This is a genomic window from Halococcus thailandensis JCM 13552, assembly GCF_000336715.1.
Classification (GTDB): Archaea; Halobacteriota; Halobacteria; order Halobacteriales; family Halococcaceae; genus Halococcus; species Halococcus thailandensis.
This window is the reverse complement of sequence record NZ_AOMF01000158.1, coordinates 1-56,569: the sequence shown is the minus strand read 5'-3', so window position 1 is coordinate 56,569 and position 56,569 is coordinate 1. Positions and strand designations below refer to the sequence as shown.

At 63.8% G+C, this 56,569-nt stretch carries 53 protein-coding genes, 1 tRNA gene and 3 pseudogenes (1 of these 57 cut by a window edge); 23 read left to right on the top strand and 34 right to left on the bottom strand.

Translation table 11 applies throughout. From position 1 onward, the window contains the following. Positions 1-708: pseudogene (locus tag C451_RS11850) on the bottom strand (transposase) (it extends 254 nt beyond the left edge of the window). A gap of 114 nt (positions 709-822) precedes the next feature. Between C451_RS11850 and C451_RS11845 the strand changes: the two are divergent. Then, positions 823-1,896, top strand: a complete 1,074-nt coding sequence (locus tag C451_RS11845; RefSeq protein ID WP_007740845.1) for a hypothetical protein — start codon at positions 823-825, stop codon at positions 1,894-1,896. Between the two features lie 1,560 nt (positions 1,897-3,456). Here C451_RS11845 and C451_RS11840 read toward each other — a convergent pair. Beyond that, positions 3,457-4,207 (bottom strand): annotated as a pseudogene (locus tag C451_RS11840) (RNA-guided endonuclease TnpB family protein); the annotation flags it as partial. A 1,762-nt stretch (positions 4,208-5,969) separates the two neighbouring features. Between C451_RS11840 and C451_RS11835 the strand changes: the two are divergent. Then, positions 5,970-7,166 carry an ArsB/NhaD family transporter gene (locus C451_RS11835; RefSeq protein ID WP_007740842.1) on the top strand — a complete coding sequence of 399 codons (1,197 nt, stop codon included), beginning with the start codon at positions 5,970-5,972 and terminating at the stop codon, positions 7,164-7,166. 72 nt (positions 7,167-7,238) lie between these two features. Here C451_RS11835 and C451_RS24415 read toward each other — a convergent pair. Together C451_RS24415 and C451_RS11825 are read right to left on the bottom strand one after the other, a co-directional pair. Further along, a pseudogene (locus C451_RS24415) lies at positions 7,239-7,367 on the bottom strand (ArsR family transcriptional regulator); the annotation flags it as partial. 95 nt (positions 7,368-7,462) lie between these two features. Beyond that, positions 7,463-8,680 carry a Cdc6/Cdc18 family protein gene (locus C451_RS11825; protein WP_007740838.1) on the bottom strand — a complete coding sequence of 406 codons (1,218 nt, stop codon included), beginning with the start codon at positions 8,678-8,680 and terminating at the stop codon, positions 7,463-7,465. A 151-nt stretch (positions 8,681-8,831) separates the two neighbouring features. On the opposite strand from C451_RS11825, the gene C451_RS11820 reads away from it, so the two are divergent. After that, positions 8,832-9,941, top strand: coding sequence for a CNNM domain-containing protein (locus C451_RS11820; protein ID WP_007740837.1), 1,110 nt, complete (start codon positions 8,832-8,834; stop codon positions 9,939-9,941). Continuing rightward, entirely contained in the window at positions 9,938-11,008 is a 1,071-nt protein-coding gene (locus C451_RS11815; protein WP_007740835.1) for a CNNM domain-containing protein, read from the top strand. Before C451_RS11820 ends, C451_RS11815 begins: the two co-directional genes overlap by 4 nt. Before the next feature lie 64 nt (positions 11,009-11,072). On the opposite strand, the gene C451_RS11810 is transcribed toward C451_RS11815, so the two are convergent. The 8 genes from C451_RS11810 to C451_RS11770 all read right to left on the bottom strand — a co-directional run bounded on the left by C451_RS11810 (position 11,073) and on the right by C451_RS11770 (position 19,231). After that, a complete protein-coding gene (locus C451_RS11810) occupies positions 11,073-11,237 on the bottom strand; it encodes a hypothetical protein (protein WP_239640546.1) in 165 nt (54 codons plus the stop codon). A 365-nt stretch (positions 11,238-11,602) separates the two neighbouring features. Next, positions 11,603-12,754 (bottom strand): hypothetical protein, encoded by a 1,152-nt coding sequence (locus C451_RS23790; protein WP_007740831.1) that lies wholly within the window; start codon positions 12,752-12,754, stop codon positions 11,603-11,605. 131 nt (positions 12,755-12,885) lie between these two features. After that, the gene (locus tag C451_RS11795) at positions 12,886-13,791 is read right to left on the bottom strand and encodes an amino acid ABC transporter permease (RefSeq protein ID WP_007740829.1); all 906 of its coding nucleotides are present in this window, start codon (positions 13,789-13,791) and stop codon (positions 12,886-12,888) included. Next, positions 13,788-14,546, bottom strand: coding sequence for an amino acid ABC transporter ATP-binding protein (locus C451_RS11790; RefSeq protein ID WP_007740826.1), 759 nt, complete (start codon positions 14,544-14,546; stop codon positions 13,788-13,790). The genes C451_RS11795 and C451_RS11790 overlap by 4 nt, the downstream gene beginning before the upstream one ends. A gap of 45 nt (positions 14,547-14,591) precedes the next feature. Continuing rightward, on the bottom strand, positions 14,592-15,383 hold the full coding sequence (locus tag C451_RS11785; protein WP_007740825.1) for an amino acid ABC transporter permease: 792 nt from the start codon (positions 15,381-15,383) through the stop codon (positions 14,592-14,594). A gap of 1 nt (position 15,384) precedes the next feature. Then, positions 15,385-16,278: a transporter substrate-binding domain-containing protein gene (locus C451_RS11780; RefSeq protein WP_007740823.1), complete on the bottom strand. Its 894-nt coding sequence runs from the start codon at positions 16,276-16,278 to the stop codon at positions 15,385-15,387. Positions 16,279-16,386: 108 nt separating this feature from the next. Further along, positions 16,387-17,487 (bottom strand): DUF1616 domain-containing protein, encoded by a 1,101-nt coding sequence (locus tag C451_RS11775; RefSeq protein ID WP_007740821.1) that lies wholly within the window; start codon positions 17,485-17,487, stop codon positions 16,387-16,389. Between the two features lie 184 nt (positions 17,488-17,671). Beyond that, a complete protein-coding gene (locus C451_RS11770; RefSeq protein ID WP_007740819.1) occupies positions 17,672-19,231 on the bottom strand; it encodes an aldehyde dehydrogenase family protein in 1,560 nt (519 codons plus the stop codon). 326 nt (positions 19,232-19,557) lie between these two features. Here C451_RS11770 and C451_RS11765 point away from each other — a divergent pair, with 326 nt between their 5' ends. After that, a complete protein-coding gene (locus tag C451_RS11765) occupies positions 19,558-20,982 on the top strand; it encodes a DUF58 domain-containing protein (RefSeq protein WP_007740818.1) in 1,425 nt (474 codons plus the stop codon). Between the two features lie 57 nt (positions 20,983-21,039). Here the strand turns inward: C451_RS11765 and C451_RS11760 are convergent, their stop codons facing one another. Both C451_RS11760 and C451_RS11755 read right to left on the bottom strand, forming a co-directional pair. Further along, entirely contained in the window at positions 21,040-21,522 is a 483-nt protein-coding gene (locus tag C451_RS11760) for a hypothetical protein (protein ID WP_007740817.1), read from the bottom strand. After that, entirely contained in the window at positions 21,522-22,115 is a 594-nt protein-coding gene (locus tag C451_RS11755; protein ID WP_007740816.1) for a DUF7342 family protein, read from the bottom strand. The genes C451_RS11760 and C451_RS11755 overlap by 1 nt, the downstream gene beginning before the upstream one ends. Positions 22,116-22,343: 228 nt before the next feature. On the opposite strand from C451_RS11755, the gene C451_RS11750 reads away from it, so the two are divergent. Genes C451_RS11750 through C451_RS11740 form a run of 3 tightly spaced genes read left to right on the top strand, consistent with a single transcriptional unit; the run spans position 22,344 to position 24,688 of the window. Continuing rightward, entirely contained in the window at positions 22,344-22,619 is a 276-nt protein-coding gene (locus C451_RS11750; protein WP_007740815.1) for a hypothetical protein, read from the top strand. After that, on the top strand, positions 22,619-23,680 hold the full coding sequence (locus C451_RS11745) for a DUF4350 domain-containing protein (protein ID WP_007740814.1): 1,062 nt from the start codon (positions 22,619-22,621) through the stop codon (positions 23,678-23,680). Before C451_RS11750 ends, C451_RS11745 begins: the two co-directional genes overlap by 1 nt. 6 nt (positions 23,681-23,686) lie before the next feature. After that, positions 23,687-24,688, top strand: a complete 1,002-nt coding sequence (locus C451_RS11740; protein ID WP_007740813.1) for an AAA family ATPase — start codon at positions 23,687-23,689, stop codon at positions 24,686-24,688. Here the strand turns inward: C451_RS11740 and C451_RS11735 are convergent. Beyond that, entirely contained in the window at positions 24,685-25,593 is a 909-nt protein-coding gene (locus C451_RS11735) for a hypothetical protein (protein WP_007740812.1), read from the bottom strand. The genes C451_RS11740 and C451_RS11735 overlap by 4 nt on opposite strands. After that, entirely contained in the window at positions 25,590-26,075 is a 486-nt protein-coding gene (locus C451_RS11730) for a hypothetical protein (RefSeq protein ID WP_007740810.1), read from the bottom strand. The genes C451_RS11735 and C451_RS11730 overlap by 4 nt, the downstream gene beginning before the upstream one ends. A 244-nt stretch (positions 26,076-26,319) precedes the next feature. On the opposite strand from C451_RS11730, the gene C451_RS11725 reads away from it, so the two are divergent. Next, the gene (locus tag C451_RS11725) at positions 26,320-26,508 is read left to right on the top strand and encodes a DUF7472 family protein (RefSeq protein WP_004051043.1); all 189 of its coding nucleotides are present in this window, start codon (positions 26,320-26,322) and stop codon (positions 26,506-26,508) included. On the opposite strand, the gene priL is transcribed toward C451_RS11725, so the two are convergent. Further along, on the bottom strand, positions 26,509-27,582 hold the full coding sequence (priL, locus tag C451_RS11720) for a DNA primase regulatory subunit PriL (RefSeq protein WP_007740803.1): 1,074 nt from the start codon (positions 27,580-27,582) through the stop codon (positions 26,509-26,511). Between the two features lie 69 nt (positions 27,583-27,651). Here priL and C451_RS11715 point away from each other — a divergent pair, with 69 nt between their 5' ends. Then, positions 27,652-28,308 carry a protein sorting system archaetidylserine decarboxylase gene (locus tag C451_RS11715; RefSeq protein WP_007740802.1) on the top strand — a complete coding sequence of 219 codons (657 nt, stop codon included), beginning with the start codon at positions 27,652-27,654 and terminating at the stop codon, positions 28,306-28,308. Between the two features lie 118 nt (positions 28,309-28,426). Here C451_RS11715 and C451_RS21100 read toward each other — a convergent pair whose 3' ends face one another. After that, positions 28,427-28,615, bottom strand: coding sequence for a hypothetical protein (locus tag C451_RS21100; RefSeq protein WP_007740800.1), 189 nt, complete (start codon positions 28,613-28,615; stop codon positions 28,427-28,429). Positions 28,616-28,674: 59 nt separating this feature from the next. Continuing rightward, positions 28,675-29,949: an RNA-guided endonuclease InsQ/TnpB family protein gene (locus C451_RS11705; RefSeq protein ID WP_007740799.1), complete on the bottom strand. Its 1,275-nt coding sequence runs from the start codon at positions 29,947-29,949 to the stop codon at positions 28,675-28,677. Between the two features lie 270 nt (positions 29,950-30,219). Between C451_RS11705 and C451_RS11700 the strand changes: the two genes are divergently transcribed. Together C451_RS11700 and C451_RS11695 are read left to right on the top strand one after the other, a co-directional pair. Beyond that, positions 30,220-30,293 (top strand) — tRNA-Met (locus C451_RS11700). A gap of 193 nt (positions 30,294-30,486) precedes the next feature. Continuing rightward, complete coding sequence (locus C451_RS11695; RefSeq protein WP_007740797.1) at positions 30,487-31,791, top strand: O-acetylhomoserine aminocarboxypropyltransferase/cysteine synthase family protein; 1,305 nt, start codon at positions 30,487-30,489, stop codon at positions 31,789-31,791. Positions 31,792-31,814: 23 nt separating this feature from the next. Here C451_RS11695 and C451_RS11690 read toward each other — a convergent pair whose 3' ends face one another. After that, positions 31,815-32,165, bottom strand: a complete 351-nt coding sequence (locus C451_RS11690; RefSeq protein ID WP_007740796.1) for a hypothetical protein — start codon at positions 32,163-32,165, stop codon at positions 31,815-31,817. Positions 32,166-32,364: 199 nt separating this feature from the next. Here C451_RS11690 and C451_RS11685 point away from each other — a divergent pair, with 199 nt between their 5' ends. Together C451_RS11685 and C451_RS11680 are read left to right on the top strand one after the other, a co-directional pair. Continuing rightward, positions 32,365-33,789: a PAS domain S-box protein gene (locus C451_RS11685; protein ID WP_080503538.1), complete on the top strand. Its 1,425-nt coding sequence runs from the start codon at positions 32,365-32,367 to the stop codon at positions 33,787-33,789. After that, a complete protein-coding gene (locus C451_RS11680) occupies positions 33,789-35,432 on the top strand; it encodes a bacterio-opsin activator domain-containing protein (RefSeq protein ID WP_080503537.1) in 1,644 nt (547 codons plus the stop codon). Before C451_RS11685 ends, C451_RS11680 begins: the two co-directional genes overlap by 1 nt. 43 nt (positions 35,433-35,475) lie before the next feature. Here the strand turns inward: C451_RS11680 and C451_RS11675 are convergent, their stop codons facing one another. The 4 genes from C451_RS11675 to C451_RS11660 form a co-directional block, all read right to left on the bottom strand. Beyond that, a complete protein-coding gene (locus C451_RS11675; RefSeq protein WP_007740791.1) occupies positions 35,476-36,195 on the bottom strand; it encodes an ABC transporter ATP-binding protein in 720 nt (239 codons plus the stop codon). Positions 36,196-36,394: 199 nt separating this feature from the next. Beyond that, positions 36,395-37,546 carry a site-2 protease family protein gene (locus C451_RS11670; protein ID WP_007740789.1) on the bottom strand — a complete coding sequence of 384 codons (1,152 nt, stop codon included), beginning with the start codon at positions 37,544-37,546 and terminating at the stop codon, positions 36,395-36,397. Positions 37,547-37,658: 112 nt separating this feature from the next. After that, on the bottom strand, positions 37,659-37,904 hold the full coding sequence (locus tag C451_RS11665; protein ID WP_007740787.1) for a DUF7123 family protein: 246 nt from the start codon (positions 37,902-37,904) through the stop codon (positions 37,659-37,661). Between the two features lie 259 nt (positions 37,905-38,163). Continuing rightward, entirely contained in the window at positions 38,164-38,985 is an 822-nt protein-coding gene (locus C451_RS11660) for a molybdopterin synthase (RefSeq protein ID WP_007740784.1), read from the bottom strand. Between the two features lie 81 nt (positions 38,986-39,066). On the opposite strand from C451_RS11660, the gene pyrH reads away from it, so the two are divergent. Both pyrH and lysS read left to right on the top strand, forming a co-directional pair. Further along, positions 39,067-39,783: a UMP kinase gene (gene pyrH / locus C451_RS11655; protein ID WP_007740781.1), complete on the top strand. Its 717-nt coding sequence runs from the start codon at positions 39,067-39,069 to the stop codon at positions 39,781-39,783. Next, the gene (gene lysS / locus C451_RS23785) at positions 39,776-41,755 is read left to right on the top strand and encodes a lysine--tRNA ligase (protein WP_241431231.1); all 1,980 of its coding nucleotides are present in this window, start codon (positions 39,776-39,778) and stop codon (positions 41,753-41,755) included. The genes pyrH and lysS overlap by 8 nt, the downstream gene beginning before the upstream one ends. A gap of 67 nt (positions 41,756-41,822) precedes the next feature. Here lysS and C451_RS11645 read toward each other — a convergent pair whose 3' ends face one another. Beyond that, positions 41,823-42,215, bottom strand: coding sequence for a PIN domain-containing protein (locus C451_RS11645; protein ID WP_007740776.1), 393 nt, complete (start codon positions 42,213-42,215; stop codon positions 41,823-41,825). After that, a complete protein-coding gene (locus C451_RS11640) occupies positions 42,212-42,463 on the bottom strand; it encodes an antitoxin VapB family protein (protein ID WP_007740775.1) in 252 nt (83 codons plus the stop codon). The genes C451_RS11645 and C451_RS11640 overlap by 4 nt, the downstream gene beginning before the upstream one ends. Positions 42,464-42,609: 146 nt before the next feature. Between C451_RS11640 and C451_RS11635 the strand changes: the two genes are divergently transcribed. Together C451_RS11635 and C451_RS11630 are read left to right on the top strand one after the other, a co-directional pair. After that, positions 42,610-44,373, top strand: a complete 1,764-nt coding sequence (locus C451_RS11635; protein ID WP_007740774.1) for a site-2 protease family protein — start codon at positions 42,610-42,612, stop codon at positions 44,371-44,373. 42 nt (positions 44,374-44,415) lie between these two features. Beyond that, entirely contained in the window at positions 44,416-44,853 is a 438-nt protein-coding gene (locus tag C451_RS11630; RefSeq protein ID WP_007740773.1) for a universal stress protein, read from the top strand. Positions 44,854-44,875: 22 nt separating this feature from the next. Here C451_RS11630 and C451_RS11625 read toward each other — a convergent pair whose 3' ends face one another. The 7 genes from C451_RS11625 to C451_RS11595 form a co-directional block, all read right to left on the bottom strand. Next, positions 44,876-45,388, bottom strand: coding sequence for an HPP family protein (locus C451_RS11625; protein WP_007740772.1), 513 nt, complete (start codon positions 45,386-45,388; stop codon positions 44,876-44,878). A 45-nt stretch (positions 45,389-45,433) separates the two neighbouring features. Beyond that, complete coding sequence (locus C451_RS11620; protein WP_007740771.1) at positions 45,434-45,877, bottom strand: universal stress protein; 444 nt, start codon at positions 45,875-45,877, stop codon at positions 45,434-45,436. A gap of 48 nt (positions 45,878-45,925) precedes the next feature. Then, a complete protein-coding gene (locus tag C451_RS11615) occupies positions 45,926-47,851 on the bottom strand; it encodes a chloride channel protein (RefSeq protein ID WP_007740764.1) in 1,926 nt (641 codons plus the stop codon). Between the two features lie 88 nt (positions 47,852-47,939). After that, entirely contained in the window at positions 47,940-49,229 is a 1,290-nt protein-coding gene (locus C451_RS11610; protein ID WP_049913092.1) for a TIGR00341 family protein, read from the bottom strand. An 80-nt stretch (positions 49,230-49,309) separates the two neighbouring features. Next, a complete protein-coding gene (locus C451_RS11605; protein ID WP_007740761.1) occupies positions 49,310-50,176 on the bottom strand; it encodes a formate/nitrite transporter family protein in 867 nt (288 codons plus the stop codon). 21 nt (positions 50,177-50,197) lie between these two features. Next, entirely contained in the window at positions 50,198-51,277 is a 1,080-nt protein-coding gene (locus C451_RS11600; protein ID WP_049913094.1) for a hypothetical protein, read from the bottom strand. A gap of 49 nt (positions 51,278-51,326) precedes the next feature. Next, positions 51,327-51,722: a hypothetical protein gene (locus tag C451_RS11595; RefSeq protein ID WP_007740751.1), complete on the bottom strand. Its 396-nt coding sequence runs from the start codon at positions 51,720-51,722 to the stop codon at positions 51,327-51,329. 256 nt (positions 51,723-51,978) lie between these two features. Between C451_RS11595 and C451_RS11590 the strand changes: the two genes are divergently transcribed. From C451_RS11590 to C451_RS11580, 3 genes are all read left to right on the top strand, one after another. After that, positions 51,979-53,442: a heme-binding protein gene (locus tag C451_RS11590; RefSeq protein ID WP_007740749.1), complete on the top strand. Its 1,464-nt coding sequence runs from the start codon at positions 51,979-51,981 to the stop codon at positions 53,440-53,442. A gap of 68 nt (positions 53,443-53,510) precedes the next feature. Beyond that, positions 53,511-54,458, top strand: a complete 948-nt coding sequence (locus tag C451_RS11585; protein WP_007740745.1) for an A24 family peptidase — start codon at positions 53,511-53,513, stop codon at positions 54,456-54,458. A 38-nt stretch (positions 54,459-54,496) separates the two neighbouring features. Further along, positions 54,497-54,892 (top strand): sterol desaturase, encoded by a 396-nt coding sequence (locus tag C451_RS11580; RefSeq protein ID WP_152420458.1) that lies wholly within the window; start codon positions 54,497-54,499, stop codon positions 54,890-54,892. A 5-nt stretch (positions 54,893-54,897) separates the two neighbouring features. On the opposite strand, the gene C451_RS11575 is transcribed toward C451_RS11580, so the two are convergent. Next, entirely contained in the window at positions 54,898-55,503 is a 606-nt protein-coding gene (locus C451_RS11575) for a hypothetical protein (protein ID WP_007740742.1), read from the bottom strand. 84 nt (positions 55,504-55,587) lie between these two features. On the opposite strand from C451_RS11575, the gene C451_RS11570 reads away from it, so the two are divergent. Next, complete coding sequence (locus tag C451_RS11570) at positions 55,588-55,815, top strand: hypothetical protein (protein WP_007740741.1); 228 nt, start codon at positions 55,588-55,590, stop codon at positions 55,813-55,815. A gap of 15 nt (positions 55,816-55,830) precedes the next feature. Further along, the gene (locus C451_RS11565; RefSeq protein ID WP_007740740.1) at positions 55,831-56,517 is read left to right on the top strand and encodes a DUF5828 family protein; all 687 of its coding nucleotides are present in this window, start codon (positions 55,831-55,833) and stop codon (positions 56,515-56,517) included. Positions 56,518-56,569: the final 52 nt, after the last annotated feature.

Here is a 56,569-nt window from a genome sequence, read left to right as displayed (position 1 = left end):
ATTCCCGCGTGGTGTTCGCTTCGGGTTTCACTTCGACCGTGATACCGAACTCGGCAGCGGTGTACGCGAGACGGTCGATGAACGCGCGGAACGCCCAGAAGTTGTGCGTTTTCGCGTTCACTTCGACCGACCAGTGCTTGCCGAGAACACCCTTGAGAGCACCGACGTACACCGTCGAGACGCCTTCGGCGTGAAGGCGCTCCATCAGGTCGCGTGCGAGGGCGTCCTGTGCGTGGTCGCGCCGCCGTGTTCGACGCCGATACAACCGCCGTATCCTGTCGCTCGAATACCGTCCTTCGCGGAGCTTTGACTGGTACTCGGCGATGTCGTGGGTCGTCTCGCGGAAGCGGTCGAACAGGTCGCGCCCCTCGTCCTTGTTGCCCCAGTAGCCGGGTAGACCTTTGTCGGGTTCGTCTGAATCGAAGAACCCGTTCCATGCTTGATCGTTCTTGCGGATGGCTTGTTGAGCCGATGCAGAACCGAGAACACCGATATACCGCTTGCGGTAGTCCTNTTGCGGATGGCTTGTTGAGCCGATGCAGAACCGAGAACACCGATATACCGCTTGCGGTAGTCCTCGGTCTCCCACACGGTTTCGCCATCGAAGAACTGTTGACGGCGCTCGTAAGTGAGGTCGTTCCATACCCAGTTCGATACCACCGATCGGAGCCGGCAGAGTAGTAAATATCGCCCACACAGAGACAGCATGGAGACGATCCCGTTCGAGCGAACGGACGGCCAACGACCCGCCACCGGCGAACGTCCCGCAGCCACCATATTGCCCGGTGACACGACGGGAGCGATGCAGACGGACGACGATCGATGAAAGTCTATCCGAAAATTCCGCGCTACGATCATCCGGTCGTCCCTGAGGATCTGTTCGAAGCGCCGGATCTGAGCGTCATCGAGAAGTTCGACGGCAGCGCGTTTCGTTTCACGCTGTACGACGAACGGTATGCCGAGTGGTATCCGGACCAGGTCGCTACTGCTGCCGATGGCGACGGTGCGCTCGTGTTCGGAACGCGAAAGACGATTCGGGGCTCCCATCGTGATCCACTGGCGGAGATCGACGGTGCGCTACATCGAGCTGTTCGCTGTCTCCGTGACGGCATCGACGCCACCGCGCTCCGATCGTTACACGACGAGTACGACGGACCGCTGATCGTCTACGCCGAGAACCTCGTTTACTCGACGCTCGATTACGGCTATACCGACCGTGATCTCCCGGCACTGATCGGCTTCGACGTGCTTCCCTACGCGGCAGTCGAAACCATGACGCCACCGGGCAACCCCTACGAAGAGACCTTCGAGGGGTTTCTCGGCATCGACAGCGCCTGGGACTGTTTCGAGCGCATTCGCGTCGACGCGACAGCCACCGACAGATCGTTCGTACCGGCGACGATCCGCGATCGGCAGACGACCGTCGAGCCGGAGACGTACAGCTTCCCATCGTCGTCGCTGGCCGACGATATCCGAGTCGAAGGCGTCGTGTTGCGAAGCGACGAACTGGGCAGGCGAGCGAAGATCGTCCGCGAGGCGTTTCGGGAGCTGAATCGTGAGCAGTTCGGCCAACGACCTGCGGAGGCGGAGTCAGGTGCCGAATACGTCGTCGGGACCTACTGCACGCCGGGGCGGATCCGCAAGCAGATCCGCAAGCTGGTCGTCGAAGACGGCTACGAGTTCGGGCTCCAGTTGAACGAGGAGCTCTACCCTCGTGTCGTCGAGGATATCTGGGCCGAACACTGGCCGGAGCTGATGGATCTCGACGTTGCGTTCACACCGGCCGATATCCACCCGCTGGTCGCCAAACGCTGTATCACCGAACTGCGGAAGATGCAGACCAACGCCGCGTTGAACGACGCCGACCCACTCGAGATCTGGCAGCATCTGTCGTGATCGTCACGTCCGCCCCGAAGCAGACGAGCAGCCGGAGGTCCTGACGGCGATAGCACGAACTGCGTTCTCAGGGGAACCGCCCGGCCGACGACGACCGCACCGAGCCGTCGCTGTCCGCCGATGACCGCACAGGTGTGCTCTGTCGCGATCGATGGCCACCGAACGACCCCAATCGACGCCCACACCCGAGACAAACATCGAACGGACAGCACCGAAAGCGCAGCAATCGGGCCAACGAACCGCTCACGAACACGCGTCGGGACGCCCGTAGCCACGCCGACTCACAAACGACGGGAACAGCTCGTTCTCTCCGGTGTCCATCGTACTACTGACCGAGCACGGCGCGGTAGCCGTCCCGCGACCGCCGTCCCTGATACTGTCGGACGGACGTGCAGATCGGTCGCGGAAATCGACTACAATGGGTATCGTTTCGCCTCATGGATTCGATCAGTTCCATCCAGGGGGATGAAAAACAGCCATCGACATCGCGAACACGGCACAGCCTACCGACGCGACGAACGCATCGACCACAACACCCGCGGGACCCCGTCGCCACGGCCGGGTCAAAGCGTCAGGAAACAGCCGTCCTGCACAACGCGATCGGAACTCACACACAGGCGCCGGCCTGTCGGGAAAGGGCAGTACGGGACGGACTGACCGACGCCCGGACAGGTACGATCAGCACACTTCACGAGCATCGCATCACGGAGTCACACACCAACCAGCCGTGATCACCGGTCGACGATCACCGGATGGGAATCGTCACCGATCGACCGGCCCACGGACACCGACTCGCCTCGAGGGCAGAGCCACACGAAGAGACATCCCGCCCAACCGGTCGAAGCGTCACGACCGCCAACAGAACGGAGACTCGGCCGGCCACCGCAACGCCGGAGCGAGCCGCCGGCCGCCATCGATGAACGGAGCCGCCAAACGACGATCGATCGAAATCGTATCGGACCGATGATCGGACCCGGTCACAATCGAATCGACCGTCTGAAAGGGAATAATATCGCCGCTACCGACTGCTAAAGCAGTACATCGGCAATCACAATCGGCCAGCAGCTTCGCAGGATAAGGGTGAATGCAATGAAACGAAGTGAGTGTGCCCGGTGTACCAGCAGATGGCGGCTAATCGAGAGCCACGGAAACGGTATCGCACACGAGGATCGATCGCCGTATCGGTACGAGCATCGCGGTCACTGCTCGCTCCAACGGACCGAGTCATCGCGCCGAATCGTACCGCAAACAGAACGGGCGCTGCAGAATACGGACACCGGTCGACGACCAGTCAGTTGCTGTTCAGAGCTAACGCTAGCAAAAATTCGAGACAGCGACGGGATGCACTAATTGTGCACATGAGACGGCCCGTGTTTGGGGCCGCAAAATCGTGAGTGCCCCCGAGGTGGCAGTGATCGACGTGGACAGTACGATCGGATCGACGCGCATCAGTAGGACGTTGTTGAGCGGATGGTCTCCCCAATCGAAGAAGTGCAACAATCAGGCTGGAGCACAGTTCACAGAGCATGTTTCAGTACAGTGTTGACATCCTCCGCACGGCTAAAGCCGTGGGAGTCCTCGCACTGGTGGTCTTCGCCGGGCAGTAGCGCCCCACCCCACGAAGGCAACGTACGGGTTCGTGCGCGCTACTTTGGGACGATGAGCGTGTGATGTCTCCAACCAATCGTGGCTGTCCCACTCGATCGCACGGGCCGTGCCATCGGCCTTGGTGTCTCGGCGGGTCGCTTGAGGAACGTCTCGGATGCTACGAGGTCCGCGTGTCCCTCGAAGCCACACTCGCAGGTCAGTGTGTCCTTGTGCCGTGTGGTTCGGTCCATCGAACCGCACTGCGGGCATTCTGGCGAGGTCCACGCTTCGGAGCGGACTTCGACGGTGATACCGAACTCCTCGGCGGTCGTTGCGAGTCGGTTCAGGAACGCGCGAAACGCCCAGAAGTTGTGCGTCTTTGCGTTCACCCGCACCGACCACGACGCTTCGAGAATGCCCGTGAGCGCCCCGACGTACACCGTCGAAACGCCCTCGGCGTGAAAAGGCACTCCATCAAGTCGCGGCAGAGTGCGTCTTGCGCGTGGTCGCGCCGGGCAGTTCGCTTCCGGTACAGCCGCCGGATGCGCTCGCTGCTGTATCGCCCTTCGGGGAGTTTCGACTGCAATCGCGCGATTTCTCGCGTGGTCTCGCGGAAGCGGTCGAACTCGTTGCGTCCAGCGTACAGATACTGCTCGCCAGTCGTGGTGGTACAGGCGACGAGGTTGTTCGCGCCGATGTCCAAAGCAGTCGATTCGTCGGCTAACGATTCAACAGAGACCTTCTCACGCCTGTTCTGGACATGTCCAATTCTTTCGCAGACCACTCAAGTCGTGGGCTTCCGCTTGCTACGTGTCAAAAGGCAAAATCACCGGCGGTCGCCAGGAACAATGTGTACAGTGAGCGACGGAGCCATCCCGGACAACGAAATCGCCCACCGATCGTGGAGAGCGATCGTCTTCCCCCGCAAACCAGAGTGTCATAGAACGGTTGGCATGATTTTCACATCCCAATCGAGAGGCCCGCTACCGCTGGCTCTGATTGCGACAATACTGGCTGTTTCTCAGATACCGTTTCTTGGGCTCCTGGTGAGGTACGTGAAGTATTCTATGACAGGCTACCGCAAACTCCTGCCGTCGTCCGTTTTCAGTAAAGCAGTCCGTCGGCAGTGACATACCGGTACACCGGATGGCAAAAACGCGTCACGTCCACTCATTCCCTGACAAACGGTGTCTGAGAAACTGCCACCATGATCGCCATTCAACAGTGGCGATAGCAGCCGCACCATCGCTAGCCGACGATCACACCGACTGTCTGATGAACAGCCTGCGCCGTGGAACCGGGATCGTCGGACGGTTACAGCATCGATCGCGCATCCAAAGCCATCAGTCTGCAGGCGGCTGGATCCGGACCCCTCGCTGACACGCTCACAGGGACTCACAGGAACGGCGATCGGTGATCGCTCGGAATCGACAACCCACCCACCGGACAGCATATCCGCAGGAGTTTCACGATCAGTGATCAGTAATCGGCGATCGGCCAGCCGGGACGATCACTGTCGAACCGCCAGCGGTGGACCGCTTTCGATGGGTTCCTGCCGTCGATATGGCGCCCGATCACGGAGCGTCGGCCACGACAGCCGATCGTTTCCAACGAAACAACAGGCCATCCATCGGGTTGCTCGAGACGTGCCACGATAGCCACCCTTCCTCCGAAGGCGGCGCGATTCGTTTCGCATCGAAACCATCGTGTGTTCGGCATCGCCAGCAATCATTCGCCAAATGTGCCGGTGAGCGGTCACACAATGTGGAGCCGTCCGCCCTGCGCTCGGGATCTACCTTCCGTCGCTCCAGACTCGCCTGATCGTGGATCGGTTTTGGGTCCGCACATCCCGGGATCGCGTAACATAGCAGTGTCTCAAACCAATCGTTCGGTGAATTGCTCCACAGTTCGAGGAGATCGAGGTGTTTCTGAAAATGATGGTTCGAGATACCACGGAACGGCGTTTGGTCCGCGAAAATCCGTACCACCATCGGTTGCGTCGAACGGTGTCGTCGATCACACCGTCACCGATCGGCCGGTCCCGATTCAGCAGACGATGTCCAACCGAACTGGCCACCAGTACGTACTGTGTCAGCTACGATTGTTGATAGTCGTTTGCTGGCGAGACGGTTGACGTTCGGATCACAAAGAGATATACAACCGTATTCTCCAAAGAAAAGTATCGTTCGTGGGATGCACTCTATCGCCTGAGATTGGGCTAAAAGTGCTATAAATGAATTTTAGTCCGTGTATCCAGCTGTGGTTTATCTATAGACACAACTAGGTGAAGGGCAAGCATATCCGCGGAGTCTATACATTTCGAATGGGCATTTATATGATATATGGAGTTGAAATTATAATCTTATTTTTAATTGGTATCTTTGTTATTTAAGAGCAGCAATAGCAGATCCTCAGCCAATAGCCGAAACCATACCAACTGGTCAATTCGTGATATTCGTGTCCACGCGGAGCGGTTGATAATGAGTATGCCGTCGGAACCACTAGTAATAGCGGTCGTTCTCGGAACCTTCGGATTACTGTTCGTCCGTCGTATCGGACTGTATCCGCTGTCGCGGTCGATCACCGCCGCGGTCGGTGCAGTCGCCGTGATCCTCAGTGGGGCACTCTCGCCGTCGGCGGCACTCGCGAGTATCGACACCGGTACAATCTTGCTGTTGTTCGGGATGCTCGCGCACGTCGAAGCGCTAGCCCAAAGCGGATTTTACGACTGGGCAGCCACACAGCTCGTCAAACGGACGGGCACACCGCGACGACTCAGCCTCGGGGCGCTTGGGCTTGCGGCGGCGATGAGCACGGTGGCACTCAACGATGCAACAGTAATCCTGCTAACGCCAGTGCTGATTCAAGCCGTTCGCGACACGGACCTCGATCCGGTCCCACCGCTAGTAGCCGTCGTTCTCGGCGCGAACATCGGCAGTCTCGCAACACCGCTCGGGAACCCACAGAACGCGTATATCCTGAGCCACAGTCCGTTGACGACCGTCGGGTTCGTGCGCGTCCTCGGGCCCATCGCCGGCCTCGGGCTCGTGATCGCCGGGGTGATGCTGTTCCCGTTGACTGAGAGCCGTGCGTTCAGTATCGACCTCCCAGCCTCTGACCTCGATCGGGCGTGGGCACTCTCAAGCGCTGGCATACTGTTGTGCACGGTCGTGTTGCTCGCAGCACTCCCCGACGTGAACCCGGGGGTGATCGCAGCCTCGATGGGCGTGCTCCATATCGCATGGCTACAGCTGTTCCGACGGGTACCGGGCAACGAGATCCTGGGACGTATCGACTGGGACATCATCGTGTTGTTCGTCGGGATCTTCGTCCTCGTGGGCGGGCTTGAGGGGACGGTGCTGGTCCGCACGCTCGAAACGTTCACTGAGGGGTGGGCGCTCGCGGGAGCGACGTTCGTACTCTCGAATCTCGTGAGCAACGTGCCGGCGGTCGTTTTGCTATCGACAGCAATCACCGACCAGCAGGGCTGGTATCTACTCGCCGCAGTGAGTACGCTCGCCGGGAACGCGACACCGATCGCCAGTGCGGCAACGTTGCTCGTCCTCGATCAGAGCTCGCGAAACGGGATCGCGATCTCGGTTCGCCGACTCGTCCGTATCGGGCTGCCGGTTGCAGTGGTCACGAGCGTGACAGCGGTCATCGTGCTGCAGTATCTGCTGTGAACGATAGCACCAGCCCATCAAAGGAATCTAACTGCCACCAGATTGTCAGAGAGTATGCCGTTCCAGTCCCGTTCAGCGGTCCGAGCGTTCGGATGCGGACGCACTGTTGTACAGTGTATCGAACGCCTGCTCGCCGCGGATCAAATCATTCACCCCGTCGGTGAGTGTGACCTCGCCGAATACGGGAGCCCGATAATACGTGGAGTGGGCGAGGTCATGCACCGCGAACGTCGCGGGGATCTCGGTCGTCTGGACTGAATTGACGTGACATCCTCCAAAGGGCAGGAAATAGGCCACTAATCAGACTCTTTCGTCCACAGTTCGGAGTCCTCGAAATAGCGGTCCGTGATATCGACGACCCAGTTCGGGTCAAACGTCGTCTCGATCTGTTTCGCACGGCCGTTACTGCCCTTCGATTCGACCCACGTCTCGACGAGACCCATCAGTTCGAGATCAGCGATCGTCTCGCGGAGCGCGCGGGTCCCGAGTTGGTCATCGACGGGCAGAGAACTGGTGTAGGTCGCACGAACTTGCTCGGTCGTGACCGGTTGTATGATCTCGCCCGTGCGATCGGTCCAACTGGCGGCTCCAAGCAACACGAGAAAGTGATGCCCGGGCAATTCAAGGAGCTTCTCGACAGTCGATTCCTTGTCCGTCGTCTCGATGTTGCGTTCGAGACAGGCTTCGTTTACCTGGTCGAGGCCGATCTCGTTTGCCGTTTCGCCGGCCTGGCGAAAGAGAGTCAGCGCCTTGCGAGCATCGCTCCACCGGATCGCAGCCGTCTCGATACCGTGATTGACGGCATGATCGGAAATACCGCCATCACGGAAGGCCCGCTCAAGTCGTGGCTCGACGATTTGCTTCAATTTCGAGTAGTTATAGGGCGGGAAAAACACCTCCTCGTCACTCATTGCACTCTCGACGCGACTGTCAAATCGTAGATCGACATCGAGTACCTCGTTGCTCAACAGCCACGCCGAGAGCTTGATATCGCGTTTGAGCTTGCCCTCGCCGCGCAACAGCCGATAGAAGAAATCGTTCGGGTCGTAGTTCGAGTCGTGTTTGATATGATCGATCTCATCGAGAATCAACACTGTCCAGTCCGGGTACTCCGCAAGCGTCTCCCAGATCCCCTCGAAAACGCCGTCGAGCCCCTCGTAGGCTTTTTTCTTTGTGCCGGTGAGTTCGAAATGGATCTCGTTTGCAGCACTGAACAGCGAACGACTCTCCTTGAGATTGACGTACTCGACGGCCAGCCGGTCGGTACGCTCAGCGTATGCCGTACAGAGACGCCGGGTCGTCAGCGTCTTGCCCGTTCCCGGGGGCCCGTAAATCGAGACCGTCGTCGGGAGATACCCCTCCTCGATCCCAGTAAGCAGCGTCGCCAGTTCGCGTTCTTGATGATCGCGGGCGACGACGTCCTCGGGTTCGCCCAGTGGATCGAGTGCGCCTTTGTCCGTGAACACGCTGTCGTCGGGAGCGGTGTCGTCGAAGAGTGTGTCATATTTATCCATGATGTTCAAGCGAACGTTGTTGCATCCAGCAGAACTACGAGTGTGTCTGTGTGCTCGAACAGAATAAATCGTCCCCACTGCCGCAGAACCCACCGATAGGCAGAAAACTGACCTTTTTCCCGCTGACACCCGTAGCCCGCTCGTAGCACCGATGCAATCACCCGAAATACTCCTGCGACTAGCCGTCGGTGCAGTTCTCATACTGGCCAATGGCTTTTTCGTCGCCATCGAGTTCGCGCTCACCCGCGCTCGCCAGTATCCCGAATCGGAGTTCGTGGAACCGGGGGTCACCGGTCTCGAACGCGCCTGGGCGATGACCGAAGAGCTCGAGATCTATCTCACGGGCTGTCAGGTCGGGATCACCGCCGCCAGCATCTCGCTTGGGATCGTCGCCGAGCCGGCCCTCGCCGCGATCTTCGAGCCACTCTTTGGGGGCACCGTGCTCGCCACGATCGGGGCGGGCACACTGCTTGCGTTCGTGATCGTCAACCTCGTCCACGTCGTCTACGGCGAACAGACGCCGACCTATCTCGGGGTCGAACGCTCCAGACAGATCTGTCGGTATGGCGCGACGCCGCTGTACTGGTTCACCCGCGTGATCCGGCCGATTCTCGATCTCGGTGACGCGGTGGCAAAATGGACGCTGCAGCTGGGTGGCGTCGAGATGACCGGCGCATGGCTCGAGTCCGAAGCCGACGTGATCGAGGGCCGTGCAGACCTCCATCGCCATCTCGGCTCGGTGCTCGATGCGGGCGATCTCCCGTCCGAACGCTCCACCGAAGTGATGAACGCACTCGCCGTCACCGAACTGCCGGTGGGCAACATCATGGTGCCCCGCGATGAGATCGTTGCCCTCTCGACCGAAAACAGTCCCGCCGAGAACCTCGCCATCATCGAGGCCAACCCCCATCTCCGCTTTCCACTCGTCGGCGCGACCGACGGGGACGTGCGCGGCATCGTCTATCTCGCCGAACTCACGGCCGATTTCGCGGCCTTCGAAGACGGTCACCGCTCGATCGAGGACCTCGCCGCACCGCCGATGACGCTACCGGCCGACGAGGAGGTTAGCGACGCGATCGATCGGTTCCAGGACGAATCCCAGGAGCTCGCCCTCGTCGAAGACGACGGGGAGATCGTCGGCTTGCTCACCGCGACCGACGCCTTCGAGGAGGTGATGGGTGAACTCGAAGATCCCATCGACATCGACGGGCGCTCACAGGGCCACGGTAGCGCGGTCGACACGGCAGGTGAGTCGACGTGAACACCACCGAGATCACCCTCCGGCTGCTCGCGGGGTTCGTGTTGATCCTCACGAACGGCTTTTTCGTCACCGTCGAGTTCGCACTGACGCGTGCCCAACAGTACACCGAAGCCGAGTTCGTCGGGCCCGGGCTCGAACGTGCCTGGGCGATGACCCAGAACCTCGAGATCTATCTCACGGGCTGTCAGATCGGGATCACCGCCTCCTCGATCGCGGTGGGGATCGTCGCCGAGCCGGCCCTCGCCGCGCTCTTCGAGCCACTCTTTGGTACGGTGCTCGCGTCGGTCGGGGCGGGAGCGATCCTTGGCTTTCTCATCATCAACCTCCTGCATCTCACCCACGGCGAGCAGGCACCGACCTATCTCGGCGTCGAGCGCTCCAGACAGGTCTGTCGGTACGGCGCGACGCCGCTGTACTGGTTTACGTGGCTCATCTGGCCGCTGCTCCGTGTCGGTGATCTGTTCGCCAAATGGACGCTGCGGCTGTTCGGCGTCGAGATGACCGGTGCGTGGCTCGATTCGGGCGACGAGGACGTCGACAGTCGGGCCGATCTGTACAAACGGCTCGAAACGGTGCTCGAGGGCAGCGATATCGACGCCGAGCAACGCAGCGAGGTGATGGGCGCACTCGTCGCCGGCGACATGCCGGTCCAGGGGATCATGGTGCCCCGCGAGGAGATCGCCACCCTCTCGACGGAGAACACGCCCGCCGAGAACCTCGCCACCATCGAAACGGCGGCGTACGCACGCTATCCGCTCGTCGACGACACGCTCGAGGAGTTCCGGGGGGTCGTCTATCTCCCGGCCATCACGACACGGTTCAGTGAACTCATGGACGGCGAACTCGCCATCGAGGAGCTCGCCGCGCCGCCGATGACGCTGCCGGCCGACGAGGAGGTCAGCGACGCGATCGATCGGTTCCAGGACGAAAATCAGGAGCTCGCCCTCGTCGAAGACGACGGGGAGATCGTCGGCTTGCTCACCGCGACCGACGCCTTCGAGGAAGTGATGGGCGAGCTCGAAGATCCCACTGACGTGGCAGGTGCACACGCCGCCGGAAGCGGGTGAACTGAACGGCGAGACGATATGCAGGCGATCGCGACGAGCGTCGCGATCCAACCCACGACCTTTGTCAGTCGTACATCGTCGACGGATCGTCCGGGAAGTCGAGCTGCTGGTTTTCCATCGAACGCATCTGCCAGTGTTGGACCCGCGTCTGATACAGCTGCATCGCCATCTCGTCGACCGCGTCGCTTTCGTAGTCGCGGGCGATCTCCTGTGCGTCCTCGAGACTCATCTTCATCAGCTTCTTGTAAAAATCTCTCATGGGAATGTCGCCGCAATAGTGGCTCTATCGATCACACGTCCCCGACCGATGAATACGTGTCGTTATCGTCGGGACCACAGTCGGAAAGCGATCCATGGCCACCACGGCGGGCTCCGGGCGGCCGATTCCACTTTCACTCCTCATGGCTCAGTTCTTTAGTGGTGACGAGCGAGGAGGGTATATGAACGAACTACTCTTCCTCGCCGGACTCGCGGCGGGCATCGCGATCGGCGTGCCGGCACTGGCGCGGCTGTGGCGGGTCGATCTCCGCGGTGCCTTCAGGTGGGTGTAACGCTCGCCACGCTCGCGAGAACGAACGCGTCGCTATCGCTCGCTCACTCGTTCGACTGCTCGACCCACTCACCGGGGGCGACGGTCGCCCAGAGTTCGCCGTCCTGGTAGATCTTCAGCGTTGCCGAGCCCTGGTTGTCGACGGTCGAAAGGTCACCGTTCGTCGAGTACGAATCGACGCCGCCATCGCCGACGAACCCGTATGCACCCATCGCCACACCCGTGTAATCGGGGTTGTCGGCCGTGGTGCCGGGGTTGGCCTTGGCCTCGTAGTAGAACCGCTCCGTGCCGGCAGCCCCCGCCGAGAGGCTGTACTCGGATTGGCCATCACCGACCGCCTCGACTCTGATGAGATGCTCGCCCTCCGGTGGCGCGTCGGGGTCGACACGCTCGTCGCCCCCTGCACCTGGTTCGACGGTCTTGTACAGCTCGCCATCGAGATAGACCTTCAGCGTCACGTCGCCATCGTTGACGAAATTAAGCGAGGGATTGCCGATGACGGTCGGGCGGTACTGGTAGCTGTCGACCCCACCATCGCCGACGAACCCCTCCGCGTAGTACGGATCGTCGAGGACCACGCGGTCTTCGTACTCGACCGACGCCTCGGTGTCGGCTTCACTGCCCAGTTCGATACCGGGGCCACTGCCGGCGTACATCCGGTAGTAGGATTCGCCCGAACCGGCCGCGACGATCGTCACGTTACGCCAGTTCTCGCCTGACGACTCCGATTCCGTCGGTGTCGCGGTTGGCGTCGCCGTGGGCGTGGGGGTTGGAGTTGCCGTTTCGGTTGGCGTCGGTGTCGCGGTTTCGGTCGGCGTCGGGGTTGCTGTTTCAGTCGGCGTTGGAGTTGCCGTCTCGGTTGGTGTCGGCGTCTCGGTTGGTGTCGCCGTAGGCGTCGGCGTTGGGGTCGCCGTTGGCGTTGGCGTCGGTGTCGGGGTTGAGGTGGCTGTCGGCGTCGGGGTGGCCGTCGCGGTCTCGGTCGTCGTTGTCGCTGCTGAGGCGGTCGGTGACGTCGTTGCGTTAGTAATGGTCGTGGTCGCCGTAGCCGCCGTCGTCGTGGTGTCCGTCGGCGTGGCCGTGTCGTTCATCGTCGAGACTGTGGTCGTGGATTCGCCCGGTCCTTGCGAGAGGAAACTACAGCCGGCCAGTAGCATCGAAACGACCACCAGGCCGACGAGCAGGGAGCGATAGTGCATGTGTAAATCGGGCTTCGATGTAGGGGGATGAATGCTTTGTCCCTGAAGCGGTATGATCGAGCGGGGGTTGCGAACGGATCGGTCAACTCTCAGGGGGAGCGAGCGACACAGGAGGGCGAACGGGCGACGCGCTACTGACTCGCCGTGCCGCCGAGACCGGGGATCGCGACCCGCCGCTCGACGCCGGCCATCAGCTTCGACGCCGAGATCACGAGCCCGAGATACAGCACGGCGACCAGCGCGAAGATCCCGGTGTACGCGAAGTTGTCGGCAGCGATCGAGCGGGCGACGTTGAACAGTTCGGGGACGGTGATGAACGCCGCCAGCGAGGAGTATTTGATGAGATAGACCAGCTCGTTCGACCAGCCGGGGATGGCAAATCGCAGCGCCTGTGGCAAGACGACGTGGCGGATGCCCTGGCGCTGTGAGAGCCCGATCGCACGGGCCGCGGTCAGCTGTTCGCGATCGACCGACAGCAGCGCCGACCGGATGTATTCGGCCTGATAGGCGACGCTGTTGATCGTAAAGCCGATGATCGCGACGTAGACCACCGCCGAGGGCAAAAAGCCGTCGTCGGGGAGACCGCGAAACAGCGTCGAGAGGTTCAGCGCATAGTAGAGCACGAACAGCTGGGCGAGCAGCGGCGTCCCGCGGATGAGCTCGGTGAACGCGAGCGAGACGGTGCTCGAATAGGTGCCGTAGACGCGCGCGACGCTGACCGGCACCGCGAACACGAACCCGAGCACGATGCTCACGACGGTCAACACGACGGTCAGCCACGCGGCGTCGGCGAGCTGTGGGAGATACTCCACCGCGAACGCGAGCGAATCGGAGATCGGGGCGACCGCTGCGGGATCGAGAAACGACTCACCCGGCGGGACGCCGACGCCGGCCGGGAGGAACCAGTTGTTCAGCCAGCGGGCGAGAAGCCAGCCCCAGAACAGTACACCGCCGGCGATCGTGAGCCAGCGGCCGAGCGAACCCGAGACGACCCTGCCGGTGTCGGCGGTCGTCCGCGTGGCCCCGGTCTCGCTCATGGCTCACCCGAGACCGTGCTGACGCGATCGAGGAACTCGGCGGTGCGTTCGTTTTCGGGGTTCTCGAACAGCTGTGCGGGCGGGCCGCGTTCGGCGATCGATCCCGCATCGAGAAAGAGGGCGTCGGTCGCGGCCTCGCGGGCGAACCCCTTCTCGTGGGTGACGACGAGCATCGTCATCCCGCCGGCGGCGAGATCGGCCATCACGGCCGTGACCTCGCCGACGAGTTCGGGATCGAGCGCGCTCGTCGGTTCGTCGAAGAGGAGCAGTTCGGGCTCCATCGCGAGCGCGCGGGCGATCCCGACGCGCTGTTTCTGCCCGCCCGAGAGCTCGCCCGGATAGGAGTCGAGCTGATCGCCGAGCCCGACGCGTTCGAGCTGTTCGGTCGCCGCCTCGCGGGCATCGTCCGTCGAGAACCCGCGCACCTCTCGCAGCCCCAGCGTGACGTTTTTCAGCGCCGTGAGATGGGTGAAGAGGTTGATGTCCTGAAACACCATCCCGACGTCTCGCCGGAGCGCGTCGACGTCGATGCCGGGATCGGTCACGCGGTGATCGCCGAGCCTGATCTCGCCGCTGTCGACCTCGGTGAGACGGTTGACACAGCGCAACAGCGTGGATTTCCCGCTGCCGCTCGGCCCCATCATGACCGTGACGTCGCCACGGTCCATCGTGAAGCTCACGTCGTTCAGGACGCGCTCGTCGCCGTAGCGTTTCGAGACCGATTCGACTGTCAACAGGGGGTCGTAGTCACTCATGGATGCTCTGATGAAGCGATCGCGACGATTGATCGAGCTGCAAGGTCACGTCGACTCACCGGGGATCGCGTAGTAGTCGTTGAGATATTCGAGGGCGCGATTCGTTCCGAAGGTCATGACGAAGTAGACGGCGCTGATGAGGAGGATGACCTCCGTCACCGCGGTCGTCCGCTGGACGAACAGATCCTGACTCCGGGTGAACAGTTCGGCGAGGCCGATCGCGATCGCGACGCTCGTGTCCTTCAGCACGATCGTGAACTCGTTTTGGAACCCGGGCACCGACCGCCGGAGCGCCTGTGGGACGATCACGTGGCGGATCGCGCCGAGTTTCGAGAGCCCGACGGCGCGTGCGGCCTCCATCTGACCCTCGTCGACGCTCTGGAGCGTTCCCCGGAACAGCTGTGACTGGTAGGCGGCGCTTCGCAGCCCGAGCCCGACGACCGCGGCGACGAACGCGCCGCCGACGGGCAGCACTCGCTGGATCGGGAACCAGTCGGTGATCGGGACGACGAAATACGCGAAGATCAAGATTACCACGATCGGCGTCCCGCGAAACACCGTGCCGACGGCCTCGACGGCGAGTGACGCATAGCGGCCGCCGTACACCTCGATCGCGCCCGCCGGAAAGCCCGCCACCAGCCCGACCAGCAGGCTCGCGATCGTGAGGGCGATCGTCAACACCAGTCCGCCGGCGAGATAGCCAGCGTTCTCACAGACGAACGCCACGTCCGGCGGGAGGCTCCCACAGGTGTCGCTGCCGAGCTGTGCGATCGTCCGTATCGAGAGCTCGAGACTGCCGACCGCGACAGCGCCGACGACACCGGTTCCGGGGAGCATCTCAGCTGGAGGACGTCGTGGATCCGTTGCTCGTGGCCCCGACGCTTGCATTGCCGCCGGTTCCGTTGCCGGCGCTCGCGTTGCCGCCCGAGCCGCCACCGGCGAACCACTCGTCACGGATCTCCTCGTACTTGCTGCCGTTTCTGACCTGTTTGAGCCCGTCGTTCAGCGCCTTCGTGAGGTCGTCGGCGTCGGTCCGCACGCCGAAGCCGTATTTCTCGCCGGTTTCGTAGGTCGCCGCGATCGTTACCGCTCGTCGGTCGACGAACGTACGGGCGACCGGGGTGTCGAGCACCACGGCGTCGAGGTTGCGGTTGACCAGATCCTCGACCGCGAGCACGTAGTTGCCGTAGGTGTTGAACTTCGACTGGGCGATCTTCCCCGGTTTGACGAGCTGTTTCTCGACGACGCTCGCACCCGTCGTCCCCTCCTGCACGCCGACGGTCCGTCCCGCGAGCCCAGCAAATTCCGACGGTGGCGAGCTGGCTCCTTTCCGAACGAGCACTGCCTGATCGGCGCTGTAGTAGGGGTTCGTGAAGTCGATCGACTCGTCGCGTTTTTCGTTGATCGTCATCGCGGCCGCGATGACGTCGATCTTGTCGTTTTTGAGCGCCGGAGTGAGCGAGCTGAACTCGAAGTCCTTCCAGCTTTCGAGCTCGTAATCGGTGTTCGAGACCACCGCCGAGAGGAGATCGATATCGAAGCCGACGATCTCGCCGCCCTGTTTCGTCTCGAACGGAGGGAATCCGGGAGCGGTCCCCGGAACGATCGTCATGGAACCGGAGCCACCGCCACCGAGCCCGCCGACACAGCCAGCAGTGCTGGCGACCGCAGTGACGGCACCGAGCCGCTTCAGATACGTTCGCCGTGAGGTCCGGCGACCGGTCTCGTGCATATCACTCCTTATCAGAAGGCTTCATTAGGGTTTCGTTGGCTCGAGCGATAGCCGTCCGAGGACACGGTCGGACGCACAATAGCCGATCTCCAGAGTGACGCGACGACCCTACCGCGACGAGACGTTCACCCACAGATGCGTCTCCCGATAGGCGTTCTCGGTAGTCGGGCTCTCCGGCGGCGAGCCGCGATAGAGCAGATAAGTGAGCCGGAGGCGATCGCCGGTCATTGTCGGCGTCACGTCGTGGGTCCAGTTGGCCGATCCGTTCGCGGGGATCGACCGGCTGAACCGGTCCAACTCCCGGCGCTCGCGAACGGTCGTCGAGTTGTTCTGTACCGAAACGCGCTGGAGTTGGGCGACGACCGAGTAGTCGACCTGCTCGTGTTCGTGGTTGCCGATCCCGACGGTGAGCGGCTGGCTCTCCCCGACGGTGAAGTTCTGTGGGTAGTCGTCGGCGACGAGCGCGCCGGATTCGTTCTCGGTGAGCAGGTAGAACTCGCTGAAGCTCTCACCGGATTTGGGCACTAGAACGGCGTAGCCGACGCTGCTGACCGCGAGCAGCAGGCTCACGACCAACACGACGTTCAACACGGCATCGAGGCGCGTCTCGGGATCGAACAGTTCCGCCCGTGCCGACCCTATCCAGGAACGGTACGGAACGCGGAATCGGTCGTTGTCGGGGAGCGCCTGGCGACGCAGCGCGGCAACCACAGTGGCAGCCAGCGTGAACCCGCCGATCGAGAGCACGATCGGGACGAGCCGGATGCCGAAGGGCGTGAAGTTCAACAGAAGCCCGATCAGCGGCGTGATCGCGATGCTGAGCCCAAAGGATAGCGCCACCCGCTCGATGCCGTCGATGCTGCCCGCACGGCGGGGATCGACACGCTCTGACAGTCCGGAACGGTCGTCGGCGGCCTCCTGAACGGACTCGTCGAGGGTCGCTGCCGAGCGCTCGCTCTCCTCGCCGTCGGTCGCCGCTGTGTCCTCGACACGGGGACCGCGTTCGGGAAACAGCGCGGCGATGAACGCGTAGCCGGGCGCGAACAGCGCGAAGACGAGCCCGAGCACGACCCGGAGCGGCGTCTCGCTGACGACCGGCGCGAGCGTGGCGACCCCCGTCGCGAGTACGAGCAGAACGATCGCCGTGAGATCGGCGGGGAACCGACGGAGGGGGCGCGGCAGCAGTAACCGAAGCGTCCCGTCAGACATACGCCCGGATTTCACCAAGGCTACCTAAAGGACTTGCTTTCGTCGTCCGCTCGTCCGAACGGCGATCGCTGCGACGGCAAGCAACTGCGCGGAGCTCCCGCAGCTATCTCAACGGGCCGGGTGCGTTCTCGGATGTGATGGGTGTCCCCGTCACCAACGAGTTCGCGGACCCGTTTCACTCGGTTCAGAACGGGTAATCGCGCGGGTTGTGCTGAACAGAGATCCATTTCGGTTGGGTGAACTCATCGAGGATGTATTCGCCGTTGAACCGACCGATTCCCGAGCCTTTGTAGCCGCCGAACGGAACGTGTGGTTCGTCGTTCACCGACTGATCGTTGACGTGAACCATTCCTGCTTCGATGTGGTCGGCAACTCGTTCGGCATGGGCTACGTCGCCGTATACCGACGACGAGAGACCGAACTCCGTATCGTTCGCCAGTTCGATCGCTTCCTCGTCATCCTCAAACGGAATCACGGGTGCGATGGGTCCGAAGTGTTCGTTACAGGCAGCGGCCATTTCGTTCGTTGCATCCGAAAGCACCGTCGGAAGGACGAAGAGACCGTTTGAATCGCCGAGCGAACTGTCATCACTGAGTTCGCCGGCCGAAACAGTCTGCCCGTCGATATCAGCGGCTGAGACGGCCGCACCACCGGTTTCGAGCGTCGCCCCTGCATCGACCGTCTCCTCGACATACTCGAGCATCTGGTCGCGCTGGCTCTCATTGATGATCGGGCCGATGACCGTCTCTTCGGTCGCAGGGTCGCCAACGGGGAGCGATTTCGCCTTCTCAGTGAGTCGTTCGACGTATTCGTCGTAGAGCGATTCGTGGACGAGATGGCGATTGATGGAGATACAGATCTGGCCCTGATGGAGGAAGGTGCCGAACGCGCCGGCATCGACCGCGTCGTCCACGGCAGCGTCGTCCAAAACGACGTGTGGGCCGTTTCCACCCAGCTCCATCGCCGGATACGCCTGATGTTCGACCGCGTTCTTCGCGACGTCCTCCCCAACGCTGGTCGATCCGGTGAAGGCGATGGCTGACGATGCCGGATGATTCGACATCCGGTCGCCGATCTCCGATCCGCTCCCAGTGACGACATTGAGAAGTCCATCGGGCAACCCAGCAGCTTCGAAGATTCGCGCGATGAGGAGGCCGCCAGTGATCGGCGTATCCGACGCGGGCTTGAGCACGACCGAGTTGCCGGTTGCAAGCGCCGGGGCAACCGCTCGAATCGAGAGATGGAGCGGGAAGTTCCACGGCGAGATGACGCCGACCACGCCGACGGGTTCGCGTTTGACGAGGTTCTCCTTGCCCTCGATGTTCGATGCGCGATGATCGCCCGAAATCCGTGTCGGGAAGCTCGCGGCTTCCTGAGTGATGCCGGCTGCGCTTTGGAACTCGATGTTACCCTTTATCTTGCTGGATCCGGATTCGACGGCCAGCAGTTCGAGAACGTCATCACGATGTTCGCGGAGGAGCGACACGGCCTGCGAGACGACTTCGGCACGCTCGGCTGGCGACCGCGCTGCCCACGCCGGCTGTGCAGCCGTGGCAGCCTCGTAGGCTTCGTTGATGTCCTCTTCGGTCCCGCGTGGAACTTCCGCGAACGCGGTTTCGGTCGCCGGATTCTCTACTGCAATCGTGTCGCGGTCGTTGGCCGTCCACTCGCCATCGATGTAGAGTCGGTTCCAGTCCGCCTCGACCGAGATGTCCGGCTGCTCGGATTCAACTGTTTGTGACACACACGATGGTACGTTCTAAGCGGATAAGGACCGCCGGGAAGCGGAAATTCATCGTCGCTATCGGGGATTGAGTGTGCGGCGCGTTCTCGTATTTGATCGACTCCTGGGGCTTGTCGGTGATCAGCTTATGAATACGCTGAAAGGTCTTCTCGCCCTACAGAAGTTGTATTCATCGAGGAACTCCCATACAGTCACAACGTAGTTAGACGAAATTCCAGCCGTTCCATATCGCAGGCGGTCGCCGATTCGCCGAACGTCGCCGATTCGCCGGAAGCTCACGACGGCGATGGGGTAGGTTCAACTACCTGGCCGATCGTCCTCGTGGCATGCAGGTCACGCGCCGCTACTGGGCGATCGCCGGGACGGGGCTGTTGCTCGCCGTCCTCGCGGTCGCGTTCGCCCGCCCGTCCCTGTTGGTCGGTGCGGCGAGCATCGGCGCGTGGCTGCTCGGTCGCCAGTATCTGTTCGTCCGAGCGCTCTCGGCAACGACCGACACGATGACGGTCGAGCAGTTCCCCGCCCAGGAACGAGTGGTCGCGGGCACCGAGACACCGGTCACGCTCGCGGCGTCGCTCGCCCGGCCCGCCCCACTGGCGATCGACATCGAGATCGGGCTGCCGGTCAGCGCGACGGGGACGGACGCCGAGGGGCGCACGCTCGCCATCGCACCCGGCGACGAGCGGGCCGACACGACGGTGACGGCCACCTGGGCGGTCGCCGGCTCCTACGACCTGCCTCAGCCGACGCTCACGCTCGAAGACGCCGACGGGCTGTTCGTCGAGCAGCTATCGCGCGGGCCGACGCCGTCGATCGTCGTCGAACCGGAGGGGCCGCGGAACATCCACGTCGGCGAGGGTGGCGAACAGCTCATGGCGGCGTACGGGCGACGGCAGAGCGGCCGTCAGGACGCCGGGCTCGATCCGGGCGAGCTCCGCGAGTACGTTCCCGGCGACACGGCCGATCGCATCGACTGGAACACGACCGCGCGGCTGAACGAGCCGTACGTCCGCGAGTACGAGGTCGAAACCAACCGGACGACGGCGTTTCTCGTCGATCACCGCGCGACGATGGGCGACGGGCCATCCGGCGAGACGAAACTCGACTACGCGCGGGAGGTCGCGCTGACGTTCGTCGACAGCGTCGCCGGGTTCGACGAGCCGCTCGGCTACTACGCCGTCGGCGACGGCGGCATCACCGATCGCCGTCCACCGACTGCCGGCCGCTACGACGACGTCAAACGCCGACTCCGTACGCTCGATCCGACCGCCGGGAGTGCCGACGACCGCGACGGGCCCACCACGCTGCGCCACACCGCCCGCGGGCTCACCGGTCGAAGCGACTTCGAGCAAACGCTCGCGCCGTATCTCGAATCGACGGCGACGTACGTCGAGCGTATCGCTGGCGACCCACTGTTCGAGACCGCACGGACGAGCCGTTCCGAACTCTCCGGGACGATCTGGACGGTGATCTTCACCGACGACAGCAACCGTGCCGAGCTGCGCGAGACGGTCAAACTCGCCCGGCGCGGCGACGGACACGTACTCGTCTTCCTCACGCCGACGGCGCTGTTCGAGCCGGGCGGACTCGCCGATCTCGAGGACGCCTACGAGCGCTACCGACGGTTCGAGTCGTTCCGGCGCGATCTCGCCCGACTCAGGCGCGTCTCCGCGTTCGAGGTCGGCCCGCGTGACCGTCTCGATGCCGTGCTCGCGAGCGGGAGTCAGCGTAGTCGACCGGCGAACGCGCAGTGAACCATCCCGGGACCAGAGTGTCCGGTGAGTGTGAACCTCGAAATCGACAGGCGACAGCTACGGAGGGTTCGTCCCCGCGTTGAGAGGGGATAGCGAGTCAGCGTGGTATGCCACTCGCCAGAGCATGAGGACTGCACGAGTGACGAGTAGTTCCGGCGACTGGGTGATACAGGAATCCTTGACGGTGTTCGGGTCGGAGGATGCATCCGGTGGCGGGTGATAGTGTTCGAATCCGTTCACACGAACGTAGTCGCCGCCGTGAGGGTGGTTGCCCCAGCGAAGATCCACCTTCTCTGGATCCGTGTAGTGGAACTTGTAGTCATCACGCGTCCTCCACTGGACGTCGAGTCGTGCGGTCTCGGCTCCACAGAGACCGTCATCGAAGCTGACTTCGAGCGTATTCGGATCGAGAAAGTCGTCTAACTGCGCGGTCGCGAGTGGCTCCTCGGCATTGAACACGTCACGAATGGCGATCAGGGCAGGCCGGTCGGTCGGCCCTCTGAGCGAATGCGATTCGCCAGCTCGCTTGGTTCCTTTCATTACTGGACAGGGACGCTCCCGTCAGGCGAGCGTGATCCCTCTTCGACGAAGCGTTCGGCGTTGGCAATCGAGAGCGCGGCGTTGGCGAACGCGAGATTTCGGCGGGTCGTCTGCCACTTCCGGATCGCGTCGGCATCGAGGTCCTCGTGGTCCGATGCAGCCTCGGAGAGTGCCCGGTTCGTCCGGTCGACCACCAACTCCTCGGGTGATTCGACGCCGTATTCCGCCTGAAAGTCGCTGATGCGCTCGCGCATCTCCAAAACACGCCCCCGCAGTTCGTCGGTCGAGACGTTGGCAAGGATATCCGCTGCCTGCTCGACCACGAGCGATTCCGGTGATCGCCGATAGTACACCCCGCCGCTCTCGCCGGTATCCGTGGCGACGAACCCTTCGTCGGCGAGGGCGTTGAGGTGCTTTCGTGCGGTCTTCGGCGACGTTCGTGCATCCCCCGCTACAGTATCGGCGGAAAGCGGGGTATATACACGACTGATGACCTCACGGACACGCTCGTAAGGAGTGGTTTCGGCTTCCCAGTTCTCCCCGACCGCCTCGTTGATATCGGTGAACTCCCCGGGGCCAGCGGGATCAACCATATGCTGTCGTCGTCTCAGAGGAATATAGGACTTTGGGGAATCCCTATATTGCCGAAGTATGGTTGATCATGTTCAAATCCGATAAAATTGGTTTCACGAACTCTTCGATGGTTCCGGAAGACCTCGTTTGTAGAGCCCTCAAAACGAGTGGCAGGTGGGCGAGCGAGATCGCCACAGCGACGCGGGGAGACCTGCGCGTTTTTAGTGATGGGCACACATCGGAAGCGTATGGCGACCCGTCGACGGCAACGGTTCATCTACGCGCAGACGGCCTGGATGCTCGCGGCCGTCGTCGGGTTATCACTGCTCGGGGCGCTCTCGCTGGAGCTGTTCTTCGTCGTCTCGCTCATCGGCTTCCTGATCGTCGTCGAGCTCACAGCGCCGTTCTCGGTGACGCCCGAGTGGCGCTCGCGACTGCGATGGATCGTGCTCGTCGGACTGGCCGGCTTCGCCTATATCGTCGTCCGCCGGGTGCTCGCGATCCTGCCGGAGGGTGTTCTCTGATGGGGCTGCGAGACCGTCTCGACGTCGGCTATCCACAGCTCGTGCTCGTGGCACTCACCGTCGTCACGGTCGTCGGGCTCGTGCTCGCGGCGAGCACGTCGAGCGTCGCGTTCGGTTCGTACAACGACGCGTGGGACGGGGCCTCCGAACTCCGCGAGCAAGCACAGGCGGCGGGTGCCGACAGCGAGATCGTTCGAGATACGGACCGATACGCGAATGCCTCCGCGAAGGGAACGGTGGCGGTCGTCCTCTCGCCCGAAAGTGGCTACGGACCGCGTGAGACCGATCGGCTCCGGACGTTCGTCCGCAACGGCGGCACACTGTTGGTGGCCGAGGACTTCGGTCAGCACGCGAACCCCCTCCTGGAGGCGGTCGGCGCGCAAGCGCGCGTGAGCGGCCAATTGTTGCGCGACGAGCAGTACAACTATCAGTCGACGGCGCTGCCGATCGCCCGTAACGTCTCGAACGCGTCGCTGTTGACCGGCGTCGACGGACTCACACTCAATCACGGCTCGCCCGTCAGTCCGAACGGCGCGACGGTGCTCGCGAGCACGTCGGACGTGGCATACGTCGACAGCGATCGCGACGGCGAACTCGGCGACGGCGAGGAAATCGGTACGAAACCGGTCGCGACGAGCGAGGCGGTCGGCGACGGACGCGTGCTCGTCGTCGGCGATCCGAGCCTGTTCATCAACGCGATGGTCGAGCGCTCGGGCAATCAGGCGTTCGTCCGGTCGGTGTTCGGCGCTCACGAGCGCGTGCTGCTGGACTATTCGCATGCGGGCGGCCTGCCACCGCTGTCGGTCGCGCTGTTGGTCGTCAGGGACGCCCCGCTGCTCCAGATCCTGGTCGGAGCGCTCGGGATCGGTGCCATCGCGCTGTTCGTGCGCCGCCCGAGCATCGTCGGGCGGCTCACCGATCGCGTCGGCCGCGCCGAGGAATCGTCACTGACCGCACGGCCCGAGGCGCTGGCGGCGTTCGTGCGTGAGCGCCATCCCGACTGGGACGACGAGCGGACCGAGCGCGTCATACAAGGGATTATGGCCCGTCGGGATGAGTAACGGACGATGACTGCCCCCGAGGAGCTCTACGAGACGCTGAGCGCGGAGATCGACGCGGTGCTCATCGGCAAGGAGGAGCTGGTCGAGGGGCTGACGATCGCCGCGTTGACCCGGGGCCACGTGCTGCTCGAAGGCGTCCCCGGTGTGGCGAAGACGACGCTCGCACGGCTGTTCGCCCGCGCGAGCGGGCTCGAACACACCCGCGTCCAGATGACCCCCGACGTGCTGCCCGCGGACGTCACCGGCACGCACGTCTACCGCGAGCCGACCGGCGAGTTCGAGCTCCAGCGCGGACCGGTGTTCGCGAACCTCGTGATCGCCGACGAGATCAATCGGGCGACGCCGAAAACTCAGAGCGCGCTGCTGGAGGCGATGCAGGAACGACAGGTCACGATCGGCGGCGAGACGCTCTCGCTGCCGGAGCCGTTCATGCTCGTCGCGACCCAGAACCCCATCGAGATGGAAGGCACCTTCGAGCTGCCGGAGGCCCAGCGTGACCGCTTCCAGCTCAAGCTCACGGCCGACCTGCCCGACCGCGACGAAGGCCGGCGACTGCTCGATCGCTTCGACGACGATCCCGATCTCGATCCCGGGGCGATCGAGCGGGTTGCCACCGCCGACGAACTGCTCGACGCACGCGCGGCCGTCACCGAGGTGTACGTCGACGATTCCGTAAAGGAGTACGTGCTCGATATCGTGGCCGCGACCCGTGAGAACCCGAACGTCGAGTACGGCGCGTCGCCGCGGGCCACACTTGCCTTCCTCGACGCGGCGAAAGCCCGTGCAGCCATCCACGGTCGCGACTACGTCATCCCCGACGACGTGAAGGCGCTGCTCGAACCGGTGCTCGTCCACCGCCTGGTGTTGAGCACCGATGCATCACTCGGCGATGTCTCGACCACGGACGTGCTGGCGGAGATCGAGAGCGGCGTCGAGCCGCCGGGCGGCGATCAGACCCCGGCGACGCAAACGGCGGTCCACGACGGTGGCTCACCCGACGACCGTTAAGCGTCGTCCCACGAACACGTCACGAGGAAGTCGGCACGGTCGCCGTCGGCCGCCGTCGTTTCGACGGCCACCGCACGATCCAACCCGGCCGCGAACCCGACGCCGAGAAACGAGGCCACGGGATGGTCGATCCGGTCGATCGCGCCGTAGGCGCTGCCGTCGATGGCGACGGTGATCTGGCCCTCGTCGTAGTCGGGCGTCGCGCTCCGTGCCAACTCGAACTGCTCGACGAGCCCGTCGGCGAGCTGTGCGGCGAGCGCGTCCGGTTCGTCGGCGAGCGAACCCGACAGCGTGCGGTGGAACTCGGCGAACAGCGGGCCGCCGCTCGGATGGAGGGCAACGCCACGCTCGGCCTCGTCGTCGGCGACGACGAACACCGAATCGAGCGCCGACGGCGAAGGGAGATCGTACTCCGACTGCTGGGGGACGAACAGCCGGATCGAGACGCCGTTCGGCGTGTCGGGCCCGGGGAGATAGAGCCGCTCGTCCTGGAGTCCGAGTTCGGCCACGAGCGCCGCCTCGGTCGCCGCGAGCGAGCCGTAGATCCCCTCCCCGACCGACGCCGAGATGAACTGTTCGGGGGTGAGATAGCGGGTCAGCGCGGCCGCGAACAGGCCGGTGCCGCCGAGCGCGAAGAGCACGGTTCGAGAGTCGGGCAGAGCCACACCGCCGAGCGTCGCGAGCAGGCCGACTGCAGCCAGCGCGAGCGCCGTCCGTCGGTACTGCGTCCGGCGCGCTCGGGCGTACTCCTCGCGGAGACGCTGGTTTTCCTCCCGAAGCACGTCGATCTGCGCGGCGAGTTCGGAGCTTTCGGTCGATCGCTCGTCTCCCAATTGGAGTGGTTCCGCGTCGGTCGCCCCCTCGTCCGCGTCGGTGGCTCGGTCCCGTGATTCGCTCTCGCTCATGTGGGTTCCACCAACCCCAGCGTCACGCGTTCGTAGCGGTGGATCCCGTAGGCGAGGAAGGCGGTGGCGACGACGAGCGCGCCCGCGGCGAGCCAGACCGCCTGACTCGATCGGAGGGTGAGCCAGCCGATCGCCCCGATGGCGAGTCCGGCCAGCAGCGACGCGACGAGCAGCCGTCCCGGATCGTGATGGTCGACGGCAGGGCTGCAAAGCACTCCGAGCAGCCCGATCTCGGCGATCACGAGAATCGCGAGCGTGCCGCCGGGCGGAACGAGCGCGACGAGGACGACCTGCCCGAGCGCGAAGGCCGCCGTCGTCGAGGCGAAAAGAAGGGTGCCGCCGACGGCGACGATCACGAGAACCGCCAGCGGGCCGACCGCCACGCCGACCGCGAGCGTCGCAACGAGCGTGCCGAACACGGCAAGCGCTCTGGAAAGGCGGGAGGCGGGCGCAGCGTTCGGTTCGTCGGTAGAGACACTCATGATGAAATCGAGGACGCCATCGGGACTAGAAACCGCCGTTCATAGGGAGGAGTCGCCACAGGACGGTTTATCTTTTATCCTTCATCGCGCTGTCGAAACGGACCCTCCTCGATGTCGCTTCGGTGTTCGTCCGTTCGTGTCGGCGATGCTCGCTCGAGGAATCGTTGGAGGCGGTCGAAGGGAGCGATGCACACGGCCGTGCGGGCTTCGAAGCGCTTTTCTCGCGGCCGGCGAAGGAACGGGTATGGAACGGGAGACGTTCGTCGAAGCCGCGGTCTCCATCGCAGCCGTCGTGCTGTTTCTCGTCGCTATCGTGGCCGTAGGTCTCCTCTATCCGAACCTCTCCGGTGTGGGACCGCTCGCGCTCATCGGCTCGATCGTCTTCTTCGTCGTCGTGATGAGCGCGGCGGGCTACTGGCTCGCCGGTCAGTAATCAGGCGTCAGCATCGGCTTCGTTCTCGCCCTCGTCGTCGCGCCAGTCGGTGAGTTCCTCGTCGGCGTCGTCGAGCGCCTGTTCGTAGTACGCCATCGGGTGCGAGATCGTCTCGCAGCGATCGTCCATGTTGACACAGTCGCCGTAGGACTGCATCGTCGCACACGACGGCGGCGAGTACTCCGTCGGGCTGGTCTCGCCGCGGATATGGTCGGTCTGGTAACGGGTCATCTCCTCGCCGAAGCCGGGATTCACCATGTAGAGATCGATGATCTCGTCGGTGCTCATCCCGATCGAGGCGAGAAACGAGGTGATGGCGAACCGGGAGTGATGAGGGAGATGCTCACCCTTCTGGACCGAATCGAGCAGCGCCTTCATACAGGGCGGGAACCGGTCGGGCACGACGGTGTCGATCTCGCGCGTGAGATCGAGTTCGGCGAGACGTTCCCGGATCTCTTCGACGGTCGATTCGAGCGCATCGGCGATCCCGTCCGGAACCGAAAGCGGCAGTCCCTCCGCGACACGCCGCTCGATCGCCTTCCGGAGGAGTTCGTCGAGATCGGTCGCCGAGATGGACACCGCCCCATCCGAGAGCGCGCGGTTGACGAGCCGCCACTCCTCGCCGCGCATGTCGGCCGCCAGCGGGAGATAGGCCCCGACGGCGACCCGGTAGCCGTCGCCGTCGGTGTGGACGTCCGTGGCGAGATCGAACTCCGCGAGGAGCTCCTCGCTGGTCAGTCGTTCGGTGCGAGCGCTTTTCAGTTCGTGACGGTTCTCGGCGTCGGCGAGGCGGTCGTGGGCCGTCGCGGCCTCGGCACGGGCGTATTTCCGCGTGAGGACGTGTTCGTCGACGAGCGAGACGAGCACGCGCGCGAGCGGGTAGGAGAGCAGTTCGATGCGCGTGTCACGGCTGGGTTCGCCGACGGTGCCGTCGTCGAGCGCGCGTTCGACCCGTTCGCTCGCGCGCTCGCGCACCCGCTCGTCGGCGGCGAGCGACTGGAGGTCGAACTCCGCGTTCCCGACGGCACGGCGCGCATCGTCGAGAAACGGGTAGCGAGCGTGACGGCGCTCCATTCGGCGTGCCTACTGGAGCCGGTCGAATAAACCCGGTGGTCGGGGCATATCGGAAGACACACTTACGGGATGGGAATAGCGGTGAGCGTGCGATTCGCGCCCCATGCGTGGCGATACGCCACGCCCGCGTTCGCCCTCGCACCACTGGCGGCGCTGCTGTCGCCGGTCGCGGGTGCCGTGGCGGCCGTGGCGGGGCTGTTCGCGCTCGTCTTCCATCGCGATCCCGACCGTGAGACACCGGAGAGGGGGATCGTCGCGCCGGCCGACGGTCGCGTGTCGGTCGTGCGCCGCGAGGGCGAGCGACTGCGCGTCGGGATCTACATGGGCGTCACGGACGTCCACGTCAACCGTGCGCCGCTGGCCGGCACCGTCGAGGCGGTGACACACTCGCCGGGGGCGAACCGGCCGGCCTTTTCGAAGGACTCGGATCGCAACGAGAAGGTCGAGATCGACTGCGGCGCGTTTTCAGTGATTCAGATCGCCGGCGCGTTCGCCCGGCGCATCCATCCGACCGTCGAACCCGGCACACGGGTCGAGCGCGGCGAGCGCATCGGTCACATCAGTTTCGGAAGCCGCGTGGACGTGCTCTTTCCACCCGCAATCGACCGCGGGGATCTCGCCGTCGAGTTGAATGAAACTGTTCGTGCGGGCGAGACGGTGCTGGCCGGCGGTGCGGGGCGGGGCGGGCGCGGTGTGGAACGCTCGTCTCTGCGCGAGCGGGCGTGAGATGTGATCGACAGGAAACTTCGACAGGAATCGGTGAACGTGGGCGAAAACGAGCGTTCTGACTGCTGGTGGAGCGGAAGGAGGTAGTCACACAAACGAAACGGTGGCGAAAAAGGAACTACGCGGCATCGTCAGTGGTTGTCGGAACGAGCTCGGCTGCACCGCAGTCCGGACATCGATCGTGGTGTACAGCGAACTGAGCCCCACACTCACGACACCGGTAGTCCGCGTTCTCCGCCGCAGCGGCGTCCACGTCCTGTTTGAACTGCTCGACCCGCCGCCCGAGCTCCCGAAACATATCGCCCATGTCATGTTTGACATCCTCCCCGCCCTAAAGGGCGAGGATTCCCGACCGCAGTTGGGATATTAGGGTTCGCGGGTCGCCTGTTCACGCGGGAGGAACCCTCCTCGCGTTTTGTCGAACAGACGAACCACAGGCTGTGCCAACCAGCCGTTACTCCTATCCACCGCGTTGATGGATTCGGAGGTACTTTTCTGCCGGATGTTCTCGGCCCCGTTCGTGTCGGCGTTCGCAATCAATCCGCACTCGTCGCAAACGTACAACCCACGCTCAACGCGCTGGCTGTCCGCTTTCGTTCCACAGACCGAGCAGGTTTTCGACGTATCTCGTTCGGACACCGTTTCGACGGCGATGCCCTGCATCTCCGCCTTGTAGGTGAGCATCGTCGTGAAGCGGTCGAACGCCCACCCGTGCAGATCGAGGTTGCCGTGCTTGCCCCAATCGACGGGTTCGCCGTTCTCGTCTTCGCGGACGCCGCCGAGATCGCCGACGAACACCGTACCGACACCGCGTTCGGCGCACCGTTCCACGATCTCTTTCGAGAGCGTGTGGAAGAAGTGCGTCCGGCGGTCAGTTCGCTTTTGGTCGAGTCGGCGGGCTTCGCGGGAGAACGAGTCGTCGCACTTCGCGCGCTCTTTGGCGAAGTAGTAGTCGTCCTCTTTGAGCGACCCACCGGGGTAGAGCAACGACTCGTCGCCGAACGAGACGGCGGCGACGTTGCAGATCCCGAGGTCCACACCCGCCGTGCGGTCGCCGGGTGGTTCGGCCACTTCGACTGGGACTTTGCACACGATGTGGAGCCGCCAGACACTGTGTTCGTACACGGCTCGAACCTGTTGGACGTTCTCGACGGTCGTTCCTCGTGGGCCGATAACGTCGTATTCGCAGAGGATGAAGTCGCCCCATCCGTCTTTGAGGTTCGATCCCTTCGAGAGCCGAATCCGGTCGTTCTCGGCATCGTGCTTGAAGCCTTTCTGCTTGAACGTGACTGTCGAACGCGGGTGTTCGTCACCGTTCTTGCGATAGCCGGGCGGGTTCGCTTTCGTGTTCCCGTTGCCCCGATGCCCGTACCACGCCGTGAACGCCTCACCGAGTTCGGCGAGAACTCGTTGACTGGACTGCGAATGCAGATCCGCGTAGCGTTCGTGGCCTTTGAGGTACTTTTGCAGGTCGAAGGTGCTGGGAATCTGGCCGCAAGCGTCCCAAACGCGGCCCACGGTGTAGCGGGCGACGTTCCAGAGCTTGCTGGCGGCGAACCCAAGCGAATCGAGGTCGTCACGCACTTGCGAGTGGTTCCGAACCCTCGCTCGATAAGTGCGCGTGACCGTCGATTTCGCCATACGTAACCTATGGCAGCGAAATAACCTAAGCGTTCCGGTGGAATATCCAGACGGCCACCGCCGCGTTGCTGGTGAGTTCGGCCATCCACGGGGAAGCTTACGGCGCGTATCCCCGCCCTAAAGAGCGAGGCTTTGCGCCTGTGTTTCACATTACGTGTAAGGGGACAGAGCGTGATAACCGTTCGCCGATTGCGAGTGAGAGCCATCACGGTCGATCGGTGCACGCGTCGTGGTCGGAATCTTTACCCCGCCGCGAAGCGTGCATCGGATAGCGGGATGGGATAGCCAGACATTCCGGCGGGTTCATATCCCGCAGATCGGTGGTTCAAATCCACCTCCCGCTATCACGCGCTTCTCACGGATTTCGAGCAGTGCTGCGATCGTCGTCAGATTCAGTTCCGAGAGATCGCTGTCGCTGTGATCGTCGGGAGGTCTGCGTACTGGTCGTGTGGGGAGGAGCCCAATATGCCGTCATCGTCGTCGGCAACGTTGGCCTCCAAACACACCATCATGACGACCGTCTTGGTTGAGACGTGTATGAGCGATAATACAGACGACCGCTCCCTTGCGACGGACTCGGTTCATGCCGGTCAGGAACCCGACCCCGCAACGGGTTCCCGCGCACCACCGATCTACCAGACCAGCTCCTACGTCTTCGACGACGCCGAGGACGCCGCCGCACAGTTCTCGCTCGAAGAGCCGGGCTACATCTACTCCCGGTTGATGAATCCGACGCTCGAAACGTTGCAGGATCGCCTTGCGACGCTCGAAAGCGGTGTCGGAGCCGCCGTCACCGCCTCCGGGATGGCCGCACTCGATCTCACCACGTTCCTCCTCGCGTCCGCGGGCGACAACATCGTCACCGGCTCGTCGCTGTACGGCGGTACGTACACCTACTTCACGCACTCGGTCGAACGGCGAGGGATCACCACCCGGTTCGTCGATCCGCTCGATGACGAGGCATACGCCGACGCGATCGACGAGGATACCGCCTACGTCCATTTCGAGACGATCGGGAATCCCGCGCTCGATACGCCGGATATCCAGCGCGTGGCGGATATCGCGCACGATCACGGCGTCCCGCTGCTCGTGGACAACACGTTCGCCACGCCCGCGCTCTGTCGCCCGATCGAACACGGTGCCGATCTCGTGTGGAACTCGACGACGAAGTGGCTCCACGGCTCGGGAACGACCGTCGGCGGTGTCGTCGTCGACGGGGGGACGTTCCCGTGGGCCGAGCACGCCGAGAAATATCCCGAACTCGCGCAGGACAACCCTGCCTACCACGGCGTCAACTTCGTGGAGACGTTCGGCGAGGAGGCGTTCACCTACGCTGCGATCGCCCGTGGAATGCGCGATCTGGGCAACCAGCAGGCGCCGTTCGACGCGTGGCAGACGTTGCAGGGGATCGAGACGCTGCCACTGCGAATGGAGCGCCACAGCGAGAACGCGCTCGCCGTCGCGGAGTGGCTACAGGAGCACGACGACGTCTCGTGGGTCAACTACCCGGGGCTTGCCGACCACCCGACGCATCAAACGGCGAGCGAGTATCTGGACGGTGGCTATGGCGGGATGATCACCTTCGGCGTCGCGGGTGGATACGAGGCTGCGCGAACGACCGTCGAATCGACGGAGCTCGCGAGTATGCTCGCCAACGTCGGTGACGCGAAGACGTTGATCCTCCATCCGGCCAGCACCACGCACCAGCAGCTTACCGACGACGAACGGGACGCCTCCGGCGTCACCGACGATCTCGTGCGTCTCTCGGTCGGCATCGAGGAGCCGGCCCGGATCATCGCGGATCTGGAGATGGCGATCGAGTCCGCAACCACTGCGAACTGACCGGTAGGGTCGACTGTCGGTCGCTACTGCTCCGGTGGCACGTCTTGATCGTCGGGGTTGTTCGTGATGACGTCCACGATCTGCTGACTTCTCGATGGGCCGGTGGCTTCTTCGGCCGGCCGTTGAGAGCTTCGAATGCCCTGCTCTACGGCATCGGCGATTATTTTGTATCCAAACCCGAGCAGACCGGCGTAGATCACCAACCCGCCGATGGCACCAACGATCGCGCCGATGATAGTAAGAAACAGACTATCCGTGAGGAATAGCTCGACACCGATCTCGATGATGATGCCGCCGATCAGGAACAGCACGATGAAGTAGCCAAGCAAGTAGGCACCATACCGGACGCCTTCGCGGAGGTTCACTGCAACCATGGGATGTGTTGTTAGCCAATTACACTTAATTGTGTGGGCAGTCCGTGCAGGACAGATCGCCATGTGTCTTTCTCGTCTTCGTCGCGATCAGCGAGGATAGCTGGAGAGAATAGCAGTTGTGAGATCGCTCCGATATCCGATCGTCAAAAACACCGGCGCTAACGATGTAGTGTTGCGGAAAAGATTGATACATGTTGACATGGTTTCTGTAGCCATGAGCGATCAGGCGCACGGGCCCGTCGAATGGCGGGAGTTCGGGGCCGCGTCGATCGACGGGGTGGGTGTGCTCGACGGCGACGAGTACGTCTACACCAATCGTCCGTTCGCCGACGTGTACGGCTACGAGGATCCCGACGAACTCGTCGGAACGACGTGGCAGGACCGCTACGATCCCGACGAGTGCACGCGCATCGCAAGCGAGGTGCTGCCGCAGGTCCACGAGGAAGGCCACTGGCGTGGCGAAACTGTCGGCCGACGTCGCGACGGTGAAACGATCCCGCTGGAGCTATCGCTCAGAGCGACCGAGAACGAACTGGTCGTCTGTATCGTCCGCGACGCCGCGAATCCGGACCGGCAAGAACGGGATCACCGACGGAGCAACGACCGGGACCGCGGGCTGGCCACAGCCGATTCGGTCCCGATCTGGATCGTCACGGCCGAGCGGGAGATCGCCTACTGCAATCCGGCTGCCGCCGCAGTCCTCGGCGTTGACGATCCCGATGCGGTGCTCGGTCGGACGCCAACGGCGTTCATCCACGAGGACGACCGTGCGCAAGCCCGCCGACGTTTCCAGCAGGTCATCGGAGGACGGGAAGCAGCCGAGCCGTTCGAAGGACGGCTGATCGGACTGGACGACGGACGGAGCGTCGAGTTGACGATAAACCCCGTACGCTACGAGGACGAACCGGCGGCACAGGTCGTCATCGACGACGGCGCGCACGAGCGCACGAACGGAGTGCTCGAAGACGAGCAGCGATTCACGCGGACCGTCATCGACGCGCTGGAGGACGTGCTCTACATCGTCGACGAGAACGACGACATGGTACAGTGGAACGATCGGCTGAACGAGCGCCTCGGATACACCGACGAGGAGATCGCGAGGATGGGTCTGTCCGACTTACTCACCGAGGCGGATCGCAACAGTCTCCCGGAGACGGGATTCCACGTGGACGATCGTCCAGACCGGACGAGGGAGCTCGATTTGGAGACTGCCGAGGGCGAGGCGATCCCCCACGAACTTCGGGGCGTGACCGACATCGACGAGCCGTCCGGCGAGCGCTATCGCGTCGGTATCGCCCGGGATATCACCGAGCGTCGGCGGCGACAGCACGAACGCGAGCGCTACGAGACCATCATCGAGACCGTCAAGGACGGGGTCTACATTCTCGACGACGATCTGCGATTTTCGTTCGTCAACGACGCACTCTGCGAGACGTTCGGACGCTCGCGCGAGGAGCTCCTCGGAACGTCCGCCATCGAGTTCTTCGTCCACGACGACGAGCGTGCCCTGTCTCTTATACACATCNCTCGCGCCATCAGAGATGTGTATAAGAGACAGACCTCGAAGCACGATACCGTCCCTATCCCGACCCCGACGGCGAATACCGGGGCAGCGTCGGCGTAATCCGTGATATCACCGAACGCAAGGAGCGCGAACAGGAGCTCCGTGCCGCCCGGCGGTTCAACGAAGAGCTGGTCGAGAACGCGCCGTTCGGAATGTTCCGACTCGACGAGGAGCTCCGGATCACGTACGAGAACCCGCGTGCGGAGGAGATCATCGGGCTCCCCGACGAGATGCCGTCGTCGGATGCGATCGGGGTGCCGTTCCACGAGCTTCCATCGGTCGTCGAGACCGGCCAGGCGGAGCAGTTCACGCGGCTGCAGGACGGCGAGACCGTCGAGTTCGAGTTCCCGTTCGAGTCGATCTACGACAAAGAGGCGTACTTCACCGGGCGAAGCGTTCCGCTGTATCGGGACGACGGGTTCGACGGAGCGATCCTGATGGCGACCGATATCTCCGAGCGGCGACGACAGGAGCGGGAACTCGAACACCAACGCGACGAACTCGAAACGCTCAACCGCATCAACGATCTCCTCCTGGAGATCACTCGGGAGCTGCTCGGACGATCGACGCGCGAGCAGATCGAGCATACCGTCTGCGATCGATTGGCCGCCTCGGAGCTGTACCAGTTCGCATGGATCGGCGAGCCCGAAACCGATGGCGATCGACTCACTGCCCGGACGAGTGCCGGCGTCGACGATGGCTACGTCGAAGCGATCACGGTCACGGCCGACGGGACAGAGACGGGGCAGGGCCCCAGCGGGCGGGCGCTCCGGACAGGGGAGGTGCAGGTCAGTCAAAACATCCGCACGGATCCGGCGTTCGAGCCGTGGCGCGAGGCCGCACTCGACCGCGATATCCAGTCGGCCGCCGCGATCCCGCTGCTCCACGGAGGGACGGCGTATGGCTGCTTAGCGGTGTACACAACGCGGCCACTGGGCTTCAGCCAGCGCGAACAGCGCGCGTTCGAACTGCTCGGCGAGGCCGTCGGGTTCGCGATCCACGCCATCGAGACCCGACGGCTGCTGTTCGCCGACGCGGTACTCGAACTCGAATTTCGGATCAGTGATTCGGAGCAGTTCCTGATTCGCCACTCCGAACGCTTCGAGTGTGAACTGTCGGTATCGGGATACGTCGCCACCAAATCCGGCGGGTGGTTGCTCTACGTCGACGTTCAGGGAGTGTCGCCTACGGAGGTGCGCGAGGCGGCCTCGGGGCTCGACGACCTCGAACACGTCCGGGTCGTGCGTGACGGCGGCGATGGAGGGCTGTTGGAGTATCGGTTCGCCGAATCGTCGCTGTTGGGAACGCTCACGGAGGCCGGCGTCAAACTCGGTTCCGCCGACGTGGACGCGGGGACCGGTCGACTCGTCGTCGAAGCACCGCAGGACGCGGCCGTCCGGAACCTGATCGATCGCATCCGCGACGTCGCTCCGACCGCGACGCTGCTCGCCCAGCGTGAGCGAGATCGATCGGCCGTGGAGTTCGACGTCCCCGGCGGGCCGATCGAGAAACTCACCGACCGCCAGCGCGAGGCGCTCGAAACCGCCTATCACGCCGGCTACTTCGAGTGGCCACGCGAGAGTACCGCCACGGAGGTCGCCGAGAGTATGGGGATCGCTGCACCGACGCTCAACAGACACTTCCGGCGGGCACAACACAAGCTCCTGAGCGCGTTCTTCGACTCCATGGACGACACGGCATAGCGGCCTGGATCGTCCTGTCGAGTCGAAACGGACAGAAGGTCAACTACACCGAATGATCCCGCCACCACGCCAGATTCGGGTTCGTGCGTATCGTATCACGGAGGGTGGCAGGGGTCACAACCATCAGCACCCGTCCATCCTTCATCAAACCGATACGATCACAGAGCGCCTCGGCTTGGTCGAGACGGTGGGTAGTGAGAACTACTGTCGTGCCGTGATCGAGCTCTTCGCGAACGATATCGTGCGCCTCTTCGACACCGGTTGGTTCGAGCTCGCTGAACGGCTCATCGAGGATGAGCAGGTCTGGATCACCGACGAGTGCCATCCCGAGTGCGAGACGCTGAGCCAGTGCCGAGGAGTATTCGCCGGCCGGTCGAGCAGCCACCTCGGGATCGATACCCACCCGATCGAGTATCGCATCCGGTGACTCGTCGGCGTCTTTCGAGGCGATAGCGAACTCGATATGCTCGATCCCGGACATTCCGGAGTGATGAGTGTAGTCGTCCCCCAGAATGCCGATACGCTCGTGGAGTGTCGGAGACTCGATCCGGGAGTCATGTCCGAGCACCGTCGCGGTGCCGATGGACGGCTGCAGGTGATCGAGCAGAATATCGACGACGGTCGATTTGCCGGCACCGTTCGGACCGAGCAGTCCGAATATCTCGTTTTCGGTGATCGTGAGATCGATGTCGCTGATGGCGATGGTCTCGCCGAACTGCTTGGTCAGTCCCTCGGTTCGTATTACGGTATCGTTTGTCGCCATTGTAGCGTTGTTCGTATGCGTGATGTCGTCGTTTCCTACGACCGAGCGCTCTCGTTGCCACGGCCGTCGATGATGTGCCGCTGCAGTATCACGCATCGTATCGTTCGACAAGAATCCCGACGCTAGTCCTGTAGTGTACGGGACGTCGCGCCGTCCAACGAAGCGGGATACGATTGCTGCTGTCCGACAGAACGAGGTTCTAGAGCGCGAGTTCGAACGGGACGGGTGTGAAACAGAGGATTCCGAGTCCAAAGGTAACGAGCCCCAAGAGAACGCGTTTTGTATCGAGCGCGTCGTCGTAGATCGGCGTCGCGGGGCCGGCGTAGGCAAAGGCCATCGTGAACACGCCCCAGAACACCCAGAGGAAGACGGCGTTGAAGGCGGCGTGCTGGACGTAGTAGAGGTAGGCCGCGAGCGCGAACAGCGCGGCGGGGACGAGCGCGCCGACGGTCGCCTGTCGCTCGCCGACCATCGCGCGGACGAGGTGGCCGCCGTCGAGCTGGCCGACGGGGATCAGATTGAGGAAGGTGACGAACATGCCGACCCAGCCGGCGAAGACGACCGGATTGACTGTCATGCCGGCGGGATAGTCGATCGGCTGGCCGGTGAGATCGGCGAGCCACTGCACGAGCAGGGGGTAGTTGAACTCGATCGGGATGGCCGGTGTGGGGACCGGCGGAAGACCGAGGCCGACGAGCGTGACGACGCAGGCAACGACGAGCCCGGCCAACGGCCCGGCGACGCCGATGTCGAAGAGGGTCTTGCGCGACGGCATCCGCCCGCGCATGCTGATGACTGCGCCCATCGTACCGATGACGTTGGGCAGCGGGATGAAGTAGGGGAGGCTCGCGTCGACGCCGTGATACCGGCTCAGGGCGTAGTGGCCGAGTTCGTGCACGCCGAGGATCGAGAGCACCGCGAGCGCGAACGGCCAGCCGGCGAGAACGGCCATCGGATCGACGAGGGCGTCGCCGACGGTGTCGATGGTACCGTACCAGCGCGCGCCGGCGACGAGCGTCGAGAGCACGGTGAGCAGCGCGAAGGCGACGTTCGTCCACGGGATCCCGTCGATGCCGGTCGAGTGCGGCGTGGCGACGAGGACGTGTCTCGTCCGATCGATCTCGATACCGGTGAACGGGTCTTCTTCCGAATTGGATTCGCTCGTCAGTCTGACCTCGTAGCCCTGGTCGCGAAACAGCGGCCAGAGACGTCGTTCGAGCCGACGACTGTCGACAAGCGGCTCGCCGTAATATCGGAGCTGGCCGCCGTCCACATCCGTCTCGGTCACGCGAAAGAGTCCGGCGAACGCCTCGGCCGGCGGCCCGTCGGCCGGCGGGTCGCTGTCAGCCATCGACGTGGATACGCAGCGAACGGGGATAAACGTACAGACCGTTTCGGGCGGGAGCGCCAGCGAGGAGCGGGTCGTCAGGGACAGGGCGACGAGAGGCCAGCGAGCGCCGACGTCAGGCCGGCGCGACGCGCCAGGTCGTCGCGCTGGTGTACGACCACGGCTCGATCTCCAGATCGCTCGCCGAGTCGGCGAGTTTGTGCATCAATGCACCGATCTCCTTCGGCGAGAGACCGACCTCGTCGGCGATGAACTTGCTCTTGAAGTAGAGCTCGCCGTCGGCCGCGTTGCGTTCGAGATATGCCTTCAGTCGCTGCTCTTTGGTGGTCGCGTCGACACCGGCGGGCTGAGTCGTACTCATTGTGACCTCACTCGGTCATACCATCCCTATGTATTATAGCCGACAGATGCTTCGGATGAATTCGGTGTGCTTCACTCTCGTCGATGTCATCGACGACGTTTCACGACGCTTCTAGATTCGTTTAGACGTTTCATCCGGCACGCAGAACCCATCGATCGGGGTATCTGACCAGCTGTCGGCGGACGAGAACGTTGCGTGCTGAACCGTAATTTCTACGTTTTACTAGTCGAAATAATTCTTCGGCGCGGAGACGGGTCGCTCACGCGCGGTCGTGGACCCAGAACTGCTCGTCGCTCGTGCGTTCCTTCTTGAATATCGGAACCTCGTCTTTGAGCCGGTCGATACCGTCCTCGACGGTCGAAAACGCCTCGCGGCGGTGGCCCGCGAGCACGACGACGAAGACGATGTCCTCGCCGGCCTCGATCCGTCCGACTCGGTGGTGGGTGAGCACCTCGTGGACGCCCTCGCGCGCTTCGAGTTCGGTCTCGATGGCGTGCAGTCGCTCGTCGGCGACCTCGCGATAGGTCTCGAATTCGAGCGCTTCGGTCGGGTCGTCGTCGGGGGCGTCCTTCACGCGCACGCGCCCGGTGAAGGTAGCGATCGCGCCCGCACGGTCGGCGTTCGGTGATCGCTTCACGTCCTGGACGAGCGAGTCGAGCGTCACGCGCGGTTCGAGATCGTCGATCACCGTACAGAGCCTATCGAGATCGATCTCGTCGGCGTCGGGAGCCGTCACGAGCTCCGGACCGGCGTGCTCGCGCCCGCCGAGAACGACGGTCGGCAGCCCGTGGCTCGAAAACCCCTCGACGAGCGCGTAGTCGTGGTCGGGCACCAGACCGTCGAGGAGATCGGGGAGCGAACGGTCCTCGCCGGTGGCGAACCAGCCGTCGTCGCTCAGGCCGTAGGTGACGCACGCGCCGGCCGCGCGGTGACGGGCAGTGTCCTTGCCTTCGGTGTCGATCGTGGGTGCGTGATCGAGGTGTTTGATCGTGGCGACGCTACCGTCCAGTCGGTCGGCGAGGCGTTCGACGAGCGTCGTCTTTCCGGTATCGGAGGGGCCGACGACGGCGATAGCTTTCATACGAGGAGCACGGCTGGCGGTCGTTTGTACTCTTCGCCGCTGTTGATAACCCTTAAGAGTGCGTCCGGGCAACCGCCGGCAATGAAAATCATCGTTTCCCTCGGTGGGAGCGTGCTCGCGCCCCGAGACCCCGACCGCGTGGGCGCACACGCCACCGTCATCGAGGGGCTCGCCGAGGAGGGTCACACGGTCGGAGCGGTCGTCGGCGGCGGCACGGTCGCCAGGGAGTATATCCACACCGCACGCGAGCTCGGGGCCAACGAGATCGAACTCGACCAGCTCGGCGTCGACACGACCCGTCTCAACGCACGGCTGCTCATCGCGGCGCTGTCCGAGCGGGCGGCGACCCGACCGGCGCGCGATTACGAGACCGCGGGTGCGGCGCTCCGCCGCGGCGAGATCGCCGTCATGGGCGGTGTCACGCCGGGACAGACGACCGACGCCGTGAGCGCGGCGCTCGCCGAATACGTCAACGCCGACCTGCTCGTGTACGCGACGAGTGTCCCCGGCGTCTTCGACGCCGACCCCGATGAAAACCCCGAAGCACAGCGCTTCGAGCGTCTCTCGGCCGGCGAGCTCGTCGACGTGATCGCCGACATCGAGATGACCGCTGGCTCCTCCGCACCGGTGGACCTGCTCGCGGCGAAGATCATCGAGCGCTCGGGCGTCAGAACGGTGGTTCTCGACGGCACCGACCCCGAGCGTGTCGAACGCGTCGTCAACACCGGCGAGCACCACGGCACCGACATCGTGCCCGCCGAGAGCGACGAGCCGACCTACTGGGCGATGAATGACTGACGACCCGTACATCCTCGCCGGCTCGCAGTCACGCGATTTCTGGGCCGAATCCGTCGCCGACGTGATCGACGAGCGCAAGACCGACGACCCGATCGTCATCAAGGGCGGCATCTCGCCGTCGGGCGTCCCCCATCTCGGCAACATGAACGAGATCGCACGCGGCTACTTCGTCGCCGAGGCTCTCCGCGAGCGGGGCCGGACGGTCCGACAGATCTTCACCGCCGACGATCGCGATCCGCTCCGGAAGGTGCCCCGCAAGCTCGCCGACCTCGACGGTAACGTCGTCGGGCTCGGCGAGGTCGACGCCGGCGCGCTCGGCCGCAACCTCGGCAAGCCCTACACCGCGATCCCCGATCCCTTCGGCTGCTGTGAGTCGTACGGCGCACATTTCTCGAATCTGATCGAGCGGAGCGCCGAACTGCTCGATATCCCCGTCGAGACCGTCTCGAACACCGAACGCTACGAATCCGGTGCGTTCGACGACGTCATTCACCACTTGCTCGAACACCGCGAGCAGGCACGGAACGTGCTCGCACAGTATCAGGAGAAGGTCGACGACGACTACATCCCCTTCCGCCCGATCTGCGCCGAGTGTGGCCACGTCACGGAGACGGACGCCGTCAAAAGTGTGGATCTCGACGCCGGCACCGTCGACTACGTCTGTTCCGACGTCGAGGCCGGCGAGCAAACGATCGAGGGCTGTGGCCACGAGGGGACCGCCACTTTCCAAGAAGGAAAACTCCCGTGGCGCTTCGAGTGGCCCGCCCAGTGGCAGGTGCTCGACGTCGATTTCGAACCGTTCGGCAAGGACCACGCCGAGGGCTCGTGGCCGAGCGGCGCGGACATCACCCGGACCGTCCTCGACGACACCCCGCCGGTGCCGATGGCCTACGAGTGGTTCACGCTCGACGGCGAGCCGTTCTCGTCGTCGGCCGGCCACGTCATCATGGTTCAGGACGTTCTAGAGATGGTCGAACCAGAGGTGTTGCGTTACTTCTTCACAAAGGACCCGGGTAGAGCGCGGGACTTCAGCATTAACTATTTGAATGAGCTAGTAACAGAATTTGATGAATTCGAACAGACATACTTTCAGGAACTAAAGCCAGGATACAAGATGGAAGGAGAAGCGAAAGCTGCATATCCTTCAATAATAGCCCCGATAAGTGACAGTTCAGAGTTGAAGCGGGAATTTTTGCATTCAAATCTGGCTATGAATTTTGGAGATGATATTGAATTGAACCAACATTCAAGATACAAATCAAATGAATTTGATAGTAAAATATCGATTACATCAGAGAATATTGAAGATGTGAATATTGGTTCACAGATAGATATTTTGGATATTCATGATCGTATCAAAGAGAGCCTCAAAAGAGACAGAATAGCCAAATTAAACGAGCCATTTGGTCAATCGACCAGGGCCAACTTAAGGACTCATCAAAGCAAATGGTGGGATGATAGAAACTTGAGAAGAGTTCGGAGACGAGTAATAGATAAATTGATATCATCACGTATTCGGCTCCCATATACATTTGCAGCTATATTGGGAATGACTGAAGATTCTGATTTGCGTGAGTCAATGGCTCGTCGTGAAGGGCACATCCCAGAGGATGCACCAAGATGGGCTGTTGAGAACGCTCTAGCACGCGTTGAGTACGCCCGAACGTGGGCCAAACGCACCAACAATGCCTACAACTACCGCCTCGTGACCGATCTCCCCGACGCGGAATTCGACGACGATACCGGGCGGGCGCTCGACGAACTGGCTGACGTCGTCGAGGCGGGCCACGGCGGCGAGGCGATCCAGAGCGAGATCTTCGAGACTGCCCGCGAGCACGACCTCGATCCGGGCGATCTCTTCACCGCTGGCTACCGACTGTTCTTCGACACCGATCAGGGGCCGAAGCTCGGGCCGTTTCTCGCGGAACTCGACCGCGAGTTCGTCGTGCGACGGTTGCGACGCGAGGGCTGATCGTTTCGGAGCGGACAACGCGCAATCGATCGGTGGTCACCGCGTCAGGAGACTGACGTGGAGTGGGTCAGTATTCCACGGTCTCGACGATTTTCGTCGTTCCGTCGTGCGTGAGATCGCCGTCGCCGGAAACGACAGGGGCACCGAGTTCGCGGCCTACCGCGGCGACGAGCGCATCGACAGCCGTGAGGTTCGGTCCCTGTGGACCGATTTCGTCGGCGATCTCCGCGGCCACGAGAGCCATCGCCGCGGTGATATCGACCACCTCGCACCACGCGAGTTCCGCGCGTGCCGCCGCGATGTCCGTGTCACCGTTGCTGTGGACCGTTCCGAGGAGATACTCCGTATAGACGGGAGCCGGCAGGAGGAATCGTTCGTCCTCGTGGTTGGCAAGGAATTCACCGGTAGTGTCGACTCCATCACCATAGTCGATGAGAAAGGACGTGTCGAGGACGATCATTCGTCGCTGCGGCTCTCGGCGATGCGTTCGATGCGCTCCGTAGATCGGGTGCGTCCCCGGTCGTGAACCTCCCGAATTCGTTCCCCACGATCGGTGCCCTCGAACGCACCGAAACCCGCGAATACGTCACGATCGTCCGATAGCAGTCGTTCGAGGACCTCGTTGAACGATTCACCCTCCCGTCGCCGGTGTTCGAGCTCGTTCTTCACCGTGGCACTAACCCGGATCTGCTCGTCGGCGGTACTCATTCTGCGTTGACGTTGGCGTCGACACGACATGTATCTTCGGCCGGGAACGCTGTAGGAAGTCGAATACCGTCGATCCTGCTGGCCGACCGCGATCGATAACGAACCGGACCCAAACCCTCATCACTGCTCATCACGGAAAAGTGCCAATGGCGAGCACGTTGCTGTGGGTTCTCTCGGGAGTGCTTCTCTACAGCGTCGTGGCGACGGCGCTATCGGCACGGGGAATCCTCCCCGACTGGGCCCGGGTTTCGGGACCCATCACGACACTACATACGGAGCGCGGAAAGGCCGTCCTCGACTGGCTCGCACGCCCGAAACGGTTCTGGCGGGCGTGGGCGAACGTCGGCCTCGGCATCACGCTCGTCGTGATGGTCGGCTCGTTCGTCCTCGTCATCTTCAGCGCCGTCACGATCCTCAACCAGCCCTCATCGACGATCATCACCGAGCCACAGGACGCGCTGGTCATCCCCGGCGTCAACCAGTTCCTCCCGCTCTCGGTCGCCCCGGAGATCGTCTTCGGACTGCTCGTCGGGCTGGTCGTCCACGAGGGCGGCCACGGCCTGCTCTGTCGGGTCGAGAACATCAGCATCTCCTCGATGGGGCTCGCGCTGATCACGCTGATCCCGGTCGGCGCGTTCGTCGAACCCGACGAGGAGGAACAGCGCAACGCCGAGCGCGGTCCGCAGACGCGGATGTTCGCCGCCGGCGTCACCAACAACTTCGCCATCACCGTCATCGCCTTCGCGCTCCTCTTCGGCCCGGTCGTCGGCTCGATCGGCGTCGTGCCGGGCGTCCACGTCGGCGGGGCACTACCGGGCACGCCGGCCGCCGATGCGGGCATCGGCGAGGGGAGCGTCATCACGGGCGTGGCGGGCCAGAACGTGACGAACGCGAGCGAACTCGATCACGCACTCGTCGACGCGAATCGCACCGTCCCGGTCTCGCTGTCGAACGGCACCACGACGACCGTCGAGCGCTCGCTGGTCGTCACCAGCGCCATCAAAGACGGACCGATCGGGCTCGGTACGGGTGCGACGATCACGGCGGTCAATGGCTCGTCAACCCACACTGAGAACGCGTTCACCGCGGCGCTCGAAAACCGTTCCGTGGCGACGCTGCGGACCGACAACGGCTCCACGACGACCGCACCGATGGGTGCGTACGCGAGCCAGATCACGCCCGACGGACCGCTGGCGAACGCGACCGGCGAGGGCGGCGAGTCGGTCGTCGTAACCCGATTCGACGGCGAACGCACCCCGAACACGTCCGCGCTGTCCGAGATGCTCTCGCAAACGAACCCTGGTGAGACGGTGCGTGTCGAGGCGTTCGTCGGCGGCGAACGCACGACCCAGCGGGTCACGCTCGGTGAGAACACACAGACCGGCGGCGGGCTAGTGGGCGTGACTGGTCTCCAGTCGGGCACCACCGGGATCGCGGTCGACGACTTCGGAATCGACGCCTATCCGGCCGCCGGCTTCCTGACACTGCTCGGCGGCGAGGGTGGAGCCGGCGGCTCGGCGCTGTTGGGGATAATTCCCATGCTCGTCCTGCCGTTCGCGAGCGTCGCCGCACCCGGCGTGAGCTACAACTTCGCCGGCTTCGTCGGCTCGAACCTCGACTTCTACACCGCGACCGGCCCGCTCGGCTTCCTCGGCGGCGGCGTGTTCGTGCTGGCGAACGTACTGTTCTGGACCGGCTGGATCAACCTCAATCTCGGCTTCTTCAACTGCGTCCCGACGTTCCCGCTCGACGGCGGACACATCCTCCGGACGAGCACCGAAGCCGTCGTCTCGCGGCTCCCCATCGGCAGTCGGCGATCGCTCACCGGCGCGGTGACGACCGCGGTGAGCCTGACGATGCTCGCAGCGCTCGTGTTGATGGTGTTCGGTCCGTCGCTGCTATCGGGCTGATACCGCCGCCAGCGTTTTCACCCCGGACTGACGAGCGTGATCATGTACGATCACGTACTGTTGCCGACCGACGGAAGTGAAGCGGCGATGGATGCCGAAAACGAGGCGTTCGAGATCACGACCACCAACGACGCGACGCTGCACGTGCTCTTCGTCGTCGACGAGACGGCCGGACCGCTGAACGTCCGCGGTGGCGACGAGCGCTTCGAAGAGGCCGAATCGGAAGGCGAGGAGACGGTGTCGGAGATCGTCGATCGTGCGACAGAGGCGGGCGTCGAGGACGTCACCGACGTCGTTCGACGGGGCGTGCCACACGAGGAGATCCTCGACTACGCCGACGAGTACTGCGATCTCGTCGTCATGGGAACCCGTGGTCGCAGCGGGCTCGACCGACAGCTCCTCGGTAGCGTGACCGAGAAGGTCGTTCGGCGGTCGAACCCCTCGGTCCTGACGGTGCGCGTGGGCAGCGAGGGGACCTGAACATTGCGGATACGGGCGGTGCTCACTCGTCCTGCTGGTAAGGAAGACTCCAGATCGGCCCGCGCTTGCCGAGAATTTCGTGTAACTCGACCATCACCAGCACCGCCAGCATGAACACGCCGACGCCCCGCGGAGAGGTGAGATAGCCAAGCGAGACGATGAGCGTCGTCGCGTACGCCGGCGGATGTTGGACGTCGGCGAGATACATGCCGAACGTCGAGAGAAGGGCGGCGACGAAACTCGACACGACCTGTCTGAACACTTCGAGCGAGAGCGCCGGACTCGCCGTCGGATCGATGCCGCCGACGATCAGGTGAAAGGCGACGAAGCCGGCCACCGCGCCGATGAACTGGCCGCCGATGATCCGCCGTGGATAGTTCATCTCGTCGTCGGGCAACGTTCCGAGGAGGAACAGCGACGGCCCGAGACTCGGGATCAGAAACGGCTGTCCGGTGACGAACGACAGAAGTCCGAGGACGAAGAGATGAAAGCCGAGATAGGTGCCGACCCCGCCACCAAGAGGATACCGAGCCATGGCCGTCGTTGGAACCCATGACGGATAAGACGGCCGTTTATCGGTTTATCCGCCGGTCATGGCACGCGAAACGACGAGGACCGGCCGGTCGCTCAGCCGCACGACCCGTTCGGTGACGCTCCCGAAGACGAACCGGCTCACGCCCGACCGGCCACGCGAACTCATCACGAGGAGATCGATCCCGTTGTCGTCGGCGTAGTCGAGGATTCCCTCGTGAGGAAGTCCCTCATTGACCGCGGTTTCGATGGTAAGTCCACGCTCCTCGCCGCGCGTTGCGATGGTACCGACCGCCTCCTCACCCATCGTTCGCAGCTCCGAAACGGTGTCTTGGGCATCGACGCCCATCAGCCCGGCTCCGCCGTGCGTGTCGTCGACGACGTACAGCGCGTGGATCGTCGCATCGTACGTGGCGGCGAGATCGAACGCATGCTCGATCGCGGTCTCGACCGCCTCGCTGCCGTCGGTCGGGATGAGGATCTCGTCATACATGGCGCTCCCTACGGCACGGAGCCACGAAAAACAGGGGGTCGAAAGGGATTACAGCGGGCCACGACCGAAATCGAGCTTTCCCGTCTCGCGAACCTGCTCGTCCTCGAGCTGTCGCATCGCCGACGCCATCAGGTTCTGCGAGTCGACCAGCCCGAGGAGACCGCCGCTGTCACGGTCGACGATCGGGAGCTGTTCGAGATCGTTCGAGGACATCCGGACGGCGACCTCGAACAGCTGTTCGTCCGGGTGGCCGGTGACGACATCGGTCGTCCCGGCTTCGGCGACGGTGATGTCCGCGCCGTCGTTGGCGCTCGCCCGAAGCAGGTCGCCATAAGTGACGATCCCCACGAGACCCTCGTCGGGATCGACGATCGGGAGCCCCTCGTGAAGCGTCAGTGCGGATGTCCGGCCGGGCGTCGACCCCGACTCGCCCGGTTCGTCGAGAGCATCCGGCTGGCTACCGTTGGTCTCGGGAGTGAAACGGGCGACGGATGGCTCGTCGCTGGTGAGTTCGTTCACCAGTTCGTCAACGGTCACGTCGGGGCGGATCGTCACCGGTCGCTCGTCCATGATCTCGGCGACGGTGAAGCGCTTCAGCGGATCGACCTCATACTCCTGGTAGATATCGATCCCGCGCCGGGTGAGCTCCTCGGTCATCAGGGAGTTGCGGAGATAGATCGAAGCTACGCCGTCGGCGACGACCGCGACGAGAAACACCGGCAGAATGGCCGCGAACTGTTGGGTCACTTCAACAGTGAAGAGCACGAGCGCGAACGTCGCGCCGCCGGCGACGCCGAACAGGGTTCCCAGACCGGTGAGCGCGAACAGCCCGACCGGCAGCGTCACGCCGGGAACGAGCGCATTCACCGCGAGCGCGAACGCGCCGCCGATGCCGGCTCCGATGACGAACATCGGCGCGAGAAAGCCACCCGACGTGCGCGTCCCGAGCGTCACGGAGACGCCGATCGCCTTTCCGATCACGACCAACAGGAGCAGCCCGATGGAAAGCTCGTTCTGGAGGATTTCGCTCGTGACTTCGTAGCCGACGCCGAGCACACGCGGGACGAACAGCCCCATCACGCCGAGGATGAGACCGCCGATCGCTGGCAGGAGCACGTTCCCGACCGGGAACCGGTGGAACAGGTCTTCGACCGCGAAATAGCCGCGCTTGAAGGCGACGGTCGCCAGCCCCAGGATGACGCCGAGCACCAGCAAAAACGGCAGATTCGGAAGCAGCTGGTAGCTCAGGTCGCCGATCCGGAGGAGTGGCTCCGTGCCGAGGAGCTGGCGACGAACGGCAGTTGCGATGACGCTGGCGACGCTCAGCGGGACGAACGACCGCATCCGGAACTCGAACAGCAGCAGTTCGATGGCAATCAGCACACCCGCGATCGGCGTGTTGAACGTCGCGGCCATCCCCGCCGCCGCGCCGCAGGCCAGCAGCACCTTTCGCTCGGCCACCGTCGTGGGGATGTACTGGCCGATGACCGATCCCATCGTCCCACCGGTCTGGATGATCGGACCCTCGACGCCGAACGGCGCGCCCGTCCCGATGGCGATGGCGGCCGAGATCGGCTTTAGCAGCATGACGCGGGGTTCGACCTCGCTGTCGTTGTCCCAGACCGCCTCCATCGCCTCGGGGATGCCGTGACCGCGGATCCGCGGCGTCCCGTATTTCGCCAGTAGTCCGACGATCAGCCCGCCGATCGCCGGGATCAGGACGACCCAGATCGGGAGTCCCGCGTTCGGCGGCGTGACGAACTCGAAGGCGATCCGCCGATAGAAGAAGAGGTTCGTCAGCAAGCCGATGAAATGGTAGATGAGAAACGCGATGATGCCGGCCAGAAGCCCGATGATCCCGGCGAGCACGGCGATCGTCCCGAGTCGATAGTTGGAGCCGGGGTCGATCGGCGTGCGATCCTCAGTTCGCTCGTCGAACGAGATAGTTCCGGACGTCTCCGCGTTGTCTGCCATCGCTCGTCGCCTCGTCACCGACGACGATGCTTCACTCTTGGTATTCAATCACGAATTCCGGAGCAGTCAGTGACCGTCGACCCTCCCTCTAGCCGGCCCGCTGGTATTCGACGAACCGCACCTCGACGGAGACATCTCTGTTCGTCTCGGCGGCGATATGCCGTCTGAGTCGTTCGGAGAGTCGAGGATAAGGCTCGCCAGTAGTGCGTGCGGCGACGACGGTGACGGAGCCCTCCTCTCCAAACAGGCCCGCAGCACCGAACTCGGCCGAGGCGGATGCGAGTTCGAGGTTCGAGTAGTCGGGGTTATCGAGCACCTCGTCGACATTCCGGTTGACTGCCTGATCGAACAGGAAATACTGGTAGGTACTAACCAGCATTGCGACCACGAGGACGGCGAGGCCGATGGCCACCAGTACCGAAACGATCCGTCGTGGCGAGAACGAGAGCCACGCCCGCAGGCTGCTGATCTCGGATGGCCGGTAGCCGAAGCCGAGGAGAGCGACGAGCGCCGAGAGATTGATGAACACGACGTTGACCAGCAGCAACGCGAGCGCACCGAGCGCCAGCACCGGTTCGACCCAGACGACGCCGATCCCCACCGCAGCAGCGGCCGGAACGACCGCCGCGGCGACCGCGACGCCGGCGATCGTCACCGGGAGATCGGTCGAGAGTGCGAGCGCACCCGCAGCCCCGGCGACGACGGCGATAGTGAGCGTCAGTAGCGTCGGCGTCGTGAACGATCCGACCTGTGTGATCCGCCCGACGGCGAGCGTCGACGGCACGAGATGGCCCCATCGAAAGACGGCGGCCGCGACGGTGGCGCTGATGGTGGCGACGACGAGCCCGAGGAACTGTGATCGGAGGCTCTTGGCTGTCGACTGTCCATCGTCGCTCACCAACCCGACGCTCGTCGACAGCGAGGAGCCGGCGAACGGTGCGACCACCATCGCGCCGACGGTAACGATAGCGGAGTCGAGCAGGAGCCCGGCAGTGGCGAGGATCGCACTCAGTGCGGCGAAGACCACGAACATCGTCGTCTCGGGCGTGAGCTCTTGGGCCTTCGTCCGGAGTTCGGCGTGCGACAGCCCGATCTCGTCCTCGGGACCCTGCGTGTAGCGGCCCTCCAGCTCGTCGAAATGTGGCGTCGTGGCGGTCTCGACGTCGGTGACGATCGTGAACGCGTCGTCGGCGAGACCCGCCTCCGAGAGTCGGTCGAGCATCTCCTCGACCGCGCCTGCAGGCGTGGGGAAGTAGACGATGGAGGCGTCGTTGCCCGCCGCCTCGTCGACGATGACGTAATCGGCGTCCGCGTCATCGAGCGTATCGAGCACGTCATCTAGTGAATCGTCTCTGACACGAATTTGTATGAGCCGCATCGAGCTATTCTGTGGGTCTCAAGCGCAGCTATATACGGATTCCGTAATCGTCACGAGCCCTATTTGTATTCATACTGTCACTACTTGCCGAGACTCTCGGGATCGACGTCGACGTCGCCGGGTTCGCCGGCTTTGATCGCCTGGCCGTAGTTGAGCAGCGCGACGAACACCGTCCCGCCGACGGCGTTGCCAACCGTGGTCCAGAGCAGGAAGTGGACGAACTGGGCGATCGAAACACCCTGCCCACGGAACATCGCCGAGAGCAGCTCCGTCGTGCCGAGAAGCGCGTGGTGGAACGGCCCGAATCCGATGACACCGGTGATCATCCAGATCAGCACGACTTGACCGATGGTGTCGCGGCCAGCGGCAACGAGCCACGTCGCCAGCCCCATGAGCCAGCCCGCGATGACGCCGCTCAGGAGGATCGCCCACCACGGCAGCGGCAGCAACGCGGCGGCGAGCATCCCGGCCGCTGCAGGCGTGACGATTCCGAGCGGCGGCCCGGCGACGGCGATGAAGCCGGCGAACACCGCACAGCCGATCAGATTGCCGACGAGAACGACGGTCCAGAGTTCGCCGAGTTCGCGGATCGAGGCGCGCCGATCCATGACGGGTAGTACGCCGAGGGTGGTGTGGGCGGTGAACAGCTCCGTCTGGCCGATGATGACGATGACGAAGCCGACCGTCGAGACGTTCGCGAGGACGAACCGCGTCACGAACGACGAGTCGAACCCACCGGAGAACGTCAGCGCCATCCCCATCAGCAGGGCCCCGAAGCTCACGTTGAGACCCGCCGCGATCGCCGAGACGAACAGCCCGCTCGCTGGCCGACGGATCTGTTTGAGCGCGTTTTCGAGCTCGCGGCCCAATATCTGGCGGGCGGCGAGGGTCGGTTCGGGCGAGCTATCCTCGTCGGTGGTGTCGTCCTCGGTCACGTCACCCGACACCCTCGTTCGGTCGCCGTCGGATCATTTGTCCCCCTCTTTGACCTCGGAGAGTTCGTCGTAGCGTGCCGATTCGAGCTGGTCGGTCTCCCGGAGCACGAACGGGCCGATCGCCAGCGTTCGTTTGATCACCGTGAGCACGCGCATCACGTAGGCAAGCACTACCGCGAACGGCGAGAGGGTGAGCACGTACATCGCGCTGGCGAACAGGAAGGAAGCGTCGATGCCGAACAGGGTGGTGCCGAACAGTCGCGCAGTGTCGAAGGAGAGCATCATGTACGCGGCGATCGCCAGCGCCGGCATCGCACCGTAGAGGACGCCCCGCGAGATGTTGATGATCTCCCACTGCACGTAGAGCGTCTTGAAGTGCTCGCGTGCCGGGCCGAAAAAGCGCAGCGCATCGATGAGCTCGTCGAAGCTCTCGTCGGCCTCCTCGGAGAGCGAATCGGCGTATTTCGCCCGGAGGTTGCGCGCCGCGTGGATCTTCCACGAGTAGTTGTAGTTGATCACCGGCAACAGGACGTCGAACGAGCCGAAATCGGTGCCCTTCAGCTCGTCCGTGACCGATTGGCTGTGTTCCAAAAGCCCGTCGGCGTAGCTCGCGATCTCCTGGAGGTCGTCGTTGCCGTCGGTGACGGTCTCCTTGAGACGGCGTGCGCGCTGATCGGCCGATTCGATGAGGACCCGCAGGAACCGGGACGGTTCGGCCGGACTCGCCATGATCCCCGTCCGTTCCTCGACGTCGCTGCGGAACTCGGTCACGTTTCGCATCTGTTCGCGCTGCGTGCCGAGCGTGTCGATCTCCTCGGAGAGCACGAACTGCGAGATCGAGAGCACGAGCGTGATGCTTGTAATGAGCGCGATGATGACCGACGAGAACAGCGACGTCACGGCGCTCGTCGTCACGAGCTTGCGCACCGAACTCGGCCCAAACACGTGGAGGACGACGAGGGTCACGTACGCCAACAGCAGGAAAAATACCGTGACGAGCCATCTGTTCGCCGTGATGAGAAACCAGATCTTCCCCCGGCTCTCTCCGACGCGCTCGCGCATCGTGTCGGCCGGTCGCGTAATGCTGTCGGCGTCGGTCGTCGAATCACTCATCGGCGATTCCTCCACGCTTCGGGCGAGGCCAACTGTGTCGAGCGGACGTTCATAGCAGTTCGTTGCCGCCGGTCGTCACGTTCAGTTTCTCGATCGTGGTGCCGTTGACTGCGTCGCTGGCGACAAGCGTGGCGTTCTCGCTTGCCGGCAGTTCGAGATGGACGATCGTCTGACCGGGATCGATCTCCGCCGTCGAAAAGCTCGTCCCACTCGCCGCGATGACGGTGATCTTCGAGACGTTGCCCGCCGACGGCGAGGAGGTAAGGGTCGCTTTCGCCCGGACCCGCTGGCTCGACCACGATTCGCTCGGCGCGACCCGCTCGAAGACCGCCGAATCGTTCGTGTCGGCCGTGACGGTCGGATCGAGGGTGAGACAGCCGCCGAGCGCCAGGCTACAGACTACGATCGTCGCCACGAAACAGCGCTGTAGGGACCGCTCGTTCATGAATCCCTCCTGATCGATACGGTCGCCGGTGCGCCCGGCTCAGCCGGTGAGATGGTCGACGTTGGATGCTTCATAGTTCAGAGGTGCGAGAGGATTGGCTCACATGGGTATAGCGAGCATGGCATGTAATAGTGTCTGCTTTCGCATGCCGGGAGGCCCGACGATACGGCCACCTCGCGCATCCGGCAGCATCGCCGAGGTTCCCGGCCCGCGGCGAACGCGCAAGACCCTTGTTCGACTCGCTCGAATCGCCGACATGAGTCGACGAGAGCCACCGCAGACGGAGGAAGGCTGGTACGTGCTCCACGACTTCCGGACCATCGACTGGGACGGCTGGCGGGCGGCCCCCGAGCGCGAGCGCGAGCGCGCCATCGAGGAGGGCATCGACTATCTCCGCGATCACGAGGCACTCACGGACGCCGAGGCCGGCGGATCGGCCGTCTTCAGCGTGCTCGGCCACGAAGCCGATCTCATGCTCCTCCACCTCCGACCGTCGATCGCCGATCTCGACACCGCAGAGCGCCGGTTCGAACAGACGGCCTTCGCCGGGTTCACCGAGCAGACCGACTCCTATCTCTCCGTGACCGAGGTGTCGGGCTACATGTCACGGGAGTATTTCGAGGGCGAGGAGGTCGAGGACACGGGGATGGCCAACTACATCGAATCCCGGTTGAAGCCCGACATCCCCGACAGCGAGTACGTCTCCTTCTACCCGATGGACAAGCGCCGCGGGCCCGAGAACAACTGGTACGACCTCCCCTTCGACGAGCGCGCCGATCTGATGAGCGGCCACGGCGACATCGGGCGCGACTACGCGGGCAAGGTCACGCAGATCATCACCGGCTCCGTCGGCCTCGACGACTACGAGTGGGGCGTGACGCTGTTCGCCGACAACCCCGCACAGATCAAGAAACTGCTTTACGAGATGCGCTTCGATCCATCGAGTTCGCGCTTCGGCGAGTTCGGTCGCTTCCGGTTCGGTCGGCGGTTCCCGCCCGAGGATCTCGGCGCGGTGCTCGCCGGCGAACCGGTCCCGACCGGCGACGATCATCCCCACGCCGGTACGGACACGAGCCACGGCGAGGGAAGTCCACACGGCGATCACGGGGACGAAACGAGTGAGGACGAGAGCGAGACGGTCCGCGACGTGCTCGACGAGGAAGGGATCTACGCCGGCCAGCCCCACGGAGAGGACGTCCACGCGATGGTGCTCTACTCCGAGGCCAACCCCGACGAACTCGCCGACGACGTGTCGGGGCTGCGCGGCAACTTCGAGCACTACGATACCCACGTGAAAACCGCCGTCTACGGAAACCTCGACGGTGGAGAGTCGGCAGTCGTCAGCATCTGGGACACCGCGAGCGCGGCCGAGACGGCCGGCGGCTTCCTCTCCGATCTCCCGGGGATCGTCGCGCGCGGGCGCGGCGACGGCGACGACGGGTTCGGCACGATGGGGATGTTCTACACGACCAAACCCGACCAGCGCGAGGCGTTCGTCGAGCGGTTCGACACCGTCACCGATCTGCTCGCGGAGATGGACGGCCACGACGAGACCGACCTGCTCGTCAACCGCGAGAACGAGAACGACATGTTCATCGCCAGCCGGTGGCGCTCGCGCGAGGACGCGATGGCCTTCTTCCGCAGCGACGAGTTCCGCGAGACGGTCTCCTTCGGTCGCGAAGTGCTCGCCGATCGGCCCCGGCACGTGTTCCTCGCCTAATCGGACATCGCGGCCATCGCGGCCGAAACGGGCAAAGCGTTTTTGTACCGTCCCCGAGGCTCTGTGTCGTGAACGCGCTCCCGGATCTGCTGCGCCTGCTCTCGCTCCCGCTGTTCGGCTGGGCGGCCGTCCGTGACGTTCGGACCCGACGCGTCCCCAATCGGACGTGGCTGCCGCTGCTCGTGCTCGGGGCGGTGCTGCTGGCGTGGGACGTTGCGAACGTTCTTCGTGGCGCGGTGTCGGTCGATCCCGGGATGGTCGTGCTCCGACTCGCCATCAGTCTCGGCGTCGTCGCCCCGCTCGGCGTGCTCTTCTGGCGGGTCGGTGCGTTCGGCGGTGCCGACGCGAAGGCGCTCGCGACGCTCTGTCTGCTCTTTCCGTTCACACCGCTCTATCGACCGCTCGATTCGCTAGTGGTGCCGCTCGGCGAAACCAGCGGCGTCTTCTCACTGACGGTGCTGACGAACGCGGCGCTCGTCGGGGGAGCGGTGCCGTTCGTCCTGTTCGCCCGCAATGCACTCGCCGGACGCGTGGGTCTGGTCGGATTTCTCGGCCGTCCCGTCCGCTGGCGCGAGTTGCCGGAAACGCACGGACGACTCCTCGCGCGCGCGAACGGGCTCGAAGCGGGACTCGATCTCGACGCGCTGCGGATGTATCTCCGCTGGCGCGAGACGACGGTCGAAACGCTCCGGGCGAGCCCCGATCGCTCGCGCGACCCGGCGAGCCTCCCGGCGGAGCGACCCACGCCGGGTGACGGGGCCGTCGAACCGCTCACGGACGGGGGCGAGCGCGCCGATCCGTGGGGCGCGGCGGCGTTTCTCGATGCCGTCGAGGGCAGTGCGTACGGAACGACGCCGGCGCGCCTGCGGGCCGCACTCGACGCGCTCGTGCGCCGCGAGCACCTCTGGGTGACCCCCGCCATCCCGTTTCTCGTCCCGCTGTTCGTCGGGCTCTGTCTCGCACTCGTCTACGGCGACCTGCTGTACGCGGTGCTGGGCGTGTTCGGACTGTTCTGAGGGCAAACCCTATGCGTCAGCATATCGAAACGAGCGGCATGCAGCGGCGCTCGTGGGCCGTCGGTGGCTGTCTCGGTCTCGCGATCGGCTGTGCGACCTACGGCTGGCTCGTCGCCGATGCAGCGCTTGCGGCGACGCTCGCCGGAGTCTATACCGTCGCGATCGGACTCACGCTCGAACACCGCTCGGTCGTCCCGCTGGGGAGCGAACGGGCGGCGGGCTACGATCCATGGAGCGGCGCGTGGGCTGTCGTCGTCTCGCTCGCGGCGCTGTGCGGCGTGGGGTTCTGGCTCCCGCTCGCGCCGGGGCTCCGGCTCGCTCTCCAGTTGCTCGTGCTGGGCGTCGGGCTGGCCGCCCTCCAGTTCGGGATCGGGCTGGTCCGTTCGCTGCCCGCGGACGAACGACCCGAGGGCGAACAGGTGGGGGCGGACTGAGCGCGTCAGCCGAACAGGCCGGCGAGCCGTGCAGCCAGACCGCTCGATTCGGGTTCGTCGGATTCCCAGAGACGGAAGGCGACGGCGACCTCCGCGTTCTCGCTGGCGACCAGTTGCTCGGTATCGGGCGCGACGACGAGCAGGTTGATCTCGTAGTGGCCGTGATAGCCGTATTTGAGCAGCGTGCGGTCGCTGAAGCCGGCGACGAATTCGCGCACCTCGTCGGGAATTTGCGGGGCGACGAGGGCGAAAGTGAACTCCGTGCTGAAGTGTTCCTCGTCGGCGTCGATCTCCATACCGAGATCGTGGCCGAGCGCGACGAGCGCTTCGAGATCGGCCACGTTCACCCCGTCACAGCGGCGCGCGTACAGCCGCTCGACGGATTCGTGATGGCCGTACGAGAGCGCCGAGTGGAGGAACTGTTTGTGGTTTTCGAGCGTGAGCGTGCCGGAGAGTGCGAACGACTCGCCGTGAACCCGTCGGTCGGCGTCGAGATCGTAGTTGAACTGGAGACGCTCGGCGACGCGGGTCAGATACTCGTCGTCGAGGGCGGGCAGGTCGGGGTCCGCCTCGGGGGCGCTATCGCCGGCATCGTCGCCGCGAGGGCTCATATCGGCGTGAGGAGCGAGGCGAACAAAAGCACACGGTCGCTGCCACGCGAACGCTTAAGCAGTCGCTCGACATAGGAAGCGAGCATGGGTGGAACGGACCGCGAGACGTGCGGTCGGTGCGCCATGACGCCCGTGACCGAGATCACAGCGGAGGGAAAGAGCGACGACGAGCGCGCGGACGACGACCCGTTCGCCGGCGCGCGTATCGAGCTCTCGGAGGACGAACTCCGACGGGTCTCGCCATCGGCGTGGCTCGGTGGGGCGAAAGACCGGCTCGATGCGGTCGTGACGCGACTCACCTACGGACGATAGTCCAGAGATCAGTAGATGGAAGAGAGCATTTCAGGATTCAAGGAGCGTGGCGGGTGGAACGAGATCGTCGAACACGGAGAGCGGATCACGCACGCACTCGTGGAGTTCGATGCCGACGGCGAGGCGTTCGACGAGTGGGACGAGTGGCGGCCGAAGAACCACGAGCGCCTCGACGAGGACGTCAACGAGAAGACCGCCGAACAGGCCTCGATCGAGGAGGGCGAGGGCGAACGCGCCGGCAAACGACCGAACGAGGACCTGAAGAGCGCCGGCGAGAAGCTCTCACAATCCTACGAGAAGATCGACGATCCCGACGAGGCGGTCGATTCGTGGAGCGAATCGCTCGAGTACGTCGCGCGCGCGGCCGACTCGGCAGGGCGAAAGGCCATCCGCACCGTCGAGGACACGGTCTACAAGAACGTGATGACGCAGGTCGCACCCTACTACTTCGATAACGACCTCGTCAGCGCGAACCTCCAGCGGACGGGGAGCGCCCGCGACGGCGACTACGACGGCTACGTCTTCGAAGTCAACGTCAACGACGACGAGCTCAAAGAGCGGGTGAGCGAACGCCTCGGCGAGTACGAGGACCGCGTCGACCGCTGGCACGTCACGACGGAGAAACGGACAGAGGCGCTCGAAGCAGTCGAGGGCGGCGAGGTCGACGATCCCGACCCGGACACCGACTTCACGACGAACTAGGCTCGTCGTCGACCGCGACAGTCTCGGGTTCGGTCTCCGGCAGCCGATGGAC

Excerpts from the sequence above, each read along its gene's own strand:
- C451_RS11745 (WP_007740814.1), top strand. The coding sequence starts at position 22,619 with ATGGGGCTGCGAGACCGTCTCGACGTCGGCTATCCACAGCTCGTGCTC.
- C451_RS11725 (WP_004051043.1), top strand. The coding sequence starts at position 26,320 with ATGGAACGGGAGACGTTCGTCGAAGCCGCGGTCTCCATCGCAGCCGTC.
- C451_RS11810 (WP_239640546.1), bottom strand. The coding sequence starts at position 11,237 with ATGAGTCTCGAGGACGCACAGGAGATCGCCCGCGACTACGAAAGCGAC.
- C451_RS11845 (WP_007740845.1), top strand. The coding sequence starts at position 823 with ATGAAAGTCTATCCGAAAATTCCGCGCTACGATCATCCGGTCGTCCCT.
- C451_RS11565 (WP_007740740.1), top strand. The coding sequence starts at position 55,831 with ATGGAAGAGAGCATTTCAGGATTCAAGGAGCGTGGCGGGTGGAACGAG.
- C451_RS11670 (WP_007740789.1), bottom strand. The coding sequence starts at position 37,546 with ATGGCTGACAGCGACCCGCCGGCCGACGGGCCGCCGGCCGAGGCGTTC.
- C451_RS21100 (WP_007740800.1), bottom strand. The coding sequence starts at position 28,615 with ATGGGCGATATGTTTCGGGAGCTCGGGCGGCGGGTCGAGCAGTTCAAA.
- C451_RS11760 (WP_007740817.1), bottom strand. The coding sequence starts at position 21,522 with ATGAAAGGAACCAAGCGAGCTGGCGAATCGCATTCGCTCAGAGGGCCG.
- C451_RS11780 (WP_007740823.1), bottom strand. The coding sequence starts at position 16,278 with ATGCACGAGACCGGTCGCCGGACCTCACGGCGAACGTATCTGAAGCGG.
- C451_RS11785 (WP_007740825.1), bottom strand. The coding sequence starts at position 15,383 with ATGCTCCCCGGAACCGGTGTCGTCGGCGCTGTCGCGGTCGGCAGTCTC.
- C451_RS11665 (WP_007740787.1), bottom strand. The coding sequence starts at position 37,904 with ATGAGTACGACTCAGCCCGCCGGTGTCGACGCGACCACCAAAGAGCAG.
- C451_RS11570 (WP_007740741.1), top strand. The coding sequence starts at position 55,588 with ATGGGTGGAACGGACCGCGAGACGTGCGGTCGGTGCGCCATGACGCCC.
- C451_RS11625 (WP_007740772.1), bottom strand. The coding sequence starts at position 45,388 with ATGGCTCGGTATCCTCTTGGTGGCGGGGTCGGCACCTATCTCGGCTTT.
- pyrH (WP_007740781.1), top strand. The coding sequence starts at position 39,067 with ATGAAAATCATCGTTTCCCTCGGTGGGAGCGTGCTCGCGCCCCGAGAC.
- C451_RS11630 (WP_007740773.1), top strand. The coding sequence starts at position 44,416 with ATGTACGATCACGTACTGTTGCCGACCGACGGAAGTGAAGCGGCGATG.
- C451_RS11600 (WP_049913094.1), bottom strand. The coding sequence starts at position 51,277 with ATGAGTGATTCGACGACCGACGCCGACAGCATTACGCGACCGGCCGAC.
- C451_RS11695 (WP_007740797.1), top strand. The coding sequence starts at position 30,487 with ATGAGCGATAATACAGACGACCGCTCCCTTGCGACGGACTCGGTTCAT.
- C451_RS11775 (WP_007740821.1), bottom strand. The coding sequence starts at position 17,487 with ATGTCTGACGGGACGCTTCGGTTACTGCTGCCGCGCCCCCTCCGTCGG.
- C451_RS11640 (WP_007740775.1), bottom strand. The coding sequence starts at position 42,463 with ATGAGTACCGCCGACGAGCAGATCCGGGTTAGTGCCACGGTGAAGAAC.
- C451_RS11660 (WP_007740784.1), bottom strand. The coding sequence starts at position 38,985 with ATGAAAGCTATCGCCGTCGTCGGCCCCTCCGATACCGGAAAGACGACG.
- C451_RS11825 (WP_007740838.1), bottom strand. The coding sequence starts at position 8,680 with ATGGATAAATATGACACACTCTTCGACGACACCGCTCCCGACGACAGC.
- C451_RS11690 (WP_007740796.1), bottom strand. The coding sequence starts at position 32,165 with ATGGTTGCAGTGAACCTCCGCGAAGGCGTCCGGTATGGTGCCTACTTG.
- C451_RS11705 (WP_007740799.1), bottom strand. The coding sequence starts at position 29,949 with ATGGCGAAATCGACGGTCACGCGCACTTATCGAGCGAGGGTTCGGAAC.
- priL (WP_007740803.1), bottom strand. The coding sequence starts at position 27,582 with ATGGAGCGCCGTCACGCTCGCTACCCGTTTCTCGACGATGCGCGCCGT.
- C451_RS11820 (WP_007740837.1), top strand. The coding sequence starts at position 8,832 with ATGCAATCACCCGAAATACTCCTGCGACTAGCCGTCGGTGCAGTTCTC.
- C451_RS11620 (WP_007740771.1), bottom strand. The coding sequence starts at position 45,877 with ATGTATGACGAGATCCTCATCCCGACCGACGGCAGCGAGGCGGTCGAG.
- C451_RS11635 (WP_007740774.1), top strand. The coding sequence starts at position 42,610 with ATGGCGAGCACGTTGCTGTGGGTTCTCTCGGGAGTGCTTCTCTACAGC.
- C451_RS11715 (WP_007740802.1), top strand. The coding sequence starts at position 27,652 with ATGGGAATAGCGGTGAGCGTGCGATTCGCGCCCCATGCGTGGCGATAC.
- C451_RS11755 (WP_007740816.1), bottom strand. The coding sequence starts at position 22,115 with ATGGTTGATCCCGCTGGCCCCGGGGAGTTCACCGATATCAACGAGGCG.
- C451_RS11575 (WP_007740742.1), bottom strand. The coding sequence starts at position 55,503 with ATGAGCCCTCGCGGCGACGATGCCGGCGATAGCGCCCCCGAGGCGGAC.
- C451_RS11740 (WP_007740813.1), top strand. The coding sequence starts at position 23,687 with ATGACTGCCCCCGAGGAGCTCTACGAGACGCTGAGCGCGGAGATCGAC.
- C451_RS11790 (WP_007740826.1), bottom strand. The coding sequence starts at position 14,546 with ATGAGTGACTACGACCCCCTGTTGACAGTCGAATCGGTCTCGAAACGC.
- C451_RS11835 (WP_007740842.1), top strand. The coding sequence starts at position 5,970 with ATGCCGTCGGAACCACTAGTAATAGCGGTCGTTCTCGGAACCTTCGGA.
- C451_RS11730 (WP_007740810.1), bottom strand. The coding sequence starts at position 26,075 with ATGAGTGTCTCTACCGACGAACCGAACGCTGCGCCCGCCTCCCGCCTT.
- lysS (WP_241431231.1), top strand. The coding sequence starts at position 39,776 with ATGACTGACGACCCGTACATCCTCGCCGGCTCGCAGTCACGCGATTTC.
- C451_RS11735 (WP_007740812.1), bottom strand. The coding sequence starts at position 25,593 with ATGAGCGAGAGCGAATCACGGGACCGAGCCACCGACGCGGACGAGGGG.
- C451_RS11765 (WP_007740818.1), top strand. The coding sequence starts at position 19,558 with ATGCAGGTCACGCGCCGCTACTGGGCGATCGCCGGGACGGGGCTGTTG.
- C451_RS11615 (WP_007740764.1), bottom strand. The coding sequence starts at position 47,851 with ATGGCAGACAACGCGGAGACGTCCGGAACTATCTCGTTCGACGAGCGA.
- C451_RS23790 (WP_007740831.1), bottom strand. The coding sequence starts at position 12,754 with ATGCACTATCGCTCCCTGCTCGTCGGCCTGGTGGTCGTTTCGATGCTA.
- C451_RS11795 (WP_007740829.1), bottom strand. The coding sequence starts at position 13,791 with ATGAGCGAGACCGGGGCCACGCGGACGACCGCCGACACCGGCAGGGTC.
- C451_RS11590 (WP_007740749.1), top strand. The coding sequence starts at position 51,979 with ATGAGTCGACGAGAGCCACCGCAGACGGAGGAAGGCTGGTACGTGCTC.
- C451_RS11750 (WP_007740815.1), top strand. The coding sequence starts at position 22,344 with ATGGCGACCCGTCGACGGCAACGGTTCATCTACGCGCAGACGGCCTGG.
- C451_RS11675 (WP_007740791.1), bottom strand. The coding sequence starts at position 36,195 with ATGGCGACAAACGATACCGTAATACGAACCGAGGGACTGACCAAGCAG.
- C451_RS11595 (WP_007740751.1), bottom strand. The coding sequence starts at position 51,722 with ATGAACGAGCGGTCCCTACAGCGCTGTTTCGTGGCGACGATCGTAGTC.
- C451_RS11645 (WP_007740776.1), bottom strand. The coding sequence starts at position 42,215 with ATGATCGTCCTCGACACGTCCTTTCTCATCGACTATGGTGATGGAGTC.
- C451_RS11610 (WP_049913092.1), bottom strand. The coding sequence starts at position 49,229 with ATGCGGCTCATACAAATTCGTGTCAGAGACGATTCACTAGATGACGTG.
- C451_RS11580 (WP_152420458.1), top strand. The coding sequence starts at position 54,497 with ATGCAGCGGCGCTCGTGGGCCGTCGGTGGCTGTCTCGGTCTCGCGATC.